The organism is Streptomyces sp. NPDC047974, assembly GCF_040653375.1.
Lineage (GTDB): Bacteria > Actinomycetota > Actinomycetes > Streptomycetales > Streptomycetaceae > Streptomyces.
Genome location: NZ_JBEZNU010000003.1, coordinates 299845 through 356789, shown reverse-complemented (window position 1 = coordinate 356789; position 56945 = coordinate 299845). Strand labels below are relative to the sequence as shown.

Sequence of the window (56945 nt, the reverse complement as noted above, 5' to 3'; positions counted from 1 at the left end):
CTGGTCTTCCGGGCGTCCTTGCCGACCTTGACGGCGAGGATGTCCTGGCCCTTCACGGTCCTGCCGAGGGAGACGACCTTGGTGAGGCCGGGGTGGTCGGCGGCGGTGGCGAGGATCTCCTCCTTGAGGCCGCCGGGGCCCCCGTAGGGACGGAAGACCCCGTCGCCGGCGGCGGCCGCGCGCCGGGCGGCGGCCGGGCCCGGGTCGTGCTCGGCGAGCGTGACGCCCCGGCCGCGCAGGGCTCCGGCCTGTGCCTCGGTCAGGTACAGCTCGACGGTGGCGGTGCCGCGCTCGGGCACCCGCTCGGTCAGTTCGTGTGCGTCGGTACCGGCCTCCAGGAGCAGGGGCACCTGCTCCTGGGTGACCGTGGCGCGCCATACGGAGAGGGCGTCGCCGCCCTCCGGGTCCGCCGGCCGCGCTCCGGCGGCGGGTGCCGCCGCGATGCCCGCGACCAGCAGGGAAGCGGCGGCGAGGATCGCCCGCGCTCTTCGTCTCATGAGCCCCCCTTGGTGTGTTCCGTCACGAAGGTGAACGGAGGCCAGGCTCTGGGGCGCTCATGGTCCTGTCAAGGGTGCCTCGCGGCAACGGCCGTGGGACGGGGCGGTGGTGGCGGATGGCCAGAAACGTTTCCCCTCCGCGGAGTTCGCGCTTCCGGGCGGGTACGCGAACGGCCCCCCGTCCCGGCAGGGGCGGGGGGCCGTTCGGATCAGCAGGGGCCGTTCGGACCGGCAGGGCGGCCGGCCGGAAGGGCCGCCGGACTCAGCCGACCAGGCTCTCGTCCAGCTCCTCCGTCAGGTTCGACTCGGTGCCGGGGATGCCCAGGTCCTGCGCCCGCTTGTCGGCCATGGCGAGCAGCCGGCGGATCCGGCCGGCCACCGCGTCCTTGGTGAGCGGCGGGTCGGCGAGCGCGCCCAGCTCCTCCAGGGAGGCCTGCTTGTGCTCCATGCGCAGCCGGCCGGCCGCCGCGAGGTGCTCGGGCACCTCGTCCGCGAGGATCTCCAGGGCGCGCTGCACCCGGGCTCCGGCGGCGACGGCGGCCCGGGCCGAGCGGCGCAGGTTGGCGTCGTCGAAGTTGGCGAGGCGGTTCGCGGTGGCGCGGACCTCGCGGCGCATCCGCCGCTCCTCCCAGGCCAGCACCGACTCGTGCGCGCCGAGCCGGGTGAGCAGGGCGCCGATCGCGTCGCCGTCGCGGACCACGACCCGGTCCACCCCGCGGACCTCGCGGGCCTTGGCGGCGATGGAGAGCCGCCGGGCGGCCCCGACGAGGGCGAGCGCGGCCTCCGGACCCGGGCAGGTGACCTCCAGGGAGGAGGAGCGGCCCGGCTCGGTCAGCGAGCCGTGGGCGAGGAAGGCACCCCGCCAGGCCGCCTCGGCGTCACAGGTCGCCCCGGACACCACCTGCGGGGGAAGACCCCGGATGGGGCGGCCCCGGCCGTCGACCAGGCCCGTCTGGCGGGCCAGCTGGTCGCCGCCGGCCACCACGCGCACCACGAAGCGGGAGCCGCGCCGCAGCCCGCCGGGGGCCATCACGATCAGCTCCGAGCTGTGCCCGAAGATCTCCAGGATGTCCCGCTTCAGCCGCCGGGCCGCCATCGCCGTGTCGAGCTCCGCCTCGATCACGATCCGGCCGCTGACCAGGTGCAGACCGCCCGCGAACCGGAGGATCGACGAGACCTCCGACTTCCTGCAGCAGGTCCGGGTGACGGGAAGCCGGGAGATCTCGTCCTTCACCGCTGCCGTCATCGCCATGGGCCGATCCTTCCATGCATCCGAAAAATACGGTCGTACGCGGCGGCCAGGCGCTCCGGGTCGTGCTTCGGAGAGCCGTCGGCGCGGGCCACCGGCGCCAGCTCCAGCGCGGCGCCGAGCCGCTTGGCGGCGTCGACGAGGGGTTCCCTGGCTGACACGTCGGGCACGGCGGCCTCGTCGGCCAGCACCACGTCCAGGGCGAGTTTAGGGGCGTGTCGTCCCAAAACCTCCAAATGACGCTGCGGGGAGAAGCCCTCTGTTTCTCCCGGCTGGGGCGCGAGGTTCAGCGAGAGCACCTTGCGGGCCTTGGTCTCGACCAGCGCGTCGAGCAGTTCGGGCACGAGGAGGTGCGGGATCACCGAGGAGAACCAGGAGCCCGGGCCGAGGACGACCCAGTCCGCGTCGAGGACCGCCGCGACGGCCTCCGGCACGGCCGGCGGGTCGTGCGGCACCAGGTGCACGGACTGCACCTCGCCCGGCGTGAGCGCCACGGTGGCCTGCCCGCGGACGGTGTCCACGTCCTCCGGGCGCTCCGGGTCGTGGCCCCTGACCAGGGCCTGGAGCTCCAGCGGCACGGCGGACATGGGCAGCACCCGGCCCTGGGCGCCGAGCAGCCGGCCGACCAGGTCGAGGGCCTGCACGGGGTCGCCGCCCAGCTGCTCCCAGAGGGCGACGATCAGCAGGTTGCCGACGGCGTGGCCGCCCATCTCGCCCTTGGACTGGAACCGGTGCTGGATGACCCGGGCCCAGGTCTGGCCCCAGTCGTCGTCGCCGCAGAGCGCGGCGAGCGCCTTGCGGAGGTCGCCCGGGGGCAGCACGCCGAGCTCCTCCCGGAGCCGGCCGCTGGAGCCCCCGTCGTCGGCGACGGTGACGACGGCCGTCAGGTCGCCGGTGATCCGCCGCAGCGCGGCGAGGGAGGCGGAGAGGCCCATGCCGCCGCCGAGGGCGACGACCTTCGGCTGGGCGCCGCGCCTGCGGAGCGTCCGCCGCACCGAGAGGGTGGAGGAGGAGCGCCGGCGGTACGGCTTCACTCGCGCCCCATGTCGCGGTGGACGACCACCGTCTCCACGCCCTCGGCGGCGATGCGGGCGGCGAGCTTCTCGGCGGTGGCGACGGAGCGGTGCTTGCCGCCGGTGCAGCCGACGGCGATCGTCACGTACCGCTTGCCCTCGCGGCGGTAGCCGGCGGCGATCAGCTGGAGCAGCTCGGTGTAGCGGTCCAGGAACTCCTTGGCGCCGGGCTGGTTGTAGACGTAGTTCGCCACCTCCTCGTTGAGGCCGGTGTACGGACGCAGTTCGGGGACCCAGTGCGGGTTGGGCAGGAAGCGCATGTCGACGACGAGGTCGGCGTCGACCGGCAGGCCGTACTTGAAGCCGAAGGACATGACGGTGGCCCGCAGCTCGGGCTCCTCCTCGCCGGCGAACTGGGCGTCCATCTTGGCGCGCAGCTCGTGGACGTTGAGGCTGGAGGTGTCGATGACCAGGTCGGCGTCGCCGCGCAGCTCGCGCAGCAGGTCGCGCTCGGCGGCGATGCCGTCGACGATGCGGCCGTCGCCCTGGAGCGGGTGGGGGCGGCGGACCGACTCGAAGCGGCGGACCAGGGCCTCGTCGGAGGACTCCAGGAAGACGATCCGGCGGGTGACCTGCTTGGCGTCGAGGTCGGCGAGGGACTCCCGCAGGGCGTCGAAGAACTGCCGGCCGCGGACGTCGACGACGACCGCGATCCGGGCGACGTTGCCCTGGGAGCGGGCGCCGAGCTCCACCATGGTGGGGATCAGCGCGGGCGGCAGGTTGTCGACGACGAACCAGCCGAGGTCCTCCAGACACTTCGCCGCGGTGGACCGGCCGGCTCCGGACATGCCGGAGATGATCACCAGCTCGGGGATGGCCGCCTCGGCGCCGTTGTCGCCCGCGGTCTCCTTCGTGCCCGTACTCACGTGTCCTGCTCCGTCTTCTCGGTGGTGCCCGTCGTGCTCGTGGTGCCCGTCGTGCTCGGTCATGCCGTGGTGCCCCCGTCGTCTTCCATGATCTCTCCTGTGGCCGTGTTCACGGCGGGTGCGGCGGGGGCCGCCCGGGCCAGGGCCACGGCGACCGCCTCCGCGGTCTTCCGGCCGAAGCCGGGGACCTCACAGATCTGCTCGATTGTCGCCTGCTTCAGCCGCTTCACCGAGCCGAAATGCTTGATCAGGGCCTGCTTGCGCGTGTCGCCGAGGCCGGGGACGGCGTCGAGGGGGCTGCTCCGGAGCCGTTTGGTCCGCTTGGAGCGCTGATAGCGGATGGCGAAATCGTGAGCGGTGTCACGGACCCGCTGGAGGAGGTAGAGGCCCTCGCTGGAGCGGGGCAGCACCACCGGGTCGTCCTCGCCGGGCAGCCAGACCTCCTCCAGGCGCTTGGCGAGCCCGCAGACGGCGACGTCGTCGATGCCCAGCTCGTCGAGGGCCCGGCGGGCGGCGGCGACCTGCGGCTGCCCGCCGTCGACCACGACGAGCTGCGGCGGGTAGGCGAAGCGCTTGGGCCGGCCCTCGTCACCGGCCTCGTCGACGGCGACCTCGCCGTCCTCGCCCCACTCCCCCGTCTTCTCCTTCTCGGCGAGGTAGCGCCGGAAGCGCCGGCCGATCACCTCGTGCATGGAGCGGACGTCGTCCTGCCCCTCGAAGGACTTGATCTGGAAGCGGCGGTACTCGCTCTTGCGGGGCAGCCCGTCCTCGAAGACGACCATGGAGGCGACGACGTCCTCGCCCTGGAGGTGGGAGATGTCGAAGCACTCGATGCGCAGCGGCGCCGACTGCAGGTCCAGGGCCTCGGCGATCTCCTCCAGGGCCCGGGAGCGGGTGGTGAGGTCGCTGGCCCGCTTGGTCTTGTGCAGGACGAGCGCCTGCTGGGCGTTGCGGGCGACGGTCGCCATCAGGTCCTTCTTGTCGCCGCGCTGCGGGATCCGCAGGGAGACCTGGGACCCGCGGCGGCCGGAGAGCCACTGGGTGACGGACTCCGCGTCCTCGGGCAGCGCCGGGACCAGGACCTCCTTGGGCACGGCGTCGCCGCTCTCCTCGCCGTACAGCTGCTGGAGGGCGTGCTCGACGAGCCCGGCGGTGTCGACGGCCTCGACCTTGTCGGTGACCCAGCCGCGCTGGCCGCGGACGCGTCCGCCGCGGACGTGGAAGATCTGGACGGCGGCCTCCAGCTCGTCCTCGGCGAGGGCGATGAGGTCGGCGTCGGTGGCGTCGGCGAGGACGACGGCGCTCTTCTCCATGGCCCGGCGCAGCGCCTCTATGTCGTCGCGGAGCCGGGCGGCCTTCTCGTACTCCATCTCCTCGGCCGCCGCCGTCATCTGCTTCTCCAGGCGGCGGATGTAGGTGCCGGTGCGGCCGGCCATGAAGTCGCAGAACTCCGCGGCCAGTTCGCGGTGCTCCTCGGGGTCGACCCGCCCGACGCAGGGCGCCGAGCACTTGCCGATGTAGCCGAGGAGGCAGGGCCGGCCGGCCGAGGCGGCGTTCCGGAACACCCCCGCCGAGCACGTCCGTACCGGGAAGACCCGCAGCATCAGGTCGACGGTCTCGCGGATCGCCCACGCGTGCGCGTACGGCCCGAAGTACCGCACGCCCTTCTTCTTCTGCCCGCGCATGACCTGGACGCGCGGGAACTCCTCGTTCAGCGTCACGGCGAGGTAGGGGTAGCTCTTGTCGTCCCGGTACTTCACGTTGAACCGGGGGTCGTACTCCTTGATCCAGGAGTACTCCAGCTGGAGCGCCTCGACCTCGGTGGAGACGACCGTCCACTCCACGGAGGCGGCCGTGGTCACCATGGTGGCGGTCCGCGGGTGCAGGCTCGCGAGCGGCTGGAAGTAGTTGGCCAGCCGCTGCTTCAGCGACTTCGCCTTCCCGACGTAGATCACCCGCCGGTGCTCGTCCCGGAACTTGTAGACACCCGGGACGTCGGGAATCTGCCCCGGCGCGGGTCGATAGCTGGTGGGGTCGGCCATGCGCCCACCCTACTGGCGCAGGGTGACAGGACGGGCCCGCTCGGGGCGGCCTCGGAGCCCGTCCCCCGAGCCGGTCCGGGGGCCGGGGGTCCGGCCCGGGCCGCCTCGTGGGCGACCCGGTCCGGACGGCCGGCGGCGGGGCGGTCGGCGACGGCGGGGCCGTCGGGAGCGGGCCGGTCAGGACTCCCGGGAGCGGCGGCCCGCCGCCCGGCGGCGCAGCGCGGTGGCGCCGATCAGGGCGAGGGCGGCCACGGCGCCGAAGGCGGCGACCGTGGAGGCGGCGGTGGCCGCGGCGGGCTGGTGGCGGGGCCCGCCCGCCGCCGTGCCCTCGGCGGGCGCGGCGGGCCCGGCGGCCGCGGCCACGGGCGCGGGCGCGGGCGCGGGCGCGGAGCCGGGGGCTTCGGGGGCGTAGCCGCCGGCCGCGCCCTTGCGGGCGTAGGCGGAGTCGGGGAGCTTGTCGGCGTAGGCGCGCGTGACGCGGTCGCGGTAGGCGGCGAGGGTGGTGCCGTCCCGGCCGACGGCCCGGACCGCGTCCTCGTCCAGCGGGAGCACCTTCGTCCCCTTCTGGACGTACCAGGCGTCGATCTGCGGCTCGCGGAACACGAGCCCGCCGGGGAGCTTCCCGGCCCCTTCCCGGGCGTACCGGAGTTCGTCGTCGCCGGTGGCGATGTTCACCACCTGCCAGCCGGCGGAGCTGCGTACCGTCCACAGGGAAGCCTTCCGGCCGTCCGCGGCGACGGCGAGGCTGGCCCGGAACTCCTCCCGGGCCACGGGAGCGCCCGGCTTCCCGGCGACGAAGTCCGCGGAGAGGATCCGCACCGGGACGGACGCGCCGGATATCCGGGGCGCCGCGGCGGCGCGGGCGGGCGCCCCGTCGCGGGCGAAGAAGCGGCCGAGGGTGGCCAGGGTCTCGGGCGCGGCGGCGGCCCGCTCCGCGGTGGGCGCCACCGGCAGCGGCGCGCCGGGGCCCGTGGCGGCGGCCGGGGCGGCGGCGCCGAGGGCGAGGAGCGCGGCGGCGGCTCCGGTGACGAGTGCGGTCGTGGTGGTCATGGTCACGCCCCGATCCGGTAGAGCGAGTGGGTCCAGGAGAAGGATCCGTTGTCGACGTACCACGCGTGGGAGGCCCAGTTGTAGCGATTGCTGGAGGGCCACGGATCGCCCCAGTAGACCCAGCTGTCGGCGTCGTCGTAGCCGTACAGCACGTGCATGTGGCCGCCGCCGCTCGACCACTGGATGCGGGTCTCGATCGGCCGGTTCGCGTTGATCTCGGTCTGGACGGTGGAGTAGCGCAGCCAGCCGTCGACGTACGAGCCGGGGTTGATCCCGGCCCAGGAGAGTCCGGTCTGGACGTTGCCGAGGGTGGCCTGCCAGTTGGGGCAGTCGTAGCCCTGCTGGCGCTGGAAGGCGGCGTTGCAGAACTGGTTCTGGCTGTAGCCGCGGCCGAACCAGGTCGCGATGGTGTTGCCGCCGGCGGCCCAGCACCAGTTGGTCTTCTGCTGGGCCTGCATGGTGATGTTCAGGCGCTTGGTGCCGAGCGCGGCGGTCGTCTCGGCGGGTACGGGGACGGGTGCGGCGGACGCCGAGGCCGCGGTGGGGACGAGGAGCAGCGCGGCGGCGGCGAACGCCACGAGGCTCCGCTTCCCGCTCCGGAGTCGCTGGAGTCGTCTGCGCATGGGGTTTCCTCCCAGTGCGGGGGGTGGGGATGGGTGGGGGGTGCGTGGGGGGGTGCGTGGGGGGTGGGGTGGCGTCCGGACACCGCTTGGAGCATCGGTCGTTGTCGGGAGCGGGTCAACACGCTTCAATGCGGGGTGACATCGGGCTGTGAACGGTGTGGCGCGGGTGTGAACGCGTGCCCGCCGCCCACCTGCCCGCCCGCCGTCCGGGCACCGGCGGTCCGTGGCGCGCGCGTGAACGTTCACCCCGGAACCCGAAGAGCCCGAAGAGCGTGAAGAAGCCCGTGGAGCCCGAGGAGGCCCGTGTGAGCCACACCGAGGCCGATCTGGAGCAGCTGCTGCACACCGGCCCCTTCCACCTGGCGCTGCGGACCGCACTGGCCGTGCGCGGGCTGCCGCTCCAGCGGGTCCAGCACCATCTCGCGCACCGGGGCGTCAAGGTCGGCGTGACCTCGCTGAGCTACTGGCAGCAGGGCGCCCGCAGGCCGCAGCGGCCGGAGTCCCTGAAGGCGGTCCGGGCCCTGGAGGAGGTCCTCCAGCTGCCGGGGAACTCGCTGCTGCGGCTGCTGACGGAGGACGCGGCGGCCCGGGAGGGCGTGGAGCGGCCGGCGGCCCGCTCGTACCGCTCGCTGGTGGAGGCCTCGGGCGCGGTGGAGGAGCTGTTCGCGGAGCTGGAGTCGCCGGCGGACGGCGGGCTGCACACGGTCGGCCACCACGAGCGGGTGCGGATCGGTCCCGGCCGGGAGCTGGTGGGCCGTGAGTCGCAGCACGTGGTGCGGGCGCACCGGGACGGCGTCGACCGGTATCTCGCGATCCACCACGGCGACCCGGGCTGCGATCCTTCGCGGGTGCGGGTGCGGTCGGTGGAGAACTGCCGTACGGGGCGGGTGCGGTGGCACGCGGAGACGGGCGTGGTCGTCGCCGAGCTGCTCTTCGACGCGCGGCTGCGGGCCGGCGACACGCACCTGTTCACGTACGGCTTCGAGGACGGGACGGCCGGTCCGAGCGGCGAGTACGTGCGCGGCTTCAGCTTCGCTGGCGGGCAGTACGTGCTCCAGGTCGCCTTCGACGAGGCGGCCCTGCCGGTACGCTGCCGGCGCTTCGCCCAGGCGTCGGCGGGCGCCCCGCGCGGTGGCCGTACGGAGCTGACGCTCGGCGGCCGGCACCGCACGGTGCACCTGGTGGAGCAGGGGGTGCGTCCCGGGATCCTGGGGATCGACTGGGACTGGTCCTGAGCCCGGCGGAGCGGCTCAGGCGGAGGGCGCGGCCTTCGGCCCGGCGATGAGCCTGCCGCCCTCGACGCGGATCTCGACGGCGGGCAGCGGGACGGTGGCGGGCCCCTTGAGCGCCTTGCCGGTGGTGACGTCGAAACGGCTGCCGTGGCAGGGGCAGTTGCCCTCGTTGTCCTCGATCTTGTCGAGGACGCAGCCGGCGTGGGTGCACTGGGCGCTGAAGGCCTTGTACTGGCCCTTGGCGGGGCAGCTCACCAGGACCTTCTGCTCGCGGAAGAGCATGGCGCCGCCGACCGGGACCTCGTCCGGCGAACCGAGCTCGACCGGCGCGGTCGGCGTCGGCACCCCGGCGTGCCCCAGCTTCGACTCGGTGGAGCAGGCGGCGACTCCCAGCCCGGCGGCACCGGCGAGAGCGGCACCCTTCAGGACGGTGCGGCGGGTGGACTGGCCGGACATGATCGCGCTCCACGGGTGCGGGGGACGGTGGTCAGCCCCGACGATACCCGCGCCCTTTGATCCGGTTTCGGCCGGGCCCGCGGCCCCGCACGGCGGGCTCCGGCCCTCGTACCCGGGCCCTGGCCACCGGACCCGGCGGGCACACGGCGGTCGCGCGGGCGCACCCCCGGCGGGCCGGCCGAGGACCCACGGGGACGACGGCGGCCGGCGAACGTGCGGGCGCCGGGCCGTCCGGGGACCAGGGTCCCCGGACGGCCCGGCGGCGGCGTCACGCCTTGCGGGCGCGGGTCGCCGCCTTCTTGGCCGGCGCGGCCTTCTTCGCCACGGCCTTCTTCGCGGCGGCCGTCTTCTTCGCGGCCGGCGCCTTCTTCGCCGCCGTCTTCTTCGCGGCGGCCTTCTTCGCCGCCGTCCCACGCGGCGCCGGCACCCCCGCGTCGCTGACGCGGTCCGCGCCGAGGATCTCGCGGAGGAACTTGCCGGTGTGGCTGGCCGGCTCCGAGGCGACCTCCTCGGGGGTGCCCTCGGCGACGACCATGCCGCCGCCGCTGCCGCCCTCGGGGCCCATGTCGATGATCCAGTCGGCGGTCTTGATGACGTCGAGGTTGTGCTCGATGACGATCACCGAGTTGCCCTTGTCGACCAGGCCCGACAGGACCTTGATGAGCTTCGAGATGTCCTCGAAGTGCAGACCGGTGGTCGGCTCGTCGAGGACGTAGACCGTGCGGCCGGTCGACCGCTTCTGCAGCTCGGAGGCGAGCTTGACGCGCTGCGCCTCGCCGCCGGAGAGCGTCGGCGCGGACTGCCCGAGCCGGACGTATCCGAGCCCGACCTCGTTGAGCGTCCGCAGGTGGCGGGCGATCGTGGGGACGGCCTCGAAGAAGCCGAGGGCCTCCTCGATCGGCATGTCGAGGACCTCGGCGATGGACTTGCCCTTGTAGTGGACCTCCAGGGTCTCCCGGTTGTACCGGGCCCCGTGGCAGACCTCGCACGGCACGTACACGTCCGGGAGGAAGTTCATCTCGATCTTGATGGTGCCGTCGCCCGAGCAGTTCTCGCAGCGGCCGCCCTTGACGTTGAAGGAGAAGCGGCCGGGCAGGTAGCCCCGCACCTTCGCCTCCATCGTCTCCGCGAAGAGCCGGCGGACGTGGTCGAAGACGCCGGTGTACGTCGCCGGGTTCGAGCGCGGGGTGCGCCCGATCGGCGACTGGTCGACGTGCACGACCTTGTCGACGAGGTCGTCGCCCTCCACGCGCGTGTGCCGGCCGGGCACCGTCTTGGCGCCGTTCAGCTCGCGCGCCAGGTGGGTGTAGAGGATGTCGTTGACCAGCGTCGACTTGCCGGAGCCGGAGACTCCGGTGACGGCGGTGAGGACGCCCAGCGGGAAGGAGACGTCGATGTCCCGCAGGTTGTTCTCGCGGGCACCGTGGACGGTGAGCAGCCGTCCGGTGTCGACGGGGCGGCGGATGTCCGGGGTGGCGATCGCCCGGCGGCCGGAGAGGTACTGCCCGGTCATCGACTCCTCGTTGGCGAGGAGCTCCTTCAAGGTGCCGGAGTGGACGACCTTGCCGCCGTGCTCGCCGGCGCCGGGGCCGATGTCCACGACCCAGTCGGCGACCTTGATCGTGTCCTCGTCGTGCTCGACGACGATGAGCGTGTTGCCCATGTCGCGGAGGCGGACGAGGGTCTCGATCAGACGGTGGTTGTCGCGCTGGTGGAGGCCGATGGACGGCTCGTCGAGGACGTAGAGCACGCCGACCAGGCCGGAGCCGATCTGCGTGGCGAGCCGGATCCGCTGCGCCTCGCCGCCGGACAGGGTGCCGGCCGCGCGGTTGAGGGAGAGGTAGTCGAGGCCGACGTCGACGAGGAAGCGCAGCCGCTCGTTGACCTCCTTGAGGACCCGCTCGGCGATCTTCTTGTCCCGGGCGTTGAGCGTGAGGCGGCCCAGGAACTCGGCGCAGTCGCTGATCGACATGGCGGAGACCTCGGCGATGGACTTCTCCATCACGGTGACCGCGAGCACGATCGGCTTGAGCCGGGTGCCGTGGCAGGTGGGGCAGGGCACCTCGCGCATGTAGCCCTCGAAGCGCTCCCGGCTGGAGTCGCTCTCGGCCTCGCTGTGCCGCCGCTTCACGAAGGAGACGGCACCCTCGAAGGCGGGGCTGGTCCAGGCGCGCTCGCGCCCGTACCTGTTCCGGTAGCGGACCTCGATCTGGGTCTTGTGGCCGTGCATGAGGGCCTTCTTGGCCCGCTGCGGGAGGCCCGCGTAGGGGATGTCGGTGCGGAAGCCGAGGGCCTGGGAGAGCCCGTCGATCATCCGGCCGAAGTACTCCTTGGTGTGGCCGTGGGACCACGGGTGGATGGCGCCCTCGTCGAGGGACTTCTCCTCGTCGGGGACGACCAGCTCGGGGTCGACCTCCATCCGCGTGCCGATGCCGGTGCAGTCGGGGCAGGCGCCGAAGGGCGAGTTGAAGGAGAAGGAGCGGGGCTCCAGCTCCTCGAAGGAGAGGTCGTCGTACGGGCAGTACAGGTGCTCCGAGTACATCTTCTCGCGCTCGGGGTCGTCCTCGGCGAGGTCGACGAAGTCGAGCACGACCATGCCGCCGGAGAGCCCGAGGGCGGTCTCGACGGAGTCGGTGAGGCGCCGCTTGGCGGAGTCCTTCACGGTGAGGCGGTCGACGACCACCTCGATCGTGTGCTTCTCCTGCTTCTTCAGCGTCGGCGGCTCGCTGAGCTGGATCGTCTGCCCGTCGACCCGGGCGCGGCTGTAGCCCTTGGTCTGGAGGTCGGCGAAGAGGTCGACGAACTCGCCCTTGCGCTCGCGCACCAGCGGGGAGAGCACCTGGAAGCGGCTGCCCTCGGGCAGCTCCAGGACCTTGTCGACGATCGCCTGCGGCGACTGGCGGGAGATCGGCCGGCGGCACTCGGGACAGTGCGGCTTGCCGATGCGGGCGAAGAGCAGGCGGAGGTAGTCGTAGACCTCGGTGATGGTGCCGACCGTCGAGCGCGGGTTGCGCGAGGTCGACTTCTGGTCGATGGAGACGGCGGGCGAGAGACCCTCGATGAAGTCCACGTCCGGCTTGTCCATCTGGCCGAGGAACTGCCGTGCGTACGAGGAGAGCGACTCGACGTACCGGCGCTGCCCCTCGGCGAAGATCGTGTCGAACGCGAGGGAGGACTTGCCCGATCCCGAGAGCCCGGTGAAGACGATGAGGGAGTCACGGGGGAGGTCGAGCGAGACGTTCTTGAGGTTGTGCTCGCGCGCGCCACGGACGATGAGACGGTCGGCCACGCCGGTCCGCACCTTTCTTGAGAGAGCGGATGTGACAGAACACCCAACAACCAAGGATGCCGGATGCTTCCGTGGTCGGCGGCTGCCACCACCGAGCCTATAGCACGTACATTCGATTTCCGGCGATCGCCTGCCTGCTTCACCCGAACGAGTGGTCGGCGCTAGGGTCGGCGCCATGATCGATCACGAGCGCGACCTCGCCTCCCTGCACGAAGCGACCGAGCGGCTGCTGACCGACGCCGCCTCCTGGGACAACGCGTCCGTCGCCCGGCCGTCACGGCTTCCGGGCTGGACGCGTGGCCACGTCCTCGCCCACCTGGCCCGGAACGCCGAGGCTCTGGTGAACGTCCTCGAAGGCCGCCCCATGTACCCGAGCGCCGAGGCGCGCGACGCCGACATCGAGCGCGACGCCTCCCGCCCCCTCGACGTCCAGCTCGCCGACGTCCGCGACACGGCCGAGGGCTTCCGCGCCGCGGCCGCCGCCCCGGCCGACTGGAACCGGGTCGTCGAGCTGCGCAACGGCATCACCGACAGCGCCTCCCGGATCCCCTTCCGCCGCTGGGTCGAGGTCGCCCTGCACCACGTCGACCTCGACTGCGGCTACGAGCTGGAGGACCTCCCCGACGAGTTCGTCGGGCGCGAGATCGACTTCCTCGCCGAGCGCTTCACCACCATGGGGAACGTGCCCCGGACCGTCCTGTGGGCACAGGACGGTCGCACCTGGACGACCGGTGCCGCCTCCGACGAGGAAGGCGTCGTCGTCACCGGCCCCGCTCCCGACCTGCTCGGCTGGCTGGCCGGCCGCCGCGACGGCTCGGCCCTGAAGACCGAGGGCGGCCCGCTCCCCCAGCTCCCGCCGCTGTAGCCCCGGGTTCACCGGGACCGGTGTCGGCGGCCGGGGCTAGGCTGAGGCCATGACGTACAGCGGAGCGGTGAGGGTGGGCGGTCCGGCCGACGTCCACGAGCTGAAGGACCTGATGATCTCCAAGGTCGCGGTCGGCCCGATGGACAACAACGCGTACCTGCTGCGCTGTCGGGCCACCGGCGCCCAGCTGCTCGTCGACGCGGCCAACGACGCGGAGACCCTGCTCACGCTGATCGGTGACGACGGCATCTCCGCCGTCGTCACCACGCACCGGCACGGCGACCACTGGCAGGCCCTGGCCCAGGTCGTCGCCGCCACCGGCGCGACCACCTACGCGGGCGCGTACGACGTGGAGGGCATCCCGGTCGCCACCGACGTCCCGGTGGAGGACGGCGACACGATCCGCGTGGGCGAGGTCGAGCTCACCGCCCGCCGGCTCGTCGGCCACACCCCGGGCTCGATCGCGCTCGTCTACGACGACCCGCACGGCCACCCGCACCTCTTCACCGGCGACTGCCTCTTCCCCGGCGGGGTCGGCAACACCTGGAAGGACCCGGAGGCCTTCGCGAGCCTCCTGCACGACGTGGAGACCAAGCTCTTCGCCGCACTGCCGGACGAGACCTGGGTCTACCCCGGCCACGGCAAGGACACCACGCTCGGTGACGAGCGCCCCCACCTCCCGGAGTGGCGCGAGCGCGGCTGGTGAGCCGGCCGGCGCCGAAGCGCCCCCGGTGACGCCGGGGGCACTCCCGTACGCCCCCGTAACCCGGACGGCGGGCGGGTAGTTGGCGGCACATGCACCCCAGTCACACTCCGTCGCCGCCGGCGGCCGCCCGTCCGCCGTCGATGGCGCGGCTCGCCGGCGCCTCGCTCGTCGGCACCGCCATCGAGTTCTTCGACTTCTTCGTCTACGGCACGGCCGCCGCCCTCGTCCTCGGGCCGCTCTTCTTCCCGACGTTCTCCCCGCTCGCGGGGACCCTCGCCGCCTTCGGCACCTTCGCCATCGGCTTCCTCTCCCGCCCCATGGGCTCGGTCCTCTTCGGGCACATCGGGGACCGGCACGGGCGCCGGCCGGTGCTCTTCGCCTCGCTGCTGCTCACCGGCTGCGCCACCGTCGCCGTCGGCTGTGTCCCCACGTACGACGCCATCGGTGTCGCCGCTCCCCTGCTGCTGCTCCTGCTCCGCTTCCTCCAGGGGCTCGGCCTCGGCGGCGAATGGGGCGGCGCCGTCCTGCTGACCGCCGAGCACGCCCCGCCGCACCGCCGCGCGCTGTGGGCGAGCTTCCCGCAGATCGGCCCGGCGGTCGGCTTCCTGCTGGCGAACGGGGTGATGCTGGCGCTCACCGCGGGCCTGAGCGACGCCGACTTCCGCTCCTGGGGGTGGCGGGTGCCGTTCTGGGCGGCGGGCCTGCTCGCCGCCCTCGGCCTGCTGCTGCGCTCCTCGCTCGCGGAGACCCCGCAGTTCGAGGAGCTGTCCGCGTCCGGGCGGCGGGCGAACGCGCCGCTCGCCGAGGTCGCCCGCGACCACTGGCGGCTGGTGCTGCTGACCGCCGGCGCCCTCGCCGTCGGGTACGCGATCTTCTACACGGTCTCCACCTGGGCCCTGGCCTACGGCACCGAGCGGCTCGGAGTGAGCAGCACCGTGATGCTGGTCTGCGTGATGGCCGCGGTGGCGGTGAAGGGCGCCGCGACGCCCTTCCTGGCCCTGCTCGGCGACCGCTGGGGGCGCAGGCCGCTCTGCCTCGCGGGGTGCGCGGCGGCGGCCGTGTGGATGTTCCCGATGGTGGCGCTGCTGCACACCGCGCAGCCCCTGCTGATGTTCCTGGGGTTCCTGGGGGCGCTGCTGGCCTTCATCACCATGTTCGCGGTGGTCGCCGCGTACCTCCCGGAGCTGTACGAGCCCCGGATCCGCTGCACCGGGGCCGCGGTCGGCTACAACCTGGCGGGGGTCCTCGGCGGCGCGCTGACCCCGATCGTGGCCACGACCCTGTCGGAGGGCGGCTCGGGCCCGCCGTGGGGGGTGGCGGCCTATCTGACGGTGGTGGCCCTGGTGAGCCTCGGCTGCTTCGCCCTGCTTCCGGAGACGCTGCCGGAGCGGCGGCCCGAGGAGGCCGTGGAGGGCGCGACCGTCTGACGGGGGCGTACGGAGACGGCGACGGCCGGTCCGGGCGCGATGCCCGGGCCGGCCGTCGCCGTGTCGTGGGAGGGTCAGGCGTCGATGCTGTCCTTGCCGGACTGCTCCGCCGCTTCGGCGGCCGCCTTCTCGGACTGCTTCTTGGAGGCGATCAGGCTGGTGATCGTGGTGATGACCAGGACGCCGCAGATGACCGCGAGGGAGACCGGGATGGAGATCTCGGGGACGTGGACGCCGGACTCGTGCAGCGCGTGCAGCACCAGCTTGACGCCGATGAAGCCGAGGATCACCGACAGGCCGTAGCTGAGGTGGACCAGCTTCTTCAGCAGGCCGCCGATCAGGAAGTACAGCTGACGCAGACCCATGAGGGCGAAGGCGTTGGCGGTGAAGACGATGTACGGGTCCTGGGTGAGGCCGAAGATCGCGGGGATCGAGTCCATCGCGAACAGCACGTCGGTCATGCCGATGGCGAGCATGACGACCAGGAGCGGCGTCATGACCTTCTTGCCGGACTGCACGATGAAGAGCTTGGTGCCGTGGTAGCGGTCCGCGACGCCGAACTTCTTCTCGATGGACTTCAGGAGGCGGTTCTCGTCCCAGTCGTCCTCGTCCTCGTCCGTCATGGCCTCCTTGACGAGCTTCCACGCGGTGTAGATGAGGAAGGCGCCGAAGAGGTAGAAGACCCACGAGAAGCTCGCGATGATCGCGGCACCGGCCGCGATGAAGATCGCCCGCAGGACGAGGGCGATGAGCACGCCGACCAGCAGCACCCGCTGCTGGAGGTGGCTCGGCACGGAGAACTTCGCCATGATCAGGATGAAGACGAAGAGGTTGTCGACGCTGAGCGACTTCTCCGTGATGAAGCCGGCGAAGAACTCTCCGCCCGCCTGTCCGCCGCCCCAGATCGAGACGCCGATGCCGAAGAGCACGGCGAGCACGATCCAGACGACGGTCCAGATTCCGGCTTCCTTGATCGACACGTCGTGGGGCTTGCGCCCGATGAAGAAGTCGACCGCGATCAGGGCGCCCAGACCGAGAATGGTCAGCACCCAGATGGTCATCGATACGTCCACTGCGCCTCCGGCGTCGTACGGCTGATCAGCGTCGTCGCTGCCGGAGGTCTCTTCCACCCGGGGCCGTGACACACGCCCGCCGGGCCGACGCCCCGGGACCGGATGTCCTTGATCCGTCCGTATTGACGGGTACGCCGCGCATGGGGAGTACTCCCCTCCGCTGAGAAAGAGAGTACCCGAAGACCCAAGAGAAGGTAAAGGAAAGGGTAAAGGTGACTCAAAAGCGCAGGTCGGAGTCCTTTACCGCGGCGGGGCGGGATCAGCCGGAATTCCGCCGGCGCGCCTCACCCACCTGGCCGAGCACCTGCCAGAGCACCGCGCTTCCCGGCGGGACCGTCGGCGGCTCGTAGGTCCAGGCGTGGCCGACCCACGGGTCGGCGAGGTGGTCGTCGGGCACCGGCGTGAGCCGGAGCAGCGAACGCCACAGCGGGTCGAGGACCGGCCCGTACGCGGCGGCGTCGGCCCGGTCCGCGACCATCAGCAGGTGGACGCCGACCGAGGGGCCCTCGTCGGCGAGGTAGCGGAGCCGCGTGACGGCCCGGTCGTCGAAGCCGTGCGGGAAGTCGTGGACGACGAGCAGCTGGCGCGCCGGGTCGAAGCCGGGCGGCAGGTCCTCGGACGCGTCGCCGCGCACCGCCATCTGCAGCAGGTCCACCCGCTCGGTGAGCCGGGCGAGGACGTCGGTGACCCCGGCCGCGCCCCGGGCCGGCGGGCCGGCGAGGACCCCGGTCTCGACGAGCGGCGCGAAGGCGGCGGCCCCGCCGCCGGCCGGGTCGAGGACGTGGACGGCGAGGGAGCCCGCGGGGTGGGCGGCGAGCAGCCGGGCGGTGTGGGCGACGGCGCTGTCCAGGGCGAGCCGGCGCAGCTCCGCCTCGTCGAGGAGGCCGGCGGCGGAGGTGCGCCCGGGCCCCGAGTCCACCCAGAGGCCGCGCTCCAGCGGGAGCCGGACCAGGAAGGGGATCCTGAGGGCGCTCCGCTCGGGGACGTGGAGGTCCCCGAGGCGGACCGCCATCGGGGGCTCCTCCGGGGTCCGGTAGGCGTGCCAGACGGGGTTGTCCCAGCGGGCGTAGGCGACGGGCAGGGCGGGTTCGACGACCTCGGACTCGGCGGTGAGCTGCGCGAGGTCCCGGTCGAGGACCTCCTGGGCCCGGCCCATCAGCTCCTCGTGCGTGGCCCGGGCGGCGGCCCGCGCGGCGTCGCCGGCCGCGCCGACCCGGGTGCTCGGGTCGGCGAGGACCTGGTCGACGGCCCGGTCGAGGCGGTGGTCGGCGAAGTCGCGGGCGCTGCGGTAGGCGGCGACGGTCCTGGCCAGGTCCTCGAACATGCCCCACACCTGGTTGTAGAGCCGCTCGTCCATGGTCCACCCGCTGGCGTCCCCGGCGACGGGCGCCGGCCGGGACTCGGCCGACGGCGCGTCCGGCCGCTCGGACGGCGGCTCGGACGGCGGCGGTACGGCTCCGGCACCGGCCGCCGGGGCGGCCGGGCGGCGCCCCGGGTGGGCGTAGCTGATCGTGGTGGTGGAGGAGGAGGGGTCGGCCGGGGCGGTCTCGGGGACCGGCGGCGGCACCGGGGCGACGGCGGGGGCGAGCGCGTCCAGGACGGCGGCGGCGAGGTCGGCGGCGGCCGGTGCGCCCTGGTCGGCGAGGAGTTCGGCGAGCCCGCCCTCGTACCCCTGCCCGACCGCGCGGACCTTCCAGGTGCCCTGGCGGCGGTAGAGCTCCAGGGCGACGACGGCGGACTCCCGGTCGAGACCGGTGATGGTGTAGGTGGCGACGGCGGCGCCCGCCGGGTCGGCGACGGTCACGAAGGGGGCGGCGGCGGTGCCGAAGCGGGCCGGGCCGCTCCCGCCCGGCGGCAGCGCGAGCAGCAGGGAGAGCCGGTGCACGGCGTCCGGGAGGGCGGCGAGGTCCACGGCGACGCGGTGCTCGGCCGCGGCCTCGCCGGGCACCTCGACCCCGGGGCGTACGGGGGCGCCGGGGTGGACGATCCACTCGGCGCCGCCGACGCGGCCCCGCTCGTCGCCGAGGGTCGCCCCGGCGACGACCGGGTGTCCGGCGGAGACCCGGAGTTCGAGTCGGGTGTCGGGCAGGGGGTGGTTCTGCCCCCGGACCAGCTCGGCCGTCATCTGGACTCTGTTTCCCCTCGGCGCTTCGGGTCGGTCATGCGGTCGTGGCGCGCTGCCACGGCGTCGTCATGCGGTCGTGCGGTCGTGCGGTCGTGCGGTCACGCGGGACAGCTCCCGGCGGGCCGGTGCCCGTCGGGAGCTGCGGTGCGGCGGCGGGGCGGCGGAGTCCGCCCCGCGGGTCCGCCTACAGGTGGGGCAGGATCGCCGGCATCAGGTCCTGGAAGGTGCGGCCGTTGGCCGGGTTGCCCAGGGCGGTCATCTGCCAGCCGGTGCCGGCCCGGTGCACCTTCGCCATGATCTGCGCGGTGTACTGGCCGCCGCCGTCCAGGGTGTAGCGCGCCAGCTCCTGGCCGTTCGTCTCGTCGACGAGCCGGCAGAAGGCGTTCTGCACCTCCTGGAAGGTCTGTCCGGTGAAGGAGTTCACCGTGAAGACGATCTGGTCGATGTGGACGGGCACCCGCTGGAGGTCGACGAGGATGGCCTCGTCGTCGCCGCCCTGGCCCACGCCGCCCACGAGGTTGTCACCGGTGTGGCGGACGGAGCCGTCGTCGCTGACCAGGTGGCGGAAGAAGACCACGTCCACGGGCTGCTTCTCGGCGAAGAGCACCGCGGAGGCGTCCAGGTCGATCTCCCGGGTGCGGGAGCCGAAGAGCCCCCGGCGCGGCGCGGCCTGCCAGCCGAGCCCCATCCGCACCTGGTTGAGGCTGCCCCCGCCCTGCTTCTCCAGGCTGATGGCCTGCCCCTTGGTCATGTTGACCGTCACGCGCTGCCCCTCTCGTCGTTGTGGCAGCACCCTACGCAGGACCACTGACAACGTGCCGGGCGCGGCCCGGTTTTGTGTCGGTCTTGCAACACACCGGGCCGCCACGGGTCACGCCAGTCCCGCCTCCTTCATCTGCCGCAGCTCCTTCTTCAGCTCGGCGACCTCGTCCCGCAGCCTGGCGGCCACCTCGAACTGCAGCTCCGCGGCGGCGGCGCGCATCCGCTCGGTCATCTCCTCGATGACTCCGGCCAGTTCGGCGGCGGGGCGGTCGCCGAGCTCCAGCGTCGAGCCGGCCTTGGCGCCCGCCTTGCCGGCCTTCGCCGCCTTCGGGGCGTGCGCGGCGAGCGAGGGCACCGGGGACTTGGCGCCCTTGCCGTCCTTGCCCTGCCGGTAGCCGGTGCCGAGCAGCTGCTCGGTGTCGACCTCCTCGCGGGCGATGGTGGCGACGATGTCGTTGATCTTCTTGCGGAGCGGCTGGGGGTCGATCCCGTGCTCCTTGTTGTAGGCGACCTGCTTCTCGCGGCGCCGGTTGGTCTCGTCGATGGCCTGGGCCATGGCGGGGGTGATGGTGTCGGCGTACATGTGGACCTGGCCGGAGACGTTGCGCGCGGCGCGGCCGATGGTCTGGATGAGGGAGGTCCCGGAGCGCAGGAAGCCCTGCTTGTCGGCGTCGAGGATGGCGACGAGGGAGACCTCGGGGAGGTCGAGGCCCTCGCGGAGCAGGTTGATGCCGACGAGGACGTCGTACTCGCCGGAGCGCAGCTCGCGCAGCAGCTCGATGCGGCGCAGGGTGTCGACGTCGCTGTGGAGGTAGCGGACCTGGATGCCGAGCTCCAGGAAGTAGTCGGTGAGGTCCTCGGCCATCTTCTTGGTGAGGGTGGTGACGAGGACGCGCTCGTCCCGCTCGGTGCGCAGCCGGATCTCGTGGACCAGGTCGTCGATCTGGCCCTCGGTGGGCTTGACCACGACCTCGGGGTCGACGAGGCCGGTGGGGCGGATGATCTGCTCGACGAAGCCGTCGCCCCGGGAGAGTTCGTAGGTGCCGGGAGTGGCGGAGAGGTAGACGGTCTGGCCGATCCGCTCCTGGAACTCCTCCCACTTCAGCGGGCGGTTGTCGAGGGCGGAGGGGAGCCGGAAGCCGTGGTCGACGAGGGTCCGCTTGCGGGAGGCGTCGCCCTCGTACATGGCGCCGATCTGGGGCACGGTGACGTGCGACTCGTCGATGACGAGGAGGAAGTCGTCGGGGAAGTAGTCGAGGAGGGTGTTGGGCGGGGAGCCGGGCTCGCGGCCGTCGAAGTGCATCGAGTAGTTCTCGATGCCGGAGCAGGAGCCGATCTGGCGCATCATCTCGATGTCGTAGGTGGTGCGCATGCGCAGACGCTGGGCCTCCAGCATCTTGCCCTGCTTCTCCAGCTCCTTGAGGCGGCCGTCGAGCTCGCGCTCGATGTCGTTGACGGCCCGCTCCATGCGCTCGGGGCCGGCCACGTAGTGGCTGGCGGGGAAGACGTACAGCTGCTCGTCGTCGCTGATGATCTCGCCGGTCAGCGGGTGGAGGGTGGAGAGCGCCTCGATCTCGTCGCCGAACATCTCGATGCGGACGGCGAGCTCCTCGTACACGGGGAAGATCTCGATGGTGTCGCCGCGGACCCGGAAGGTGCCGCGGGTGAACGCGAGGTCGTTGCGCGTGTACTGGATGTCGACGAAGCGGCGGAGGAGCTGGTCGCGGTCGATCTCGTCGCCGACCTTGAGCGGGACCATGCGGTCCACGTACTCCTGCGGGGTGCCGAGGCCGTAGATGCAGGAGACCGAGGCGACCACGACGACGTCCCGGCGGGTGAGCAGGGAGTTGGTGGCGGAGTGGCGCAGCCGCTCGACCTCCTCGTTGATCGAGGAGTCCTTCTCGATGTAGGTGTCCGACTGGGGGACGTACGCCTCGGGCTGGTAGTAGTCGTAGTACGAGACGAAGTACTCGACCGCGTTGTTGGGCAGGAGCTCGCGGAACTCGTTCGCCAGCTGGGCGGCCAGGGTCTTGTTCGGCGCCATGACCAGGGTGGGGCGCTGGAGCTTCTCGATCATCCAGGCCGTGGTGGCCGACTTGCCGGTGCCGGTGGCGCCGAGGAGGACGACGTCCTTCTCGCCGGCGCGGATGCGCTTGTCCAGCTCGGCGATGGCCGCCGGCTGGTCACCGCTCGGCTGGTAGGGGGAGACGACCTCGAAGGGCGCCACCGAACGTTCGATCTTGGAAACGGGCCGCATGCCACCACCGTACGACCCGCCACCGACAGTCGGGTGCTGATCGGCGCCTCACCAGTCCTGGGAGCCATGGCCGCCGCGCGGGACGGACCTCCGGAAGCCGCGTCCGCCGGAACGGGCGGTCCGGTTCGCGGGCCGGCCGTAGCCGGGGACGTGCCGGGGGGCGGGGACGCCGGGGCGGTACGGGGAGCGGGCCGGGGTCCGCTGCCAGTCCGGGTCGCCCATGACGAGCAGCGGGTCGAACATGACGACGACGGCCGCGAGGATGAGGAAGACCGCCGGGCCGATCAGCATGGGCAGCAGCATCGACCCCGTGGTGGCGCCGGTGGGCGCGGCGGAGGCGGCGTGCAGGTGGACGCTGACGGCCGCCATGGCGGTGTAGTGCATGCCGCTGACGGCGACGCCCATGACGAGGCTGGCCCCGAGGCTGGCGAGGAAGCCGTGGACGGAGACCGCCGCCCAGAGGGCGGTGGTGGCGGCGACGACGGCGATGACCACGGAGAGGGCCACGGTCAGGGTGTCGTACTCGATCCGGCCGGGCAGCCGCATCCCTGCCATGCCGAGGTAGTGCATGGTGGCCACGCCGAGACCCGTGATGGTGCCGCCGGTGACGAGGGTGAGCGCGGTGGCGCCCCGGTAGCCGACGATGAAGATGCCGATGCCGACCATGACGATGGCGACGGCGAGACTGGCGAAGGTGATCGGCCGGTCGTAGTCGATCGGCGCCTGCTCGACCGTGAAGCCCATCATGGCGATGAAGTGCATCGTCCAGATGCCGGTGCCGATGGAGGTGGAGCCGAGGGCCAGCCAGCCGGCCTTGAAGGAGTCCCGGTGACGCAGCGAGCGGGTCGTGCATCTCAGCCCCAGGGCGCCGCCGAGGCAGGCCATGAGGAAGGCCGCCACCGGCGTGACGACCCCGTAGCTGAATCCGTCGACCGTGCCCTGCATGAGCGTGTGCCCTCCCACCCCTGGCGCATGGACGTCCGAAAACAGTCGGTACCGCTGGGTAGTACTACCGGGGCGAGATTATGGCCCGCCGAGGGTTCCGCGGGCACCTGACCGGCGATTTTCCGGTCGTGAGACCGGAGCGAGACCGGTCCGTGACCTCGGGAGGGGGTCCCGCCGCCGGATCGCCGCCGAACGACCGTTCTGGCTGACGGACGTCGGCGGGGCGTGACCGGAAAAGGGCGTCCGGCCCCGGCTGTCGGTGCCGGGCCGTACGGTGAGGGCATGGACATCGAGGACGGACCGCGCGGCCCGCGCGCCGAGTGGGCGGTGGTGGAGAGCGGCATCGGCCCGCTCTTCCTGGCGGCCACCGGGCGGGGGCTCGTGCGGGTCGGGTTCCACGCGGGCCGGGACCGCGGCGCGCGGATGCCGGAGCGGCTGGCCGAGCAGCTGGGCGGCCCGGCCGTCGAGTGCGCCACGGGGCTGCTCGCCGAGCCGGCGCGGCAGCTGGAGCGGTACTTCGCGGGGGCGCTGCGCGCGTTCGACCTGCCGCTGGACTGGTCGCTGACGACCGGCTTCAACCGCCAGGTGCTGCGCGAGCTGGCCACCGGCGTCCCGTACGGGACGGTGGTCGGGTACGGCGAGCTGGCGCGGCGCGTCGGCCAGCCGGCGGCGGCGCAGGCGGTGGGGGCGGCGATGGGCGCCAATCCGCTGCCGGTGGTGGTGCCGTGCCACCGCGTGGTGGAGAGCGACGGCGGGCTCGGCGGCTTCGGCGGCGGCCTGGAGACCAAGCGAAGACTGCTCGCCCTGGAGGGCGTGCTGCCGGAACCGCTGTTCTGAGCGGCTCCGGGTCCCGGACCGCGCCGTCCGCCGGGGAGGCGGGGCCGCCCGGGGTTTCCGTTCCCCGCCGTTCCCCTCGGGTGCGCGGGCTGGCACACTCCGGTAGTGACCGAAACGCCCGACGCCCCTGACATCCTCGTGCCCGGAGAGACCGCCGCGCCGCTCTCCCCCGCCACGCTGCCGGCGCTGCGCCGGCGGGTCCAGGCCGTGCTCGTCGCCACCCAGATCCTCGGCGGTCTCGGGATCGCCACCGGAGTCGCGCTCGCCGCCGTCCTCGCCACCGAGGTGAGCGGTACGGACGCGCTGGCCGGGCTCGCCTCGACGGCGACGGTCGCCGGGCCCGCGCTGCTCGCGATGCCGCTGGCGGCGCTGATGGCGCGGCGGGGGCGGCGGGCCGGTCTGGTGCTCGCCTATCTGCTGGGCGCGCTGGGCGCCGGTGTCGCGGTGCTCGGCGCGGTCCTCGACAGCTTCCCGCTGCTTCTCGTGGGTCTGGTGGGCTTCGGCGCGGGGTCCTCGGCCAATCTGACGGCCCGGTTCGCGGCCGCCGACCTGGCGCCGCCGGACCGCCGGGCGCGGGCCATCTCGACGGTGGTCTGGGCGACCACGATCGGCGCCGTCCTCGGCCCGAACATCGCGGCGCCGGCCGGGCGGAGCGTCGCGGGCCTCGGCATACCCGTGGCCGCGGGCCCGTTCCTGTGGGCCGCGGTGGTCTTCGTGGTCTCGGCGCTGGTCGTGGCGGTGCTGCTGCGGCCCGATCCGCTGCTGACGGCGCGGGCGCTGGCCGCCGCGGACGGGAGCGGGGCGGACGACCGGCCCGAGGGCCGGTCCCTGCGGGCCGGGCTGCGGGCGGTCCGCGCGTCGCCGCAGGCCCGGATCGCCCTGGTCACGGTGGTCGCCTCGCAGACGGTGATGGTGTCGATCATGTCGATGACGCCGGTGGCACTCACCCACCACGGGGCCGGCATCGAGCTGATCGGCCTCGTCATCAGCGTGCACATCGCGGGCATGTACGCGTTCTCGCCGGTCATGGGCTGGCTCTCGGACCGGCTCGGCCGGCTCGCGGTGATCGGGCTCGCGGTCGGTCTGCTCGGGGTCGCGGCGCTGCTCGCCGGCACCGCGGGCGCGAGCCACACCCGGGTCGCGGCGGGTCTGTTCGTCCTGGGGCTCGGCTGGTCGGCCGGGCTGGTGTCGGGCTCGGCGCTGCTGACGGACTCGGTGCCGCAGGCGGCGCGGGCGGCCGTCCAGGGCCTGTCGGACACGGCGATGAACACGGCGGCGGGCCTCGGCGGCCTGCTGGCCGGAGTGATCGTCTCCAAGGCGGGCTACGGTCCGCTCAACGCGATCGCCGCCTGTCTGCTGCTGCCGATGGCGGCCCTGGCCCTGCGGGGCGTGCTCCGCAGGGCCTGACCGGCGCCCGGGTCAGGGCAGGGTGATGTGGTACGCCTTGCGCAGCGTCTCGTGGACGGTCCAGGTGGTCCGGTCGCCCTCGCGGAGCACACAGGCGTCACCGGGCCCGATCTCCATCGTGGCGCCGCCCTCGACGGCGACGGTGGCCCGGCCGCCGACGACGACGAAGAGCTCGTTCGCCTCGGTGTCGGTGACGACGCCGGGGGTGATCTGCCAGATGCCGCGCAGCTGCTTGCCGTCGGCGGACTCCCACAGCACCTTGCCGGACACCTCAGGGGTGCCGGACACGATCTGGGCGGGGTCGAGCGGGTCGGCTTCCAGCTCGGCGTCGGGGATGTGGACGGCGAAGGAGGGGAGGTCGTGAGTCGTCATGGGCGGTGACTGTAGCCGGGTCCCGGAGTGGCGGGTGCGTCCGGGAGGGGCGGAAGGAATCCCTCCGTCCACCGCTCTGACCAGGCACGTTACCGATCCGGACGGCAAGCGACGGATTCCGCACCGAGGCCTTGCCCGCCGCCGAAGCGGGTCCCGCCCCGCCCGGGCGCGCGGCGCCGGGTGCCGGAGAACCGAATCCGTACCCCCCTCGCACCCTCGTGCGAAAGGGGGGTGGCGGCAGATCGCCAGAGGTGTTTGGGGGGCGGGCGGGCGCGCCAGGAATGGACCATGACCACGACCACACTGGTGTCCGAAGAGGTGCGGGACGCGCTCCGCGAGGGCCGGCCCGTCGTCGCCCTCGAATCGACGATCATCGCCCACGGCCTGCCGCGCCCGCGGAACCTCGCCGTGGCCGTGGAGCTGGAGGAGTCGGTACGGGCGGAGGGCGCCGTGCCGGCCACCATCGCCGTGCTCGACGGCGTGGCGCGGATCGGCCTCGACCGGGCCGGGCTGACCCGGATCGCGGAGGACCCCTCGGTCCGCAAGCTCGGCCACCGCGACCTGGCCCCGGCGCTCGCCACCGGCGCCACCGGCGCGACGACGGTCTCCGCGACGGCCCGGCTCGCCGACGCGGCGGGCATACGGGTCTTCGCCACCGGCGGCCTCGGCGGAGTGCACCGCGAGTGGCACGAGACCCAGGACGAGTCCGCCGACCTGCGGCTGCTCGCCGAGGTGGGCCTCACGGTGGTGTGCGCGGGCGTGAAGTCGATCCTCGACGTCCCGGCCACCCTCCAGCGCCTGGAGACGCTGGGCGTCACGGTCGCCGGGTACGGCACCGAGACCTTCCCCGGCTTCTACCTCTCCTCCTCCGGCGAGCCGGTCGACTGGACGCTGCGGACCCCGGAGGAGGTCGCCGCGGTCATACGCGCCCGGGAAGCGCTCGGCCGGCCCTGGTCCGCGCTGGTCGTCGCCCATCCGGTGCCCGAGGCGGAGCAGCTGGACCCGGCACTGCACGACCGGGTGCTGGCGCGGGGCCTCGCCGAGCTGAAGGAGAAGGGCATCACCGGGCAGGCCGTCACCCCCTTCCTCCTGGAGTACCTGACCACGCACACGGACGGCGCGTCCCTGGAGGCCAACCTGGCGGCGGTGCGGGGCAACGTCCGGCTCGCGGCCCGGATCGCGGGGGCGTACGCCGCGGGCGAGCGGTGACGGCGGCCGGCGGGCCGGCACCGGGCGGGGCGCTGCTGGTCGTCGGGGACGTCGTCACGGACGTGGTGGCCCGGCACCGGGGGCCGCTCGCTCCCGCGACGGACACGGCGGCCTCCATCCGCACCCTGCCGGGCGGCGCGGGGGCCAACGCGGCTTGCTGGGCGGCCCGTTCGGGACACCAGGACGTGCGGCTGCTCGGCCGGGTCGGCGCGGAGTCGGCCGCCTGGCACGGGCGCGAGCTGACCGGGGCGGGCGTCCGCCCGCTCCTCGTGCCGGATCCCGAGGTGCCCACGGCCACCGTGATCGCCCTGGTGGACCCGGCGGCCGAGCGGACCTTCCTGACGGACAGCGGCGCCGTGCTCCGCCTCTGCCCCGACGACTGGTCCGCCGGACTCCTCGACGGCGTGGCCGCCCTGCACCTCTCCGGCTATCTGTTCTTCGCCCCGCCGAGCAGGGCGGCCGCCCTGCTCGCCCTCAGGGACGCCCGGGCGGCCGGAATACCGGTGAGCGTGGACCCGGCGTCCGCCGGCTTCCTGGCGGAGCTGGGCCCGGAGCGGTTCCTCGCGGCCGTGGAGGGCGCCTCCGTGCTGCTGCCCAACGCCGACGAGGCCCGGCTGCTCACCGGCGCCCCGGACGCGGAGGCTGCGGCCCGGGCACTGAGCCGGCGCGTCCCGCTCGCGGTCGTGACCCTGGGCGCGGACGGCGCACTGATCGCCGAGGGCGGCACGGTCACCGCCCGGGTCACGGCCCCGGTCGTGCCGCCGGAGCGACGCCTGGACTCGACGGGCGCGGGCGACGCGTTCACGGGCGCGTTCCTCGCGGCGCGGCTCGCGGGCGCGGACCCTGCGGAGGCGGCGCGGGCGGGGTGCGCGGCGGGCGCCGAAGCGGTGACCCTGGTGGGCGGCAGACCGCCCTCGGACCGCCCGTCGTCAGTCTGAGCCGAGGTCCCCGAGCCCGGTCCAGGCCGGGTGCCGCGGGTCGTCGGCCCGGACGACGACGTCGGCGGTCCCGGCCGGATCGACCTCCGTCTCGTACCGGGCGAAGGCGGGCAGCGCCCAGGGCTCCCCGGTGCGCCGCGCGAGGGCACCGGGCGACAGCCGCAGATGGACGGTCAGATCGAAGGGGAACCAGTGGCCGAGGAGGAACGGCCCGTGCAGCAGCAGGACGCCGCCGGGCGGCAGCGTCACATACGGACTCCGGGTCGCCCGGTCCTTCACCGGATCCCACAGATCGGGCAGCACCCGCCCGTCGCCGCCCGGCTCCAGCGGGGTGAACACCTCGCGCCACAGGGCCCCGGTGTCGGTCCAGCCGTCGTAGTACGCGTCGGGGTCCTGTCGGCCGTGCTCGTACCGCAGCGACGCGGGCCGCAGAAACCCCTGGGTGCCGGCGACGTGCACGGGGCGTCCGCGGTCCCGCAGCTGCTCCGCGAGCAGCCCGGCCAGCTCCGCGCCCCCGGCGGCCGGGGCCCCGTCGACGGCGATCTTCAGCCGGTCGCCGCCGTCACCCGGCGCGAGCCGGTCCACGTGCCGGGCCAGCCGTCCGGCCATCCGGCCCCAGGTGATCGCCTCGTATCGCATCCCACCCATTCTGCCCCGCGCGCTCCCCCGGCTTGACCTTGCCACTGGCGTCACGGTTCCAGCATCGTCCGCATGAACACCACCGACTCCTCCGTCACCCCCGGCTCCTCCGTCACCCCCGTCACCTCCGACACCTCCGACACCTCCGTCTCCCCCAGGGTCGTCCTCGTCACCGGCGCGGGCACCGGCATCGGCCGGGCCACCGCCCGTGCCTTCGCCCGGCGGGGCGCGACCGTCGTCGCCGTGGGCCGCAGGCCCGAGCCCCTGCGGGAGACCGCCGCCGAGGCCCCCGGCGCGATCCACCCGCTCCCCGCCGACATCACCGCCGAGGGCGCGCCCGAGGCGCTCGTCCACCGCGTGCTCGCCGACCACGGCCGCCTCGACGTGCTGGTCAACAACGCGGGCATCGCCGGCGGCGGCCCCCTGGGCACCCTCGACCGGGCCGGGATCGCGCCCCTCCTCGAGACGAACCTGATCGCGCCGGTGCTCCTCACCCAGGCCGCGCTCCCCGCGCTGCGCTCCTCCGGCGGCGTGGTCGTGAACGTGACGACGACCGTCGGCCAGCGCGGCTGGCCGGACAACTCGGTCTATCCGGCGACCAAGAGCGCCCTGGAGACCCTGACCCGCTGCTGGGCCGTCGAACTCGCGCCCGCCGGCGTCCGGGTGGTGGCGGTCGCCCCCGGCGCGATCGAGACCCCGATCGCCGACCACATGGGCCTCGGCCCGGAGCGGCGCGCGGCCGTCCGGGCCTGGCAGCTCGCCCACACCCCGCTCGGGCGGATCGGCCGGCCCGAGGAGGTCGCCTGGGCGATCACCGCGCTCGCCGACCCCGAGGCCGCCTTCCTCACCGGCACCGTGCTCCCGGTCGACGGGGGCGCGCTCGTCGCGTGATACGACTGGGCGGATGCGCATCGGTGAACTGGCCCACAGGACAGGCGTGTCGGCGCGGTCCCTGCGCCACTACGAACAGGCGGGCCTGATCGCCTCGGACCGCGCGGCCAACGGCTACCGGGTGTACGAGGAGGCCTCGGTGGTCCGCGTCGCCAACATCCGGTACCTCCTCGGCGCCGGGCTCACCCTCGACGACGTGGCGGCCTTCCGCTCCTGCCTCGACGGGGACCTGCCGTCGGTGCGCCCCTCCGCCCGCGGCCTGGAGATCGCCCGCGAGCGGCTCGCCGTGCTCGACGCCCGCATCGCCGCGCAGACGGCGGCCAGGGACCGGCTGGCGGCGGCCCTCGCCGCCCGGTACGACGGTGACGCGACCCCCGCCGTAATGCCATGATCTGACGGTCCGAAGGATCTTCGGGCGGTCGGGAACGGCGACTCGGGGGAGGACCACGCCATGGACGTGGCGCTGATAGCGGTGGCGGGCACGCTTCTCGGCGTGATCGCCACCCACTGGTTCCAGGGACGGACGACCCTGCGCACGGCCGCGCTCGCCCGGAACGAGCAGCTCCGCCAGGAGCGGATCGCCACCTACAGCGCCTTCGCGGGCGCCGTCGTCGAGTACCGGCACAGCCAGAACGACCGCTGGTTCCGGGCCGTCGAGGAGCCCGGCTCGGAGGAGGCCGAGGAGTCGCGGCACGCCTCCTACCGCCAGCGGACCGCCGCCCGGCAGGCCCTCTTCCGCGTCCAGCTGGTCTGCGACGACGCCGACCTGCGCAGGCTCGCCGAGGCCGCCTTCGACGAGACGCACTGCATGCACGAGGCGGTCGGCACGGCCGACCGGGCCCGCCGCTCCGACCAGGCGAAGGAAGCCCTCGCCCGGTTCGTCGCCGCCGCCGCGCCCGGACTCCGCTGAGGACGGCGGCCATGGACCTCGTCGCCCCCGTCGTCGTCGAGCCGCTGCGCCGCCGCCGCTGCTCGGAGTGCCGGCAGGGTCCGCTGGAGCGGATGATCGTCGAGTACAACCAGCCGGTCTGCCTGGACTGCGCCGACCTCGGCCACCTCGTCTTCCTGCGCCGGGGCGACACCGCGCTCACCCGGCGGGCCCGCGAACAGAGCGCCCTGTGGGCGGTGGTGGTACGCCACAACCGGCGCCGCACCCGCTACGAGCGCCAGGGGCTGCTCGTCGAGGAGGCGGCCCTGGCCCGGGCGGAGACGGCCTGCCTCGCCGACGCGGAGGCCCGGGCGCGGCGCCGGGCCCGGGACGCGGAGCGGCGCGCCGTGCGGGACGCCGGGGTCACCGAGGCCCTGCGGGCGGAGATCCTGCGGCTCTTCCCCGCGATGCCGCCGGAGCGGGCGGCCGAGATCGCCGTCCACGCCTCCGCGAAGGGCAGCGGCCGGGTGGGCAGGACGGCCGCGGGACGCGCCCTCGACCGGGGCGCCGTGACGGCCGCGGTCCGCGCCTCGGTGCGGCACCTGGACACGCCGTACGACGCGCTGCTGATGTCCGGTGTCCCCCGTCATCAGGCCCGTACCCGGGTCTCCGCCGCCATCGAGACGGTGCTGCGCGCCTGGCGCGCGCCGCGGTCCGGACACGGGGACGCGCCCGGCGTGACGGGCACGACGGGCGCGGAGGGGACGCCGGGCCGGGCTGACCGCTGACGGCTCGGACGTCAGCGGGGCCGGCTCCGGCGTGGCAGGTCCGGGTCAGACCTGGTCGCCCGCGCGGCGGGCGCGGCGGTACATCAGCGCGCCGCCGAGGAGGAGCGCGGCGCTGCCCGCGGCGGCGTAGCCGACGGAGTCGCTGCCGGTGGCGGCGAGCACGACCCGCTCGGTCTCGCCCTGCGGGGCCGGGGCCGGGGCGGGCGCCGGGACGGCCGGCTTCTCCTGCTCGGCGACCGGCTTCGGCGGCAGGTTGCGCACCGGGGTCTGCGGGCGCGGGGTCGGAATCTCGACCTGCGGCTGCTCGGGCGTGCTCGGGGCGTTGACCCCGGTGTTGCCGACGGCCGGGTTGCCGACGCCCACGACGTTGACCGAGTTGCCGACGACGTTGACCGGCAGGTCGATCGGGAGCTGGAGGCCGTTCCCGGACAGCACGCCCGGGGAGCCCTCGGCGTGGCTCTCGGCGGTGGCCCCGCCGCCGTTGACGGCCCCGCCGTCGGACGAACCGCCGCCGTGGGTCTGCTCGCCGCCGCGCGGGGTCACGGCCTCGTCCTTGTGGGTGCGGCCGGGGCCGCCGTCCCGATGCTCCCCGGCCGGGGCCGAGGTGTTGGCACAGGCGTTGCCCGCGGCCGGGTTGAGCAGCCCGACGACGTTGACCGTGTTCCCGCAGAGGTTGACCGGTACGTGGACCGGCAGCTGGATCGTGTTGCCGGAGCCCACTCCCGGGGAGCCGACCGCGGCGCCCTCGGCACCCGAGTCCGCGTGGGCGGCGCCCGCCGACAGCGCGAGCGCACCACCCGTGACCAACAGTGTGGCCAGACCACTTCGGCGCATCTGCCTCATGGCTTCCTGCCTTCCGGAGTTGCACGGGCGATTGCCCGTACCGGAATAAACGCGACGAACGCGTCTGCCGGATCCGGCCGTTGACGGGTTTCACTCCTTCGAGGGAGGCGCCGTTCGAGTGGTGACCCCGGACGGGCCCTCGCGGCCGAGGAGTTCGGTGAGGGCTCCGACCGGGTCGGCGTCGGGTGTGCCGCGCGGCCACCAGTCCTCGCGGCCGCCATCCGATTCGTACGGGTACCACAGGCCGTCCTTGCCCAGCCGGAGTTGGAGCGAGGAGGTGGAGAGGTGGTTGCGCCAGGGACGGAAGGCCGGGAAGTCGGCGGCGAGGAGGGCGGGTCTGGCGCGGTCGAAGGGACCGGCCGGCGGGTCCCAGGGCTCCTCCAGGACCGCGAGGCCCTCCGCGCCGCCCTGGCGCCAGGCGGCGACGGCGCGGGCGAGGTCGGTGGGGGTGCGGTCGAGCGCGTCGGACAGGTCGCGGTAGAGCGCCCGGGTCGAGGCGGTGAGTCCGGAGCCGGGGTGCGCGGCGGCGAGCCGGACCGCGTCCTGCCAGGGGGTGAGGTCGGCGACCGGGTCGTGGCCGGTGGCCAGGAAGGCGTGGGCGCGGGCGGCGGCCTCGCCCGCGAGCAGGTCGAGCGCCAGCGGGTCCGGGGCGTGCGGGTCCGGTGGGAAGACGGCGGGCCGCCCCGGCCGGTCGGGGAGCGGCAGCGGCGGGGGCAGCGGCGGCACGGGCCCGGCGGCGAGCACCTCGCGGGCGGGCACGGCGGGGAGGACGGGCGCGGTGGCGGTGGTCTCGGCGGCGGAGCGGGCGGCGTTGCGCCGCGAGAGTTCGGCGAGGAGTTCGCCCTCGCCCCGGCCGCGCATCAGGAAGAGGACGAAGGGGTCCTCGTCGAGGAGGCGGGCGGCCTGGTAGCAGAGGGCGGCGGCGTGCTTGCAGGGGAAACCGTCGTCGGGGCAGGAGCAGTCGGGCAGCAGGTCGCCGGGGGCGGGCAGCAGCCCTTCGACGGCCTCCAGGGCGTGCGGGACCTCCTTGTCGAGGAGCGCGGCCATGTGCTCGGGGCGGGCGGCGGCCTCGTCGAGGAAGAGCTCCCAGCCGTCGTCGCCGAGCGTCCGCATCCGGATCTCGGTGCGGTACGGGCGGATCCGGCTGCCGTGCACATAGGCGACGACCCGGCCGGGGGTGACGGTGATGGCGTCGACGTGGCCGCGCTCCGCGTAGGCCCTGCCCCGGCCGAGGCGGGCCTGGTCGAGGGCGGTGCGCTCCAGGGCGGCCACCCAGGCGTTGCCCCACCAGGTGGCGGCGAAGCGCCCGTCGGCGGCCGCGCGGGGCGGGACGGCCGGGAAGGTGCGGCGGCGGTCGTCGTGGCGGGGGCCGGCTCCGCGCGGCGCGGGGCGGGCGGCCCGGGCTCCGGGGCGGTTCACACGGACCTCCTCAGGGAGACCAGGTCGGCCAGTTCGCGGTCGGTGAGTTCGGTGAAGGCGGCCTCGCCGGAGCCCAGGACGGCCTCGGCCAGGGCCTTCTTGGCGCGGAGCAGTTCGGCGATGCGGTCCTCGACGGTGCCTTCGGTGACGAGCCGGTGGACCTGGACGGGCTGGGTCTGGCCGATGCGGTAGGCGCGGTCGGTGGCCTGGTCCTCGACCGCCGGGTTCCACCAGCGGTCGTAGTGGACGACGTGGCCGGCGCGGGTGAGGTTGAGGCCGGTGCCGGCGGCCTTGAGGGAGAGCAGGAAGACGGGGACCTCGCCGGCCTGGAAGCGGTCGACCATCCGCTCCCGCTCCGCCACCGGCGTGCCGCCGTGGAGGAGCTGGCTCCCGATCCCGCGGGCGGTGAGGTGGTCGGCGAGGAGCCGGGCCATCGTCACGTACTGGGTGAAGACGAGCACGGAGCCGTCCTCGGCGAGGATGGTGTCGAGCAGCTCGTCGAGGAGGGCGAGCTTGCCGGAGCGGCCGGCGAGGCGCGCGGTGCCGCCGCCGCGCGGGGCGTCCTCCTTGAGGTACTGGGCGGGGTGGTTGCAGATCTGCTTGAGCGAGGTCAGCAGTTTCATCACCAGTCCGCGCCGGGCCATCCCCTCGGCGGCCTCGATCAGGCCCAGGGTCTCGCGGACCACCGCCTCGTACAGCGAGGCCTGTTCGCGGCTGAGCGGCACCGGGTGGTCGGACTCGGTCTTGGGCGGCAGTTCGGGGACGATGCCGGGGTCGGACTTGCGGCGGCGCAGCAGGAAGGGGCGGACGAGCCGGGCGAGCCGCTCCACCGCCTCCTCGTTCTCCAGCTCCTCGTGGTTCTCGGCGGCGCGGGCGTGCCGGGAGCGGAAGGCCTTGAGCGGGCCGAGGAGTCCGGGGGTGGTCCAGTCGAGGAGGGCCCACAGCTCGGAGAGGTTGTTCTCCACGGGAGTGCCGGTGAGGGCGACCCGGGCGGGGGTGGGGATGGTGCGCAGCGCCTTGGCGGTCGCGGAGAACGGGTTCTTCACGTGCTGGGCCTCGTCGGCGACGACCATCCCCCAGGGCCGCTCGGCGAGCTGTGCGGCGCGGGTGCGCAGGGTGCCGTAGGTGGTGAGGACGATCCCGCCGTCGAGGTCGCCCAGCTCGCGCGCGGTGCCGTGGAAGCGGCGGACGGGCACGTCGGGGGCGAACTTCGCCGCCTCCCGCTGCCAGTTGCCGAGGAGGGAGGCGGGGCAGACGACGAGGGTGGGTTCGCGGCGGGCCCGGCGCAGGTGGAGCGCGAGGACGGTGACGGTCTTGCCGAGGCCCATGTCGTCGGCGAGGCAGCCGCCGAGGCCGAGCGAGGTCATCAGGTCGAGCCAGGCGAGGCCGCGGAGCTGGTAGTCCCGCAGGGTGGCGGTGAGTCCGGGCGGTGGCGCCGCCGGCTCGGGGCCGGCGAGGAGCCGGTCGCGGAGGACGGCGAGCGCGCCGACGGGCACGGCGGGGACGGTCTCGCCGTCGACCTCGGCGCTGCCGGTGAGGGCGGCGGCGAGGGCGTCGACCGGTTCGAGCAGGCCGAGTTCGCGCTTGCGGGCCTTGCGGACGAGGTCGGGGTCGACGACCACCCAGCGGTCACGGAGCCGTACGACGGGGCGGTGGGCCTCGGCGAGGACGTCCATCTCGCCCTGGGTCAGCGGGTCGCCGTCGAGGGCGAGCTGCCAGTCGAAGCGGAGCAGTTCGGTGGAGTCGAAGAAGCTGGTGCCGTCGGTGGCGGAGCCGGGCGCGGAGCGGGCGGGGCGGACGACTGCGGAGGCGCTGAGGGAGCGGGCCAGGTCGCGCGGCCAGTGCAGGGCGACCCCGGCGTCGGCGAGCCGGGCCGCGGCCGGGCCGAGCAGCTCGTACAACTCGGCCTCGCCGACGGCGAGGACGTCGGGCGCGTCCCGCTCCAGGAGCCGGCCGAGCGGGGGCCAGATCCGGGCGGCCCGGCGCAGCGCGAGGAGGGCGTCGATCCGGGCGCGGGGGCCGAAGTGCTCGCCCTCCCCCGCCCAGAGGGCGGCGGCGTCGATGACGAGGGTCGGGTCGGCGAGGCTGTGCACCTGGAGGATGGCGGCGGCCGCCTGCCTCTCGGGGCCGCCCTCGGCCTCGTCGGCGCTGTCGAACAGCTCGGCGGCGGAGAGGTCGAGGCGGAGCGAGATCCGCACCCCGGCGTCCATGCCGGCGGCGGCCTCGGCGGCCCAGGCACGGGCCCCGGGGAGGTGCTGCGGCGCGGCGGCGGCGAAGGGCGCGCCGACCGCGTGCACGGCCGCGGGGGTACGGGGCAGGGTGTCGGCGACCGCGTCGAGGAAGGCCCGCATCAGGGCCTCCGGATCGGGCAGGGCGAGCGGGCCGGATCCCGCGACGGGCACCGCGTGCGCCTCGTACGGCATCGCGGCGGCGACGGCCCGCAGATGGGCGATGTCCTCGGCGTCGAGCGGTCCGGCCCGCCAGGCGTCCAGGTCGTCGGCGGTGAGCCCGGGCAGCAGCCGGCCGCGGGCCACGAGGTGCAGGGCGTGCAGGGCGGCCGCGCCCCAGCAGGCGGCGGCGGGGTGGGCGGTGGGACGGTGCCGGGCGGCGACGAGCAGGGGTAGGGCGGTGGCCACCGGCAGGGTCACGGCGGGGACCTCGCGGCGGCGGGTGCCGGTGCCGTGCCGGCCGGCCACGGTGATCCGGGTGGGCTCCGCGCCGTCGAGCCCGTCGGGATCGGGCAGGGGCGCGCCGTCGGGCGCCCAGAGGGCGATCCTTCCCTGGCGGGGCAGCGCCGCGGGCAGGAAGACGGCGGCATGGGCCGTCCAGCGCTCCGTCATGTGCCGCCCTCCTCCCCCGGGGTCCACCGGCCGGCGCGGAACGTCCGCGTCGGTACCCCCGACCTTACGGGCGGGGTCCGACAACGGGCGCCGACGTGCGTCCCCCGACCGGCCCAACCCCGGATGACAGCCGCCTCCGACGGCGGGAGGGTGGCCTCGACCAGGGCTTTTCGCCCCCGGGGCTGCCGCCGACCGCCTCGCTCGCCCGATCGAAGGGGATCCGCCATGTCCGTTCGCCGGCGTCTCACGACCGCCACCGGGGCCGTGCTGCTCACGCTCACGGTCGCCGGCTGCTCGGGCCTCGGCCGCACCGCCGTGGGCCCCGTCACGTACGAGACCCGCGGGGAGAAGGTGGTGCGGGTGATGAGCCCGCCGGTGAAGGGCTGCCACCGCCTCCCGCTGGGCGCGACCCGGGTGGAGAACGGCACCCTGATCGACCTGATCCTCTACCGGACCCCGCACTGCCGGGGCGAGGAGCCGATCTACCTGCCCACCAACAGCTCCGACTCCATCGTGCCGGGCACCCTGCCCTGGCGGAGCTACTCGCTCGTGCACTGAGCCCGGCCGCCGACGCCGTTCCCTTCGCCTCCGTGCGGGTACATGCTGGAAGTGCCCACAGGGATCCGACGGAAGAGGGCGCCGTCATGCGTACCGGTAGCGAGCCGGTCACCGCGCGCAGCGCGCTGCGGCTGCGGTTCTGGCTGAGTGCCTGGGGAATGGTGTGGGCGGTCTTCGGCACGGTCGTCTTCGTGCTGGTGGGCCGCCCCGGCTGGGCGGTGGCCTGTGCGGTGCTGCTCCTGGTGGTCGCGGCCGACATGACGATGGTCCTGCGCCATCTGCGGCAGGGCCCGCACTGGCAGCCGGGCCGTGACATCCCGCCGTACGAGCCGGACCACGGCGACGGCCGCCCCCGGAGCGAGTACACCGGCGACCGGGGCGGCGACGGGTGGCCCTGGCGGCCGGACGAGGGACGGGACCGCGGCGACGGACGGCCCCGGCACCCGGACGACGACGGCCGGGACCGTGGCGACGGCTGAGCCGCGGCGGACCGGGCCGGTCAGTCCTCCGTGCCGAAGCCCGCGGCCTGGACGTACTCGGGCCGGGGGTCGAGCGCGGCGGCGAGCCGGAAGTGCCGGGTGGCCCGGGCCTCCTGTCCGGAGCGCTGGAGGGTACGGGCGAGCGCGAAGTGGGCGAAGGCGTTGTCCGGCTCCCGCTCCAGGACCAGCTCGAACTCCAGCTGCGCGGGCCGCAGCTGGGCGGCGGCGAAGAAGGCCCGCGCCCGCAGCAGCCGTGCCGCGGTGTTCTCCGGGTGCTCGGCGATGACCGAGTCCAGCAGTTTCACGGCACCACGCGGGTCCCGTGCGGCCAGCAGGTGCTCGGCGGCACGGAAGTCGATGACGTGCGTCTCCGGATTTCTCTCGGCCATGAACTGCATCCTTCCCACGATCCGGGTCCCGGACACCGGACGGGTGCCCGGCGTCTAGACGGTTTCGGCCGCCCGGCGCTCCAGCTCCTCCCACACCTTCCGCACCTGCGGCTCCAGCGCGTCGAGCGGGCCGTCGTTGTCGATCACGAGGTCCGCGATCTCCAGCCGGGCCGCCCGGTCGGCCTGCGCCGCCATCCGGGCCTTCGCCTCCGCCTCGGCCATGCCCCGGAGCCGCACCAGCCGGTCGAGCTGCGTCTCGGGCGAGGCGTCGACGACGACCACGAGGTCGTAGAGGGGCGCGAGGCCGTTCTCGGTGAGCAGGGGTACGTCGTGGATCACCACGTCCCCTGGGCCGGCGGCGCTCTCCAGCTCGGCCGACCGGGCGCCGACGAGCGGGTGCACGATGGCGTTGAGCGTGGCCAGTCGCTCCGGGTCGGCGAACACGATGGAGCCGAGTCTCGGCCGGTCGAGGGTGCCGTCCTCGGTGAGGACGGACTCCCCGAAGGCGGCCACGACCGCCGCGAGCCCCTCGGTGCCCGGTTCGACCACCTCGCGGGCGATCCGGTCCGCGTCGATCAGCACGGCCCCGTACGAGACGAGCAGCCGCGACACCTCACTCTTGCCGGCGCCGATGCCGCCGGTCAGGCCAATCTTCAGCATGAGCGGCAGCTTAGGCCCCCGGCTCCGCGGTCCTAGGAGTCGCCCTCCCGCTCGGCGAGGAAGCGCTCGAACTCGCGGCCCAGCTCGTCGGCCGAGGGCAGGTCGACCGGCTCGGCGACCAGGCTGCCGCGGGTCTCGGCGCCGGCCACCGCGTCGTACTGGTGCTCAAGCCCCTGGACCAGGGCGACCAGCTCCTCGTCGCCGGCGCCGATCTGCCGGTCGATCTCGGTCTGGGTGCGGCGGGCCTCGGTGCGCAGGGCGTGGGCGACGCCCGGGAGGACGAGGCCGGTGGCGGCGGTGACGGCTTCCAGGACGGTGAGCGCCGCGTCCGGGTACGGGGAGCGGGCCACGTAGTGCGGCACGTGGGCGGCGACCCCGAGGGTGTCGAAGCCGGCCTCGGAGAGCCGGAACTCGATGAGGGACTGGGCGCTGCCGGGCACCTGGGCCTCGTCGAAGGGGCTGCGGTGGCCGGGCATGAGGTCGGTGCGGTTGCCGTGCGGGGTGAGGCCGACGGGCCGGGTGTGCGGCACGCCCATGGGGATGCCGTGGAAGTTGACGGCGAGCCGTACGCCGAGCCGCTCGACGATCTGGGCGACGGCGGCGGCGAAGCGCTCCCACTCGACGTCCGGCTCGGGGCCGGAGAGGAAGAGGAAGGGGGCGCCGGTGGCGTCCTGGACGAGGCGGACCTCGATCGCCGGGGTGTCGTACCCGGCCCAGCGGTCGCGCCGGAAGGTCAGCAGCGGGCGGCGGGCCCGGTAGTCCACCAGCCGGTCGTGGTCGAAGCGGGCGACGACCTGGTGGGGAAGGGTGTCGAGCACCCGCTCGACGATCTGCTCGCCGGCCTCTCCCGCGTCGATGTAGCCGTCGAAGTGGTACAGCATGACCAGCCCGGTCGACTCCTGCGCCAGCGCCAGGTCGACCACGGCCAGGCCCTTGGCGTCCCATTCGTACAAATCCTGGGGATCAAGCACGGTTACCGCTCCTCCTCGCGTCTCCCGGAAGAACGCCCCGGAGCGCAAGGTCATTCCCGCCAGGACTCGTTCGGGCCGATGTGGCGGAAAAACGACCGGGGCCCGCTCCCCCGGGAGGGAGCGGGCCCCGGTGTACTGCTAGCGACTAGCGCCGCTCAGCGGAGAGCCTGTTCAGCTCTGGCCGCCGGCGAGCTTCTCGCGGAGGGCGGCGAGGGCCTCGTCCGACGCCAGGGCGCCGGCGGAGTCGTCCGACTCCGAGGAGTAGGAGCCACCCGAGATGCCCGCACCGGCGTTGCCGGCGGCCGGGGCGGCAGCGCCCTCGGCAGCGGCGGCCTCGTCGGCCTCGCGGGACTTGATGACCTGGGCCTGGTGCTGCTCGAAGCGCGCCTGCGCCTCGGCGTACTGGGCCTCCCAGGCCTCGCGCTGGGTCTCGTAGCCCTCGAGCCAGTCGTTGGTCTCGGGGTCGAAGCCCTCGGGGTAGATGTAGTTGCCCTGGTCGTCGTAGGACGCGGCCATGCCGTACAGGGTCGGGTCGAACTCGACCGACGCCGGGTCGGCACCGAAGGACTCGTTGGCCTGCTTCAGGGACAGCGAGATCCGGCGACGCTCGAGGTCGATGTCGATGACCTTGACGAAGATCTCGTCGTTGACCTGGACGACCTGCTCCGGGATCTCCACGTGGCGCTCGGCCAGCTCGGAGATGTGGACCAGACCCTCGATGCCCTCGTCGACGCGGACGAACGCACCGAACGGAACCAGCTTGGTGACCTTGCCGGGGACGACCTGGCCGATCTGGTGGGTGCGGGCGAACTGCTGCCACGGGTCCTCCTGCGTCGCCTTCAGCGACAGGGAGACACGCTCGCGGTCCATGTCCACGTCGAGAACCTCGACGGTGACCTCCTGGCCGACCTCGACAACCTCGGACGGGTGGTCGATGTGCTTCCAGGACAGCTCGGAGACGTGGACGAGACCGTCGACGCCACCCAGGTCCACGAAGGCACCGAAGTTGACGATCGAGGACACGACGCCGGAGCGGACCTGACCCTTCTGGAGGGTCGTGAGGAAGGTCTGGCGGACCTCGGACTGGGTCTGCTCCAGCCAGGCGCGGCGGGACAGGACCACGTTGTTGCGGTTCTTGTCCAGCTCGATGATCTTCGCCTCGAGCTCCTTGCCCACGTAGGGCTGGAGGTCGCGGACACGACGCATCTCGACCAGGGAGGCCGGGAGGAAGCCGCGGAGGCCGATGTCGAGGATGAGACCACCCTTGACGACCTCGATGACGGTACCGGTGACGATGCCGTCCTCTTCCTTGATCTTCTCGATGGTGCCCCAGGCACGCTCGTACTGGGCGCGCTTCTTCGAGAGGATCAGGCGGCCTTCCTTGTCCTCCTTCTGGAGAACAAGGGCCTCGATCTCGTCGCCGACCTTGACGACCTCGTTCGGGTCGACGTCGTGCTTGATCGAGAGCTCGCGGCTCGGGATGACACCTTCGGTCTTGTAACCGATGTCGAGCAGGACCTCGTCCCGGTCGACCTTCACGATGACGCCGTCGACGATGTCGCCGTCGTTGAAGTACTTGATCGTCTCGTCGATCGCGGCGAGGAAGGCTTCCTCGTTACCGATGTCGTTGACCGCAACCTGCGGGGTGGTGGCGGTGGTCTCGGTGCTGCTCGTCATGTGGGAAAGGGCTCCGGTTACGGACAGAAAGTCGTAGGTACTGCTACGCCGAGAGCCCGTATCGCACTGAAGAAGCCGGACAGCTGATGAAGCGCCTTCCGGAGACCGGGGGCGCCTCGAAAACCGAGGGGACTGCAACAGGTGCGAGCGCGGCCTGCTCCGTCTGAGGCGCGCAGGCCCGCAGCGCAACCTTTAGCATACGGGGACGGCCGGACAGGGTCAATGCGCGAAGCGCGCAGCCGGGACAGAAGTGCGCGAACCCGGCACAACTCGTGTCCGTCCACGGGCCATCGGCGGTCCTCCGCCGTTCCGCGGCACTGAGCGCAAACTACATCGACGGGCGAGATGAACCAAGAGTACGAACAGGACGACCGCTTCGAGACGGACGACGACGAGGCGGTGGCGACCCGGCGTGACGCCGGCGACGCGGAGAGCAGCCGGGCGAGCCGGGGCTGGTGGGACCGGAACGCCGACGAGTACCAGAACGACCACGGCGCCTTCCTCGGCGACGACCGGTTCGTATGGGGCCCGGAGGGGCTCGACGAGGCCGAGGCCGGACTGCTCGGGCCGACGGAGGGACTGAAGGGGCTCGACGTCCTGGAGATCGGCGCCGGCGCCGCGCAGTGCTCCCGGTGGCTGGCGGCCCAGGGGGCCAGGCCGGTGGCGCTCGACCTCTCGCACCGGCAGCTCCAGCACGCCCTGCGGATCGGCGGGGAGGTGCCGCTGGTCGAGGCGGACGCGGGCGCGCTGCCCTTCCGCGACGGCGCCTTCGACCTCGCGTGCTCGGCGTACGGGGCGGTGCCGTTCGTCGCCGATCCGGTCCGGGTCTTCCGGGAGGTGCGCCGGGTGCTGCGGCCGGGTGGACGCTGGGTGTTCTCGGTGACCCACCCGATCCGCTGGGCGTTCCCGGACGAGCCGGGGCCGGAGGGCCTGTCGGTCGCCGCCTCCTACTTCGACCGCACGCCCTACGTCGAGCAGGACGAGCAGGGGCGGGCGGTGTACGTGGAGCACCACCGGACGCTCGGCGACCGGGTCCGGGACGTGGTGGCGGGCGGCTTCCGGCTGGTGGACCTGGTCGAGCCGGAGTGGCCGGAATGGAACAGCCAGGAGTGGGGCGGCTGGTCCCCGCTGCGGGGGAACCTGATCCCGGGCACGGCGATCTTCGTGTGCGAGCGCGAGGGCTGAGCCGAGCCCCCGACTCCTTCCCACACCGACTGCCGGATGTCCGACAGTCGTACTTATAGGCGGGCCTGTGGACAACGGGCCCGCCTTTTTTCCTTCGCGTACGAGACTGAGTGCGTGATCCGAAACGACGTACTCGATCTGCTCCCCGTCCGGCATGCCGTTCCCGAGCTGCTGGCCGCGCTCGAAGGGCGCGGCACGGCGGTGCTGCACGCGCCGCCCGGCACCGGCAAGACCACGCTGGTGCCGCTGGCGCTCGCGGGGCTCATAGGGGACGGGCCGGAGCGGCGGGTGCTGGTGGCCGAGCCGCGCCGGATGGCGGTGCGGGCGGCGGCCGGGCGGATGGCCTGGCTGCTGGGCGAGGAGGTCGGCGGCACGGTCGGCTTCGCGGTCCGCGGGGAGCGGCGGGCGGGGCCCGCGACGCGGGTCGAGGTCGTGACGACCGGTCTGCTGCTCCAGCGGCTGCAGCGGGATCCGGAGCTGGCGGGGGTGGACGTGGTGCTCCTCGACGAGTGTCACGAGCGCCATCTGGACGCCGACACGGCCCTCGCGTTCCTGGTGGACGTACGGGCCGCGCTGCGGCCGGAGCTCGGGGTCGTCGCGGCCTCGGCGACCAGTGACGCGGAGGCGTGGGCCCGGCTGCTGACCTCCCAGGAGGGCGGCGGGCCCGCGCCGGTGGTGCGCAGCGAGGGCGAGGGGCACGGTTTCGCGGTGGTCCACGCGCCGCCGGCGGCGGGGATCCGGCCGGCGCACGGCACCTGGGTGGATCCGGCGCTGCTGCGGCACGTGGCGGCGACGGTCCGCGGGGCGCTGGCGCGGCACGAGGGCGACGTCCTCTGCTTCCTGCCGGGCACCGGGGAGATCGCGCGGACGGCGGGGCTGCTCGACGGGGTGGACGCCGAGGTGCTCCAGCTGCACGGGCGGGCTCCCGCCGCGGTGCAGGACGCGGTGCTGCGGGGTGCGGGGCCCGGTGGGCGGAGGCGGGTGGTGCTGTCGACGTCGGTCGCGGAGTCGAGCCTCACGGTGCCGGGGGTGCGGGTCGTGGTGGACGCGGGGCTGGCCCGGGAGCCGCGGATGGACCACGCGCGCGGCCTGGGGTCGCTGGCGACGGTGCCGGTGTCGGCCGCGGCGGCGACGCAGCGGGCGGGGCGCTCGGGGCGTGAGGCGCGGGGGACGGTGTACCGGTGCTGGTCGGAGGCGGAGGAGAGCGGGCGGGCGCGGTTCCCGGCGCCGGAGATCCGGATCGCCGACCTGGCCGGGTTCGCGCTGCGGGCCGCCTGCTGGGGCGATCCGACGGCGGAGGGCCTGGCGCTGCTCGACGCGCCGCCGGCCGGGGCGCTGGCGGCGGCCCGTTCGGTGCTCGCGGCGATCGGGGCGGTGGACGCGTCGGGGAAGGCGACCGGGCGCGGGGTCCGGATGGCCCGGCTCGGGGTGCATCCGCGGCTCGGGCGGGCACTGCTCGACGGGGCGGCGGAGGTGGGCGCGCGGCGGGCGGCCGAGGTGGTGGCGCTGCTGAGCGAGGAGCCGCCGCGGGAGTACGGGGACGATCTGGCGGCGGCCTGGCGGGAGGCCCGTCGGGGCGGGGACGCCTACGGGGCGCGGTGGCGGGCGGAGGTGCGGCGCCTTGAGCGGGCGGCGGCCTCGGAGGCCGAGGCCGTCGCGGGGGACGGGAGTGCGGCCGGGGAGGACGCGGTGGCGGGAGTGGTGACGGCGCTGGCGTTCCCGGAGCGGGTGGCGCGGGCTCGGGAGCACGGCGGGCATCTGATGGTGTCCGGGAGCGGGGCGCGGCTCGCCGAGGGTTCGGGGCTGCGCTCGGCGCCGTGGCTGGCGGTGGCGGTGGCGGACCGGACGGCCCGGGACGCGACGGCGCGGGTGCGGCTCGCGGCCGTGGTGGACGAGGCCGTGGCGCGGCGGGCGGCCGGCCATCTGCTCCGGTCGGACGAGGAGGTGCGCTGGGAGGACGGCGACGTGGTGGCCCGGTCGGTGGAGCGGCTCGGGGCCGTGGAGCTGACGGTGCGGCCGCTGGGGGCGGGGGCGGATCCGGCGCTGGTGCGGGAGGCGCTCCTCGACGGGCTGCGGCGGGAGGGGACGGGGTTGCTGCGGTGGCGGCGGGAGGCGGTGGAGCTGCGGGAGCGGCTGGCGTTCCTGCGCGGGGCGGTCGGCGGGGCGTGGCCGGACGTGGCGGAGGAGGCGCTGGTGGAGCGTGCCGAGGAGTGGCTGGAGCCGGAGCTGTCGCGGGCGGCGCGGCGGGCGGATCTGGGGCGGATCGACGCCGGGGAGGCGCTGCGGCGGCTGCTGCCGTGGGCCTCGGGCGAGGCGGGGCGGCTGGACGAGCTGGCGCCGGAGCGGATCGAGGTGCCGAGCGGTTCGCGGATCCGGGTGGCGTACGGGGAGGGGCGGCCTGTGCTGGCGGTGAAGCTCCAGGAGATGTTCGGGCTGGCCGAGACGCCTCGGGTGGCGGGGGTGCCGGTCCTCGTCCATCTCCTCTCCCCCGCCGGGCGGCCGGCGGCCGTGACCGCCGACCTGGCCTCGTTCTGGCGGGACGGCTACCGGGCCGTGCGGGCGGAGCTGCGGGGGCGGTATCCGAGGCATCCGTGGCCGGAGGACCCTTCGGCGGCGGTGGCGACGCGGCACACGAGCGCGCGGCTCAGACGGGAGGGGTGACCGGCTCGGGGGCGGTCCGCGGCGCCGGCTTCGGGGCGGTGCCGGGGGCGGGGCGGCGGGAGCGGTGCTCCAGCCAGAGGGCGAGGGCGAACAGGAGGAGGGCGAGGAAGGTGAAGGTCCAGGGGAGCCGGGAGACGAGGAGGAGGACGGTGGTGCGGTTGGCGGAGACCAGCTCGACGGTGTCGGCGATGTAGTCCTCGCGCATCTTCACGTGGCCGTCGAAGACGGTGAGGGTGTCGGTGCCCATGAGGGCCTTGGCGCCGCGGAGCTCCTCCTTGTGGATCTCCTCGCCGTTGACGGGGGCTCCGGTGACGGGCTCGACCCAGAACATGCGCTTCGTGGTGTACCAGCGGGTGAGGCCGGTGGAGGCGATGAGTTCGGGGGTGATGCCGTCGAGGGGCATGGTCTTGGGCATCGGGACCTGGGTCCAGGGGATGGTCTGCTCGTAGTAGTAGACCTCCAGGCCGCGGAAGGTGCGGGTGCCCGCGAAGTGGATGGGGGCGGCGGTGCGGGTCTGGGCGTCGAAGTAGAGGTAGTCGCGCTTCTCGGTGAGGAAGGGCCACTTGAACTCGATGCCCTCGCGCTTGACCGGGTCGCCGTCGACCATCTCGCCGGGAGCGTTCACCGGGTCCTGGGTGTGGGCGTCGAAGACGTACCGCTCGGGGATCTTGGACACCATCTTGCCGTCGGGCCCCATGAAGTAGGAGAGGGAGTCCCAGACCACCACGTCGCGGTCGGTGCCGGCCTCGATCCGCTTCGACTCCTCCACGTTGCCCTTGAGGGTCTGGACGATCGTGATCTTCTCGACCTCGCGGGACTTGAGGGTGCCGTAGTCGAGGAGGGTGGCGGGGCGGGCCTCCAGGACCACCTCCTGGTACTGGTTCGGCGGGACCTTGGCCAGCCGGGGGAAGGCGTACCAGCGCAGGGTGGGGGCCATGGCGGCGAAGAGGACGGCGAAGGAGAGGAGGACGAGGCTGGCTCGGCGGCGCACGGGCTGCTCCCTACTTCTTGGGGCCGGGGTCGGCGGTGAGCAGGGGCCTGGGCGAGGTGGGGCCGTCGGGCGGCAGATCGACCAGGGAGACGAGCAGGACGAAGAGCAGGACGGGTACGAGTCCGATCGCCGCGGCGACGAGGGCGCGCATGTCGGCCTCCCGGCAAGTGATCTGATGAGTCGTCAGGGCGGGGGCACCGTAGCAACGCGGCCGTGAGATGAGAACAGCTCGTGGCGGGACGAACGCGAACGCGCGCCGCCCCCGGCGTCCCGGGAGGGGACGGCGGGGGCGGCGCGGAGGGCGGAGGTGCGGGTCAGGCGGTGGGCGAGGTGCTCGCGGTGGGCGAGGTGGTGGCGGACGGAGAGGTCGACGGGGACGTCGACGGGGACGTCGACGAGGACGTGGTCGGCGCCGGGTCCGGGGTCGGCTCCTCGGTCGGGTCCGGCGTCGTGGGCGCGGGTTCCGGGGCGGTGACGGTGAGCGGCACCTTCACGGTGCCGCCGCCGGGCGCGGTGAGCAGCAGGACGTAGCTGCCGGCCTTCCCGCCCGCCACGAGGCCCTCGACGACCAGGCGGCCCTGGGCGTCGGTCTTCAGGACCTTGGTGCGGATCGGGTTGCCCGCGGCGTCCTTGCCGAAGAACGGGCCGTCGGCGCTCTGGCCGGTGGAGTCCGCCGAGTCGGTGACGACGGCGGTGACGGTCACGCCCGGGGCGAGGGCACCGGCGAGGCGGGACTCGACGGTGACGTCGGTGTAGCCGGCGCCGGTCTCGGCCGTCAGGGCGGTGTCGCCGATCCGGGTGAGGGCGTCGGCCTTGCGGACCTCGACGGTCGCCTTCAGCTCGGCGGCCGGCAGGGAGGAGCGGCCGGGGACGGTGGCGCGGATGGTGAAGGACGCGGCCTTCTCGCCGGCGCGCAGGGCGGGCGCCGTGGCGACGCCCCGCGCGTCCGAGGCGACGGTGACCGTGGTGGCGCCGGCGGGGAAGCGGGCGTCGGTGGTGGCGGGGAGCACGAAGCGGACGCTGACGCCGGCGACCGGGCGGCCGGAGGCGTCCACGGCGGTGACGGACGCGGCCTGGGCGAAGGTGCTTCCGGTGACCGCGGTGAGCGTCGCCGTGCCGGCCTTGAGGCGGGAGACCCGGAGGGTCGGCGGGACCTCGACGGGCGTGCCGACGTCGGGCCGGCTCGGGTCCGCGGTCGGCGGCTTCGTCGGCTCGGCGGGCTTCGAGGGCGGCGTCGTGGCCGGGTCGGTGGGCTTCGGCGACGGCCGGTCCTGCGACGGGCGCGGCGACGGCGAGGCCGGCGAGCTCGGCGAGACGGTGAAGGGGGACCGGCCGGGGCCCGGGCGGTCGCTGCGGTCGACCGGGAGCTGCCCGGTGCCGTCCGGGACGGTGTGGGCGCCGCGGCCGTAGTACTCGAACCAGTTGAGGACGGTGGTCAGGTACTCCGTGGAGCGGTTGTAGCTGAGGATCGCCCTGTCGAGGTCGGCCTTGATCGCCAGGTTCCGGCCGCCGGCGCACAGGTACATGCCCGCGGCCTGGGCGGCGTCGTAGATGTTGTTGGGGTCCTTCTTCCCGTCGCCGTTGGCGTCCTGGCCCCAGACGGCCCAGGTGGACGGGATGAACTGCATGGGACCGACGGCCCGGTCGTGGGTGGTGTCGCCGTCGAAGGCGCCGTCGTCGGTGTCCTGGATGAGGGCGAAGCCGTTGCCGTCGAGGGCGGGGCCGAGGATCGGGGCGAAGGTGGTGCCGTTGCCGTCGACACGACCGCCGCGGGCCTGGCCGGACTCGACCTTGCCTATGCCGGCGAGGAGCTGCCAGGGCAGGTTGCAGGAGGGGTCGGAGGCGCGGACCGAGGCCTCGGCGCGGTGGTAGGCGGCGAGGACGGTCGCGGGTATGCCGGCCTCGGCGGGGCCGGTGACGATCGGCACCTGGGGCCCGGTGGGCGCCACTCCGGGCACCTTCGGCGGGTTCAGCGGCGGCAGGTCGGTGTAGTAGGGCGAGTCGCCGGTCGCCGAGCCGCCGGCGTCCCCGCCGCCGGGCGGGGTCGTGGCGTCGCCGGCGCCGATGGTGGTGTCGCCGCTGAGGTTGTCGGTCGGCGGCGGGATCGCCCCCGGGCCCTGCGAGGCGGCCAGCGCCGCGACCGCGGCGGCGACGATCGCGCCGCTCGTGGCTCCCCTGCGCAGGCGGCGGCCGAATTGCGCTGCCATTCCGGAACTCCCTCCCCATTCGACTGCGGCCGCACGCTCCCCGCGCGTGGCCTCAGGCGACCCTATGCGATGTCCCTAGCACACGACACCACGGTCTGACCGTGTTTCACGCTTTCGTCACCCCTTGGCCTCCCGGCGGCCGGACACGGAGGTCCGCACTCCGGAGTCCGGGCCTCCGGAGCCGGCCCCCCTGGGGTGCCCGGGACGCGCGGGGCGTGCGGGGTGCGTGGGAACCGTGCGGGCGGTCGGGTACCTCTTGCACTCGGGCCGCTCATCCGTACGACCGGGAGGTTCTCCGTGCCCTTCACCCTGAGCCACGCCGCCGCCGTCCTGCCGGGGCTGCGGCGGGACGGGACCGCGCGGGGTCCGCTCGTCGCCTCCGCCCTCGTCGCCGGCAGCTTCTCCCCCGACCTCACCTACTTCGCGGCGACGGTGGCGCCCGGGGCGATGGCGTTCGGGGACGTGACCCACTCCCCCGTCGGGATCGTCACCGTCGACGTGCTGATCGCCGCCGCCCTGGTGGGGCTGTGGCTGACGGTCCGTGAGCCGCTGGTGGGGCTGCTGCCGGAGCGGTGGCGCGGCCCAGTGTACGGGGTGGTGCGCGGCCGGCCGTGGCGGGAGCGGCGGCCGGCCGGGCTGGTCGCCTGGTTCGCCGTCTCGGCGGTGCTCGGCGCGGTCACCCACGTCGTCTGGGACGCCTTCACCCACCTCGACCGGTGGGGGACGCGGGCGGTCCCCTTCCTGACGGAGGTGGTGGCCGGCTTCCCGGTCTATCTGTACGCGCAGTACGGCGGTTCGGCGCTGGCGCTGGTCCTGCTCGGCTGGTTCACGGCCCGGGCGCTGCGGTCGGTGCCGGCCGGTGCGGAGCCGCCCGCCGCGGTGCCGGGGCCGGGGCGGCGGGAGCGGCGGGTGGCGCTGCTGCTGATCGGGGCGTGCGTGCTCGCCGGGATCGCGCACCGGGTGCTGCGGTGGGCGGCGTACTGGGGCTGGGGCCGGATCGAGACCCCGCTCGACATCATCCCGACCGCCTGTTTCGGGGCGGGCGCGGGGCTCGTCGCGGGGCTGCTGCTGTACGGGACGGCGGCCCGGCTGCGAGGGCGGGGAGGGGCCCCGGCCCCTGCCCCCGGTCCGGGAGCGGGAGCGGCGGGAGAGCCGGCGGGCCGTACGGTGCGCTCCCGTCCGGGCGTTCGCTGATCCCGGAGGCGGGGGTGCGGCCGCGGGCGGCGGCCGTGCCGGAGAGGCGGCGGTGGACGGCGAGGGCGACGCCCTCCAGGGTGCGGACCCCGTAGGCCATCGAGGCGTTGTCGTGGCTGAGCAGGGCCATCCGGTAGTCGGTGGCCGCCGCGGCGGAGCCCGTACCGCGGACGACGCCGACGCTGTGCACCCGCCAGCCGTGGGTGGAGCGGGGCAGCCAGCCGTTCTTGAGGTGGACCTTGACCGTGCGGGGCGCGCCGGCGGTGACGCCCCAGGCCTGGCTCGCCACGACCTGGCCCATGAGCGTGAGGGCCCGGGGGCGGCGGGAGACGGCGGCGAGCAGGGCGAGCTGGTCGCGGGCGGTGGTGCGGGTGAGGCCCCAGTAGCGGTCGGGGCCGAGGACCGTGTCCCGCGCGCCGGCCTCGCGCAGCACCCGGTCGAGGCGGGCGCGGGAGAGCCCCTGCCAGAGCGCTCCGGCGGCGTCGTTGTCGGAACGGGTGATCATCGCGTCGAGCCGCTGGGACTCCAGAGCCGTGGGTTCCCTGCCGAGTTCCTCGGCGCGGCCGAGGACGGCCTGCATGATGAGGACCTTGGCGACGCTGGCGGAGTCGTAGGGCCGGGCGTCGTCGAGCCCGCAGCGCAGGCCGCGGACGGGGTCGTGGAGGGCGACGCCGACGGTGCTGTCGCGCCCGTCGAGGGCGGCGGAGAGGTCCTGGGAGAGCAGGGCGGCGAGCGCGGGCTCACGCGTGGAGACGCAGGCGGCGGGCGCCCGCCCCTGCTCGGCGGGCAGGGCGGCTCCGGTGGCCCCGAGCAGGGCGCCGAGGAGGGCCCAGACGGGCGGCCTGCGGCGACGGGTCGCGATCATGCCTCCCAGTCTCGGGAGCGCTCCGCCCGCCCCGCCCCCGGACTGCTCCACCCGGCGCACACGCCGGTGGCCGCACCCCTCGGGGAGGCGCGGCCACCGGCGGAGCCGTACGGGATCAGTGCGCGGCGGAGTCCCAGTCCGGGCCGACGCCGACGGAGACGTCGAGCGGGGCGCGGAGGTCGGCGGCGGCCGACATCTGCTCGCGGACCAGGGCCTCGACGCGCTCGCGCTCGCCGGGGGCGATCTCCAGGACGATTTCGTCGTGGACCTGGAGGAGCATCCGGGAGGCGAGGCCGGCCTCGGTGAGGGCCTGGTCGACCTTGAGCATCGCGACCTTGACGATGTCGGCGGCGGTGCCCTGGATCGGGGCGTTGAGCGCCATCCGCTCGGCGGCCTCGCGGCGCTGGCGGTTGTCGCTGTTGAGGTCCGGGAGGTAGCGGCGGCGGCCGAGCATGGTCTCGGTGTAGCCGGTGGCGCGGGCCTCGTCGACGACCCGGCGCAGGTAGTCCCGCACCCCGCCGAAGCGCTCGAAGTAGGTGTCCATCAGGCCGCCGGCCTCGCGCGGGTCGATGTTCAGCTGCTGGGAGAGGCCGAAGGCGGAGAGGCCGTAGGCGAGGCCGTACGACATGGCCTTGATCTTGCGGCGCATCTCGGCGTCGACGGCGGACCGCTCGACGCCGAAGACCTGGGAGGCGACGGTGGTGTGCAGGTCCTCGCCGGAGGTGAAGGCCTCGATGAGGCCCTCGTCCTCGGAGAGGTGGGCCATGACCCGCAGCTCGATCTGGCTGTAGTCGGCGGTCATGAGGGACTCGAAGCCCTCGCCGACGACGAAGCCGTGCCGGATGGCGCGGCCCTCGTCCGTCCGCACCGGCACGTTCTGCAGGTTGGGGTCGGTGGAGGAGAGGCGGCCGGTGGCGGCGACGGTCTGGCTGAAGGTGGTGTGGATCCGGCCGTCGGCGGCGACGGTCTTGATCAGGCCCTCGACGGTGGACCGGAGCCGGGCCTGCTCGCGGTGGCGGAGCATGATCACCGGCAGTTCGTGCTCGGTCTGGCCGGCCAGCCAGGCGAGCGCGTCGGCGTCCGTCGTGTAGCCGGTCTTGGTCTTCTTGGTCTTCGGGAGGTTGAGCTCGCCGAAGAAGACCTCCTGGAGCTGCTTGGGCGAGCCGAGGTTGAACTCGTGGCCGACGGAGGCGTGGGCCTCCTTGACGGCCTGCTGCACGGCCCCGGCGAACTGCTGCTCCATCGCCTCCAGGTGGTCGCGGTCGGCGGCGATGCCGTGCCGCTCCAGGCGGGCGAGGAGGACGGAGGTGGGCAGTTCGACGTCGTACAGCAGCTCGCGGGCGCCGACCTCGTCGAGCCGGGACTCGAAGGCGGCCCCGAGGTCGAGGACGGCGCGGGCCTGGGTCATCAGGGCCTCGGCCTCGGCGTGGTCCTCGGCGCCGAAGGCGAGCTGGCCCTCGGTGGCGGCGGCGGGCGCCAGCTCGCGGCCGAGGTACTCCAGGGAGAGGGCGTCCAGGGCGAAGGAGCGGCGGCCGGGCTTGACCAGGTAGGCGGCGAGCGCGGTGTCCATGGTGACGCCGGCGACGCTCCAGCCGTGCTCGGGGAAGACCCGCATCGCGCCCTTGGCGTTGTGCAGGACCTTGGGGCGCTCGGGGTCGGCGATCCAGGCGGCCCACGCCTGCTCGTCGGCCGCGTCCAGCTCGCTGGGGTCGAACCAGGCGGCCTCGCCGCCGGCGCCGGCCAGGGCGATCTCGGAGACAGAGCCGGTGCCGAGGGCCCAGGTGTCGACGGTGGCGACGCCGAGGGTCCCGGTGCCGTGCTCGGCCAGCCAGGGGGCGAGCTCGCCGGAGCCGAGGACCGTGAAGTCGAGCTCGACGCCGGGGGCGGGGGCCGGCTCGGCCTCCTCGGCGGCACCGGGGTCGACGGCGAGGAGCCGCTCGCGCAGCGAGGGGTTGCGGATCTCCAGGGTGTCGAGGACCAGCGCGACGGCCTTGCGGTCGTACGGCTCGCGGGCGAGGTCGGCGACGGTCTTCGGCAGCTCGACGTCCCGGACCATCTCGGTGAGGACGCGGTTGAGCTTGACGGACTCCAGGTGGTCCCGGAAGTTCTGCCCGGCCTTGCCCTTGACCTCCTCGGCGCGCTCGACCAGCTCGGCGAAGGAGCCGAACTGGTTGATCCACTTGGCGGCGGTCTTCTCGCCGACGCCGGGGATGCCCGGGAGGTTGTCGGACGGGTCGCCGCGCAGGGCCGCGAAGTCCGGGTACTGGGAGGGGGTGAGGCCGTACTTCTCCTGGACCTTCTCCGGGGTGAAGCGGGTCAGCTCGGAGACGCCCTTGGTGGGGTAGAGCACGGTGGTGTGCTCGGTGACCAGCTGGAAGGAGTCCCGGTCGCCGGTGACGATGAGGACCTCGAAGCCCGCGGCCTCGGCCTGGGTGGCGAGGGTGGCGATGATGTCGTCGGCCTCGAAGCCGTCGACGGCGAACCGCGGCGCGTTCATGGCGTCGAGGAGCTCGCCGATCAGCTCGACCTGCCCCTTGAACTCGTCGGGGGTCTTGGAGCGGTTCGCCTTGTACTCGGGGAACTCCTCGGACCGCCAGGTCTTGCGGGAGACGTCGAAGGCGACGGCGAAGTGGGTCGGCGCCTCGTCGCGCAGGGTGTTCGCCAGCATCGACGCGAAGCCGTAGATCGCGTTCGTCGGCTGCCCCGTCACGGTGGTGAAGTTCTCCGCGGGCAGCGCGAAGAACGCCCGGTACGCGAGCGAGTGCCCGTCCATGAGGAGCAGGCGGGGGCGGGTGTCTGCGGGGTTCTTCGATGCTGTCTGGGCCACACGACGATCCTGCCACGGACCGCCCACAATCCCCTCCACACCGGCCGGGGTGCCGGACCGTCGGTGCCGCGTGACAGGATCGGAGGCGTACGACGCAGGATGATCGCTCAAGGGAGAGCGCGATGGTCAGCAAGCCGCCGGCCGGCGACCCGGTCCAGGACGCACCGCAGGTCACGCCGCCGCAGCACGCCGCCGCCGGTCTGCCCGCGATCGGGCACACCCTGCGGATCGCCCAGGAGCAGATGGGCGCCGTGCGCACCGCGCGCACCCTCCTCAAGGTCAATCAGAAGGACGGCTTCGACTGTCCCGGCTGCGCCTGGCCCGAGGGCGACAAGCGGCACCTCGCGGAGTTCTGCGAGAACGGCGCGAAGGCGGTCGCCGAGGAGGCGACGCTGCGGCGGGTGACGCCGGAGTTCTTCGCCGCGCACCCGGTGGCGGAGCTGGCGGAGCGGAGCGGCTACTGGCTGGGGCAGCAGGGCCGGATCACCCAGCCCGTGTACCTGCCGGAGGGCGCCGACCGGTACGAGCCGGTGACCTGGGAGCGGGCCTTCGCGATCCTCGCGGAGGAGCTGACCGCGCTCTCCTCCCCCGACGAAGCCCTCTTCTACACCTCGGGCCGCACCAGCAACGAGGCCGCGTTCCTGCTCCAGCTCTTCGCCCGCGAGTTCGGCACGAACAACCTCCCGGACTGCTCGAACATGTGCCACGAGTCCTCGGGCTCGGCGCTCACCGAGACGATCGGCATCGGCAAGGGCAGCGTCTCCCTGGAGGACCTGCACCGGGCGGACCTGATCGTCGTGGCGGGGCAGAACCCGGGCACGAACCACCCGCGGATGCTGTCGGCGCTGGAGAAGGCGAAGGCGGCCGGGGCGCGGATCATCTCGGTGAACCCGCTGCCGGAGGCGGGCCTGGAGCGGTTCAAGAACCCGCAGACCCCTCAGGGCATGCTGCGCGGGGCGGCGCTCACCGACCTCTTCCTCCAGATCCGGATCGGCGGCGACCAGGCCCTCTTCCGGCTCCTGAACAAGCTGGTCCTGGAGACGCCCGGGGCGGTCGACGAGGAGTTCGTACGGGAGCACACCCACGGCTTCGAGGAGTTCGCGGCGGCGGCCGGGGAGGCCGACTGGGCGGAGACCCTGGCGGCGACCGGGCTGTCCCGCGCGGAGATCGAGCGGGCCCTGGAGATGGTGCTGGCCTCGGAGCGGACGATCGTCTGCTGGGCGATGGGCCTCACCCAGCACAAGCACTCCGTGCCGACCATCCGCGAGGTGGTCAACCTGCTGCTGCTCCGGGGGAACATCGGCCGGCCCGGCGCGGGCGTCTGCCCGGTGCGCGGGCATTCGAACGTGCAGGGCGACCGGACGATGGGCATCTTCGAGCGCCCGGCGCCGGCCTTCCTGGACGCGCTGGACAAGGAGTTCGGGATCGTCTCCCCGCGCCACCACGGCTTCGACGTGGTGCGCTCGATCCAGGCGCTGCGGGACGGCGAGGCGAAGGTCTTCTTCGCGATGGGCGGGAACTTCGTCGGCGCGACCCCGGACACCGAGGTGACCGAGGCGGCGATGCGCAGGGCCCGGCTGACGGTGCACGTGTCGACGAAGCTGAACCGCTCGCACGCGGTGACCGGCACCCGGGCGCTGATCCTGCCGACGCTGGGCCGCACGGACAAGGACGTGCAGAGGAGCGGGCGCCAGTTCGTGACGGTCGAGGACTCGATGGGTCTGGTGCACGCCTCGCGCGGCAACCTGCCGCCGGCGAGCCCGCACCTGCTCTCCGAGCCCGCGATCGTGGCCCGGATGGCGCGGGCGGTGCTCGGCGAGGCGTCGAGGACGCCGTGGGAGGAGTTCGAGGCGGACTACGCGGCGGTGCGGGACCGGATCGCGCGCGTGGTGCCCGGCTTCGAGGGCTTCAACGCACGGCTCGCGGCGGACCCCGGCGGTTTCGCGCTGCCGCACGCGCCCCGGGACGAGCGGCGCTTCCCGACGAAGACCGGCAAGGCGAACTTCACGGCGGCCCCGGTGGAGTACCCGAGGGTGCCGGAGGGCCGGCTGCTGCTGCAGACGCTCCGCTCGCACGACCAGTACAACACCACGATCTACGGCCTGGACGACCGCTACCGGGGGATCAGGGGCGGCCGCCGGGTGGTCCTGGTGCACCCCGAGGACGCGGCGGCGCTCGGCCTCGCCGACGGGGCGTACGCGGACCTGGTGAGCGAATGGACGGACGGCAGCGAGCGGCGCGCGCCCGGTTTCCGGGTGGTGCACTACCCGACGGCCCGGGGCTGCGCGGCGGCCTACTACCCGGAGACGAACGTGCTGGTGCCGCTGGAGTCGACGGCCGACATCAGCAACACCCCCGCGAGCAAGTCCGTGATCGTGCGTCTGGAAGAATCACCGCAGCCGTCCGCCTAAGCGCTTGCTCAGCCAGCCGGGCGACGGAAGGATCAGCCGTACGACGACGAACGGAGCCGGGCCATGGGTGAGCAGCAGCACGTGAAGTTCCCGCAGGAGATCATCGACGAGTACGCCGCGCTCGGCGTGGATCTGCCGGCGCTGTTCTCGGCGGGGCACCTGGGGAACCGGATGGGCGTCCAGATCCTGGAGGCCTCGCCGGAGAAGGTCGTCGGCACGATGCCGGTGGAGGGCAACACCCAGCCGTACGGGCTGCTGCACGGCGGCGCCTCGGCGGTGCTCGCGGAGACCCTGGGCTCGGTGGGCTCGATGCTGCACGGCGGCTCCTCGAAGATCGCCGTGGGCGTGGACCTGAACTGCACGCACCACCGGGGCGCGCGCAGCGGTCTGGTGACCGGCGTGGCGACCCCGGTGCACCGCGGGCGGTCGACGGCGACGTACGAGATCGTCATCAGCGACGAGGAGGGGCGCCGGGTCTGCTCGGCCCGCCTCACCTGCATGCTGCGGGAGATCGGGCCGCTGGACGCGGGCAACCTGCCGCAGGAGGGGAAGCTCGCCTGAGCCGGGCCGGCCGGGCAGTCTGTCTCGCCGAAGGGGCGGTACGCGGATCGCGTACCGCCCCTTCGGCATATCCGTGACGGATCCGGGCACTTCACGGGAAACCCCGGGCACACGACCCACCCGCGCCGATTCCCGCCCATGGTCACCCTCCGCGCCCCAACTCCCCCGCGCGAATGGTTCTTTCACGCCAAGCACTCCCAACTCCCCCTCCTCGTAGATACGTTCGAGAGGGGCGGGTTCCAGCCGAAGGGAGAGTAACCGACCGACCTTTCGGAAGGCGGTTTTCGTCACACTGGGTGATCGTCAACGGAGGATGTCGAAAGGACCCCGAGGCTTGACATCCGTCCGCTCAGTTCGGGCGCCGTGTCCGATATCCGGAGACCCGTCAAAGATTCACGTCAGCACCAAGATTCCCTCAAGCCCCTTAGCGGAACTGCACGTTCTCACGATGTGAACACCGCACCAAGGACCGCAATGCCCGGTTTTGACCTGACCTCTCAGCCTCGCTCCACCCGTCGGCATAACAAGACAGTCACATCCTTCCCTCGCCGCTCCCCGACCCTCCCCACCTGCGCTTAGAGTCACCGCCAGTCACCGCGCCACCGGGGCGGGACCGCCTGCACGGCCACGTACCACCACGCAGTACGGCCCGGCATTCACTTACGGCACCTCTTGCTCCGCAGCTCCACGGCACCGCCTCGGCAGAGGGGGCCGCGCCTGGGAAAGGACCCTTCGTGCGAAACCGTTCGTTGCTCATACTCACCACCGCGGTCACCGCGGGAGCGCTCACCCTCACCGCCTGCGGTTCCCGCGACGACAAGGGCGGCGACAGCTCGGGCGAGGGCGGCGGCGTCACCGTCACCATCGGTCTGGACTCCCCGCTCACCGGTGAGCTCTCGGCCCTCGGCCTCGGCATCAAGAACTCGGCCGACCTCGCGGTCAAGACGGCCAACAAGAAGCAGTACGTCAAGGGCGTCACCTTCAAGCTGGAGACCCTGGACGACCAGGCCCAGCCCTCCGCCGGCCAGCAGAACGCCACCAAGCTGGTCGCCGACAAGACCGTCCTCGGCGTGGTCGGCCCGCTGAACTCCGGTGTCGCCGAGTCGATGCAGAAGGTCTTCGACGACGCCAAGCTGGCGCAGATCTCCCCGGCCAACACCAACCCGGCGCTCTCCCAGGGCCCGAACTGGGCCTCCGGCGACAAGAAGCGCGGCTACAAGTCGTACTTCCGCACCGCGACCACGGACGCCATCCAGGGCCCGTTCGCCGCCCAGTACGTCTTCAATGACGCCAAGAAGACCAAGGCGTTCATCATCGACGACAAGAAGACCTACGGCGCCGGTCTCGCGGGCACCTTCAAGGGCGAGTTCGAGAAGCTCGGCGGCAAGGTCGTCGGCACCCAGCACATCGACCCCGACACCAAGGACTTCTCCGCGGTCGCCACCCAGGTCAAGAGCTCCGGCGCGGACGTCGTCTACTTCGGTGGCGAGTACCCGGCCGCCGGCCCGCTGGCCAAGCAGATCAAGGAGGCCGGCGCCAAGATCACCCTCGTCGGCGGTGACGCGCTCTTCAGCCCCGAGTACGTGAAGCTCGCCGGTGCCGCCGCGGCCGAGGGCGACTTCGCCACCTCGGTCGGCGCCCCGATCGAGACCCTCGCCTCCGCCAAGGAGTTCCTGGCCAACTACAAGGCCGAGAACTACAAGGAGGCCTACGAGGCCTAT

Annotated in this window: 47 protein-coding genes and 1 pseudogene (1 of these 48 running past the window's edge); 20 read left to right on the top strand and 28 right to left on the bottom strand. The window is 73.8% G+C overall.

The window, feature by feature from the left end:
* The 7 genes from AB0E19_RS07355 to AB0E19_RS07325 form a co-directional block, all read right to left on the bottom strand.
* Positions 1-497, bottom strand: partial view of a M14 family zinc carboxypeptidase gene (locus AB0E19_RS07355; RefSeq protein WP_362174684.1) — the 5' end (the start) only. 2458 nt of this gene lie to the left of the window's left edge; 497 of the gene's 2955 nt are visible here — the first part of the coding sequence; its start codon is at positions 495-497; the stop codon falls past the left edge of the window.
* 262 nt (positions 498-759) lie between these two features.
* Positions 760-1749 (bottom strand): DNA-binding protein WhiA, encoded by a 990-nt coding sequence (gene whiA, locus AB0E19_RS07350; protein WP_031002759.1) that lies wholly within the window; start codon positions 1747-1749, stop codon positions 760-762.
* Positions 1740-2780 (bottom strand): uridine diphosphate-N-acetylglucosamine-binding protein YvcK, encoded by a 1041-nt coding sequence (yvcK, locus tag AB0E19_RS07345; RefSeq protein WP_362174680.1) that lies wholly within the window; start codon positions 2778-2780, stop codon positions 1740-1742. Before yvcK ends, whiA begins: the two co-directional genes overlap by 10 nt.
* Positions 2777-3748, bottom strand: a complete 972-nt coding sequence (gene rapZ / locus AB0E19_RS07340) for an RNase adapter RapZ (RefSeq protein WP_360600639.1) — start codon at positions 3746-3748, stop codon at positions 2777-2779. The genes yvcK and rapZ overlap by 4 nt, the downstream gene beginning before the upstream one ends.
* Positions 3745-5727: an excinuclease ABC subunit UvrC gene (gene uvrC, locus AB0E19_RS07335; RefSeq protein WP_362174676.1), complete on the bottom strand. Its 1983-nt coding sequence runs from the start codon at positions 5725-5727 to the stop codon at positions 3745-3747. Before uvrC ends, rapZ begins: the two co-directional genes overlap by 4 nt.
* A 177-nt stretch (positions 5728-5904) precedes the next feature.
* Positions 5905-6777, bottom strand: coding sequence for a hypothetical protein (locus AB0E19_RS07330; RefSeq protein WP_362174673.1), 873 nt, complete (start codon positions 6775-6777; stop codon positions 5905-5907).
* 2 nt (positions 6778-6779) lie between these two features.
* Positions 6780-7400, bottom strand: a complete 621-nt coding sequence (locus AB0E19_RS07325; protein ID WP_362174670.1) for a papain-like cysteine protease family protein — start codon at positions 7398-7400, stop codon at positions 6780-6782.
* A gap of 305 nt (positions 7401-7705) precedes the next feature.
* Between AB0E19_RS07325 and AB0E19_RS07320 the strand changes: the two genes are divergently transcribed.
* Positions 7706-8635, top strand: coding sequence for a hypothetical protein (locus tag AB0E19_RS07320; protein WP_360600631.1), 930 nt, complete (start codon positions 7706-7708; stop codon positions 8633-8635).
* A 15-nt stretch (positions 8636-8650) separates the two neighbouring features.
* Here AB0E19_RS07320 and AB0E19_RS07315 read toward each other — a convergent pair whose 3' ends face one another.
* Entirely contained in the window at positions 8651-9088 is a 438-nt protein-coding gene (locus AB0E19_RS07315) for a Rieske (2Fe-2S) protein (protein ID WP_362174665.1), read from the bottom strand.
* Positions 9089-9356: 268 nt separating this feature from the next.
* A complete protein-coding gene (gene uvrA / locus AB0E19_RS07310; RefSeq protein ID WP_362174662.1) occupies positions 9357-12377 on the bottom strand; it encodes an excinuclease ABC subunit UvrA in 3021 nt (1006 codons plus the stop codon).
* A gap of 175 nt (positions 12378-12552) precedes the next feature.
* Here uvrA and AB0E19_RS07305 point away from each other — a divergent pair, with 175 nt between their 5' ends.
* The 3 genes from AB0E19_RS07305 to AB0E19_RS07295 all read left to right on the top strand — a co-directional run bounded on the left by AB0E19_RS07305 (position 12553) and on the right by AB0E19_RS07295 (position 15375).
* Positions 12553-13242, top strand: coding sequence for a maleylpyruvate isomerase family mycothiol-dependent enzyme (locus AB0E19_RS07305; RefSeq protein WP_362174659.1), 690 nt, complete (start codon positions 12553-12555; stop codon positions 13240-13242).
* A 49-nt stretch (positions 13243-13291) separates the two neighbouring features.
* Entirely contained in the window at positions 13292-13948 is a 657-nt protein-coding gene (locus AB0E19_RS07300; RefSeq protein ID WP_360600623.1) for an MBL fold metallo-hydrolase, read from the top strand.
* 140 nt (positions 13949-14088) lie between these two features.
* Entirely contained in the window at positions 14089-15375 is a 1287-nt protein-coding gene (locus AB0E19_RS07295) for an MFS transporter (protein WP_362174911.1), read from the top strand.
* 74 nt (positions 15376-15449) lie between these two features.
* Here AB0E19_RS07295 and AB0E19_RS07290 read toward each other — a convergent pair whose 3' ends face one another.
* The 5 genes from AB0E19_RS07290 to AB0E19_RS07270 all read right to left on the bottom strand — a co-directional run bounded on the left by AB0E19_RS07290 (position 15450) and on the right by AB0E19_RS07270 (position 22537).
* Positions 15450-16436 carry a TerC family protein gene (locus AB0E19_RS07290; RefSeq protein WP_362174656.1) on the bottom strand — a complete coding sequence of 329 codons (987 nt, stop codon included), beginning with the start codon at positions 16434-16436 and terminating at the stop codon, positions 15450-15452.
* Positions 16437-16707: 271 nt separating this feature from the next.
* Positions 16708-18573 carry a TerD family protein gene (locus tag AB0E19_RS07285; RefSeq protein WP_362174653.1) on the bottom strand — a complete coding sequence of 622 codons (1866 nt, stop codon included), beginning with the start codon at positions 18571-18573 and terminating at the stop codon, positions 16708-16710.
* Between the two features lie 184 nt (positions 18574-18757).
* Positions 18758-19336 (bottom strand): TerD family protein, encoded by a 579-nt coding sequence (locus AB0E19_RS07280; protein ID WP_360600617.1) that lies wholly within the window; start codon positions 19334-19336, stop codon positions 18758-18760.
* 108 nt (positions 19337-19444) lie between these two features.
* On the bottom strand, positions 19445-21592 hold the full coding sequence (uvrB, locus tag AB0E19_RS07275) for an excinuclease ABC subunit UvrB (RefSeq protein WP_362174649.1): 2148 nt from the start codon (positions 21590-21592) through the stop codon (positions 19445-19447).
* A 48-nt stretch (positions 21593-21640) separates the two neighbouring features.
* Positions 21641-22537: an MHYT domain-containing protein gene (locus AB0E19_RS07270; RefSeq protein ID WP_362174646.1), complete on the bottom strand. Its 897-nt coding sequence runs from the start codon at positions 22535-22537 to the stop codon at positions 21641-21643.
* 282 nt (positions 22538-22819) lie between these two features.
* Here AB0E19_RS07270 and AB0E19_RS07265 point away from each other — a divergent pair, with 282 nt between their 5' ends.
* Both AB0E19_RS07265 and AB0E19_RS07260 read left to right on the top strand, forming a co-directional pair.
* The gene (locus AB0E19_RS07265) at positions 22820-23374 is read left to right on the top strand and encodes a methylated-DNA--[protein]-cysteine S-methyltransferase (RefSeq protein ID WP_362174643.1); all 555 of its coding nucleotides are present in this window, start codon (positions 22820-22822) and stop codon (positions 23372-23374) included.
* Positions 23375-23479: 105 nt separating this feature from the next.
* Positions 23480-24781 carry an MFS transporter gene (locus AB0E19_RS07260; RefSeq protein WP_362174640.1) on the top strand — a complete coding sequence of 434 codons (1302 nt, stop codon included), beginning with the start codon at positions 23480-23482 and terminating at the stop codon, positions 24779-24781.
* Positions 24782-24793: 12 nt separating this feature from the next.
* On the opposite strand, the gene AB0E19_RS07255 is transcribed toward AB0E19_RS07260, so the two are convergent.
* Positions 24794-25153: a cupin domain-containing protein gene (locus AB0E19_RS07255; protein WP_362174637.1), complete on the bottom strand. Its 360-nt coding sequence runs from the start codon at positions 25151-25153 to the stop codon at positions 24794-24796.
* Between the two features lie 288 nt (positions 25154-25441).
* On the opposite strand from AB0E19_RS07255, the gene AB0E19_RS07250 reads away from it, so the two are divergent.
* Complete coding sequence (locus AB0E19_RS07250; protein WP_362174634.1) at positions 25442-26362, top strand: pseudouridine-5'-phosphate glycosidase; 921 nt, start codon at positions 25442-25444, stop codon at positions 26360-26362.
* Positions 26359-27300, top strand: a complete 942-nt coding sequence (locus AB0E19_RS07245; protein ID WP_362174631.1) for a PfkB family carbohydrate kinase — start codon at positions 26359-26361, stop codon at positions 27298-27300. The genes AB0E19_RS07250 and AB0E19_RS07245 overlap by 4 nt, the downstream gene beginning before the upstream one ends.
* Here the strand turns inward: AB0E19_RS07245 and AB0E19_RS07240 are convergent.
* On the bottom strand, positions 27292-27939 hold the full coding sequence (locus tag AB0E19_RS07240) for a uridine kinase (RefSeq protein ID WP_362174628.1): 648 nt from the start codon (positions 27937-27939) through the stop codon (positions 27292-27294). The genes AB0E19_RS07245 and AB0E19_RS07240 overlap by 9 nt on opposite strands.
* Before the next feature lie 72 nt (positions 27940-28011).
* On the opposite strand from AB0E19_RS07240, the gene AB0E19_RS07235 reads away from it, so the two are divergent.
* The 4 genes from AB0E19_RS07235 to AB0E19_RS07220 are packed head-to-tail and all read left to right on the top strand — an operon-like array spanning position 28012 to position 30486.
* Positions 28012-28830 carry an SDR family oxidoreductase gene (locus AB0E19_RS07235; protein WP_362174625.1) on the top strand — a complete coding sequence of 273 codons (819 nt, stop codon included), beginning with the start codon at positions 28012-28014 and terminating at the stop codon, positions 28828-28830.
* A 13-nt stretch (positions 28831-28843) separates the two neighbouring features.
* Positions 28844-29221: a MerR family transcriptional regulator gene (locus AB0E19_RS07230; protein ID WP_362174621.1), complete on the top strand. Its 378-nt coding sequence runs from the start codon at positions 28844-28846 to the stop codon at positions 29219-29221.
* 60 nt (positions 29222-29281) lie between these two features.
* Positions 29282-29740 carry a hypothetical protein gene (locus AB0E19_RS07225; protein WP_362174618.1) on the top strand — a complete coding sequence of 153 codons (459 nt, stop codon included), beginning with the start codon at positions 29282-29284 and terminating at the stop codon, positions 29738-29740.
* A gap of 11 nt (positions 29741-29751) precedes the next feature.
* Positions 29752-30486: a DUF2293 domain-containing protein gene (locus AB0E19_RS07220; RefSeq protein WP_362174615.1), complete on the top strand. Its 735-nt coding sequence runs from the start codon at positions 29752-29754 to the stop codon at positions 30484-30486.
* Between the two features lie 45 nt (positions 30487-30531).
* Here the strand turns inward: AB0E19_RS07220 and AB0E19_RS07215 are convergent, their stop codons facing one another.
* From AB0E19_RS07215 to AB0E19_RS07205, 3 genes are all read right to left on the bottom strand, one after another.
* Positions 30532-31329, bottom strand: coding sequence for a chaplin (locus tag AB0E19_RS07215; RefSeq protein ID WP_362174613.1), 798 nt, complete (start codon positions 31327-31329; stop codon positions 30532-30534).
* 90 nt (positions 31330-31419) lie between these two features.
* On the bottom strand, positions 31420-32748 hold the full coding sequence (locus AB0E19_RS07210) for an SWIM zinc finger family protein (protein ID WP_362174610.1): 1329 nt from the start codon (positions 32746-32748) through the stop codon (positions 31420-31422).
* Positions 32745-35588 carry a DEAD/DEAH box helicase gene (locus tag AB0E19_RS07205; RefSeq protein WP_362174607.1) on the bottom strand — a complete coding sequence of 948 codons (2844 nt, stop codon included), beginning with the start codon at positions 35586-35588 and terminating at the stop codon, positions 32745-32747. The genes AB0E19_RS07210 and AB0E19_RS07205 overlap by 4 nt, the downstream gene beginning before the upstream one ends.
* A gap of 225 nt (positions 35589-35813) precedes the next feature.
* Between AB0E19_RS07205 and AB0E19_RS07200 the strand changes: the two genes are divergently transcribed.
* Entirely contained in the window at positions 35814-36146 is a 333-nt protein-coding gene (locus AB0E19_RS07200; RefSeq protein ID WP_362174605.1) for a hypothetical protein, read from the top strand.
* A gap of 86 nt (positions 36147-36232) precedes the next feature.
* Positions 36233-36625, top strand: a complete 393-nt coding sequence (locus AB0E19_RS07195; RefSeq protein ID WP_362174602.1) for a DUF6343 family protein — start codon at positions 36233-36235, stop codon at positions 36623-36625.
* A 20-nt stretch (positions 36626-36645) separates the two neighbouring features.
* On the opposite strand, the gene AB0E19_RS07190 is transcribed toward AB0E19_RS07195, so the two are convergent.
* The 4 genes from AB0E19_RS07190 to rpsA all read right to left on the bottom strand — a co-directional run bounded on the left by AB0E19_RS07190 (position 36646) and on the right by rpsA (position 40322).
* Entirely contained in the window at positions 36646-37014 is a 369-nt protein-coding gene (locus AB0E19_RS07190) for a tetratricopeptide repeat protein (RefSeq protein WP_360600584.1), read from the bottom strand.
* Between the two features lie 54 nt (positions 37015-37068).
* On the bottom strand, positions 37069-37674 hold the full coding sequence (gene coaE, locus AB0E19_RS07185) for a dephospho-CoA kinase (RefSeq protein WP_362174598.1): 606 nt from the start codon (positions 37672-37674) through the stop codon (positions 37069-37071).
* A 32-nt stretch (positions 37675-37706) separates the two neighbouring features.
* The gene (locus tag AB0E19_RS07180) at positions 37707-38645 is read right to left on the bottom strand and encodes a PAC2 family protein (RefSeq protein WP_362174595.1); all 939 of its coding nucleotides are present in this window, start codon (positions 38643-38645) and stop codon (positions 37707-37709) included.
* A 171-nt stretch (positions 38646-38816) separates the two neighbouring features.
* Positions 38817-40322 (bottom strand): 30S ribosomal protein S1, encoded by a 1506-nt coding sequence (gene rpsA / locus AB0E19_RS07175; protein ID WP_031002689.1) that lies wholly within the window; start codon positions 40320-40322, stop codon positions 38817-38819.
* A gap of 345 nt (positions 40323-40667) precedes the next feature.
* Here rpsA and AB0E19_RS07170 point away from each other — a divergent pair, with 345 nt between their 5' ends.
* Together AB0E19_RS07170 and hrpB are read left to right on the top strand one after the other, a co-directional pair.
* Positions 40668-41507 (top strand): methyltransferase domain-containing protein, encoded by an 840-nt coding sequence (locus tag AB0E19_RS07170; protein ID WP_362174591.1) that lies wholly within the window; start codon positions 40668-40670, stop codon positions 41505-41507.
* A gap of 114 nt (positions 41508-41621) precedes the next feature.
* Complete coding sequence (gene hrpB, locus AB0E19_RS07165; RefSeq protein WP_362174588.1) at positions 41622-44168, top strand: ATP-dependent helicase HrpB; 2547 nt, start codon at positions 41622-41624, stop codon at positions 44166-44168.
* Here the strand turns inward: hrpB and AB0E19_RS07160 are convergent.
* From AB0E19_RS07160 to AB0E19_RS07150, 3 genes are all read right to left on the bottom strand, one after another.
* Positions 44152-45159, bottom strand: a complete 1008-nt coding sequence (locus AB0E19_RS07160; protein ID WP_362174586.1) for a DUF3068 domain-containing protein — start codon at positions 45157-45159, stop codon at positions 44152-44154. The genes hrpB and AB0E19_RS07160 overlap by 17 nt on opposite strands.
* Positions 45160-45169: 10 nt before the next feature.
* Entirely contained in the window at positions 45170-45310 is a 141-nt protein-coding gene (locus AB0E19_RS07155; protein ID WP_107063131.1) for an SPW_0924 family protein, read from the bottom strand.
* A 163-nt stretch (positions 45311-45473) separates the two neighbouring features.
* Positions 45474-47366, bottom strand: a complete 1893-nt coding sequence (locus tag AB0E19_RS07150) for a lytic transglycosylase (protein ID WP_362174582.1) — start codon at positions 47364-47366, stop codon at positions 45474-45476.
* Positions 47367-47663: 297 nt separating this feature from the next.
* Here AB0E19_RS07150 and AB0E19_RS07145 point away from each other — a divergent pair, with 297 nt between their 5' ends.
* Positions 47664-48560 carry a DUF4184 family protein gene (locus AB0E19_RS07145; protein WP_362174579.1) on the top strand — a complete coding sequence of 299 codons (897 nt, stop codon included), beginning with the start codon at positions 47664-47666 and terminating at the stop codon, positions 48558-48560.
* 169 nt (positions 48561-48729) lie between these two features.
* Here AB0E19_RS07145 and AB0E19_RS07140 read toward each other — a convergent pair.
* Positions 48730-49065, bottom strand: a pseudogene (locus AB0E19_RS07140) (serine hydrolase); the annotation flags it as partial.
* A gap of 475 nt (positions 49066-49540) precedes the next feature.
* Positions 49541-52252 (bottom strand): DNA polymerase I, encoded by a 2712-nt coding sequence (gene polA, locus AB0E19_RS07135; RefSeq protein ID WP_362174576.1) that lies wholly within the window; start codon positions 52250-52252, stop codon positions 49541-49543.
* 122 nt (positions 52253-52374) lie between these two features.
* Here polA and AB0E19_RS07130 point away from each other — a divergent pair, with 122 nt between their 5' ends.
* The 3 genes from AB0E19_RS07130 to AB0E19_RS07120 form a co-directional block, all read left to right on the top strand.
* Positions 52375-54663: an FdhF/YdeP family oxidoreductase gene (locus AB0E19_RS07130; RefSeq protein WP_362174573.1), complete on the top strand. Its 2289-nt coding sequence runs from the start codon at positions 52375-52377 to the stop codon at positions 54661-54663.
* Positions 54664-54726: 63 nt separating this feature from the next.
* The gene (locus AB0E19_RS07125; RefSeq protein ID WP_362174570.1) at positions 54727-55224 is read left to right on the top strand and encodes a hotdog fold thioesterase; all 498 of its coding nucleotides are present in this window, start codon (positions 54727-54729) and stop codon (positions 55222-55224) included.
* Between the two features lie 734 nt (positions 55225-55958).
* Positions 55959-56945 (top strand): branched-chain amino acid ABC transporter substrate-binding protein (locus tag AB0E19_RS07120; RefSeq protein ID WP_362174567.1); only part of this gene is annotated, 987 nt, incomplete at its 3' end.

Excerpts from the sequence above, each read along its gene's own strand:
- AB0E19_RS07225 (WP_362174618.1), top strand. The coding sequence starts at position 29,282 with ATGGACGTGGCGCTGATAGCGGTGGCGGGCACGCTTCTCGGCGTGATC.
- AB0E19_RS07295 (WP_362174911.1), top strand. The coding sequence starts at position 14,089 with ATGGCGCGGCTCGCCGGCGCCTCGCTCGTCGGCACCGCCATCGAGTTC.
- AB0E19_RS07155 (WP_107063131.1), bottom strand. The coding sequence starts at position 45,310 with ATGCGCGCCCTCGTCGCCGCGGCGATCGGACTCGTACCCGTCCTGCTC.
- AB0E19_RS07305 (WP_362174659.1), top strand. The coding sequence starts at position 12,553 with ATGATCGATCACGAGCGCGACCTCGCCTCCCTGCACGAAGCGACCGAG.
- AB0E19_RS07265 (WP_362174643.1), top strand. The coding sequence starts at position 22,820 with ATGGACATCGAGGACGGACCGCGCGGCCCGCGCGCCGAGTGGGCGGTG.
- AB0E19_RS07150 (WP_362174582.1), bottom strand. The coding sequence starts at position 47,366 with ATGGCAGCGCAATTCGGCCGCCGCCTGCGCAGGGGAGCCACGAGCGGC.
- AB0E19_RS07195 (WP_362174602.1), top strand. The coding sequence starts at position 36,233 with ATGCGTACCGGTAGCGAGCCGGTCACCGCGCGCAGCGCGCTGCGGCTG.
- AB0E19_RS07205 (WP_362174607.1), bottom strand. The coding sequence starts at position 35,588 with ATGACGGAGCGCTGGACGGCCCATGCCGCCGTCTTCCTGCCCGCGGCG.
- AB0E19_RS07130 (WP_362174573.1), top strand. The coding sequence starts at position 52,375 with ATGGTCAGCAAGCCGCCGGCCGGCGACCCGGTCCAGGACGCACCGCAG.
- AB0E19_RS07215 (WP_362174613.1), bottom strand. The coding sequence starts at position 31,329 with ATGAGGCAGATGCGCCGAAGTGGTCTGGCCACACTGTTGGTCACGGGT.
- whiA (WP_031002759.1), bottom strand. The coding sequence starts at position 1,749 with ATGGCGATGACGGCAGCGGTGAAGGACGAGATCTCCCGGCTTCCCGTC.
- AB0E19_RS07190 (WP_360600584.1), bottom strand. The coding sequence starts at position 37,014 with ATGGCCGAGAGAAATCCGGAGACGCACGTCATCGACTTCCGTGCCGCC.
- rpsA (WP_031002689.1), bottom strand. The coding sequence starts at position 40,322 with ATGACGAGCAGCACCGAGACCACCGCCACCACCCCGCAGGTTGCGGTC.
- AB0E19_RS07235 (WP_362174625.1), top strand. The coding sequence starts at position 28,012 with ATGAACACCACCGACTCCTCCGTCACCCCCGGCTCCTCCGTCACCCCC.
- AB0E19_RS07290 (WP_362174656.1), bottom strand. The coding sequence starts at position 16,436 with ATGACCATCTGGGTGCTGACCATTCTCGGTCTGGGCGCCCTGATCGCG.
- AB0E19_RS07125 (WP_362174570.1), top strand. The coding sequence starts at position 54,727 with ATGGGTGAGCAGCAGCACGTGAAGTTCCCGCAGGAGATCATCGACGAG.
- AB0E19_RS07220 (WP_362174615.1), top strand. The coding sequence starts at position 29,752 with ATGGACCTCGTCGCCCCCGTCGTCGTCGAGCCGCTGCGCCGCCGCCGC.
- AB0E19_RS07255 (WP_362174637.1), bottom strand. The coding sequence starts at position 25,153 with ATGACGACTCACGACCTCCCCTCCTTCGCCGTCCACATCCCCGACGCC.
- AB0E19_RS07170 (WP_362174591.1), top strand. The coding sequence starts at position 40,668 with ATGAACCAAGAGTACGAACAGGACGACCGCTTCGAGACGGACGACGAC.
- AB0E19_RS07300 (WP_360600623.1), top strand. The coding sequence starts at position 13,292 with ATGACGTACAGCGGAGCGGTGAGGGTGGGCGGTCCGGCCGACGTCCAC.
- AB0E19_RS07200 (WP_362174605.1), top strand. The coding sequence starts at position 35,814 with ATGTCCGTTCGCCGGCGTCTCACGACCGCCACCGGGGCCGTGCTGCTC.
- AB0E19_RS07315 (WP_362174665.1), bottom strand. The coding sequence starts at position 9,088 with ATGTCCGGCCAGTCCACCCGCCGCACCGTCCTGAAGGGTGCCGCTCTC.
- AB0E19_RS07240 (WP_362174628.1), bottom strand. The coding sequence starts at position 27,939 with ATGCGATACGAGGCGATCACCTGGGGCCGGATGGCCGGACGGCTGGCC.
- uvrB (WP_362174649.1), bottom strand. The coding sequence starts at position 21,592 with ATGCGGCCCGTTTCCAAGATCGAACGTTCGGTGGCGCCCTTCGAGGTC.
- AB0E19_RS07250 (WP_362174634.1), top strand. The coding sequence starts at position 25,442 with ATGACCACGACCACACTGGTGTCCGAAGAGGTGCGGGACGCGCTCCGC.
- rapZ (WP_360600639.1), bottom strand. The coding sequence starts at position 3,748 with ATGACCGAGCACGACGGGCACCACGAGCACGACGGGCACCACCGAGAA.
- AB0E19_RS07285 (WP_362174653.1), bottom strand. The coding sequence starts at position 18,573 with ATGACGGCCGAGCTGGTCCGGGGGCAGAACCACCCCCTGCCCGACACC.
- AB0E19_RS07230 (WP_362174621.1), top strand. The coding sequence starts at position 28,844 with ATGCGCATCGGTGAACTGGCCCACAGGACAGGCGTGTCGGCGCGGTCC.
- uvrC (WP_362174676.1), bottom strand. The coding sequence starts at position 5,727 with ATGGCCGACCCCACCAGCTATCGACCCGCGCCGGGGCAGATTCCCGAC.
- AB0E19_RS07325 (WP_362174670.1), bottom strand. The coding sequence starts at position 7,400 with ATGCGCAGACGACTCCAGCGACTCCGGAGCGGGAAGCGGAGCCTCGTG.
- AB0E19_RS07330 (WP_362174673.1), bottom strand. The coding sequence starts at position 6,777 with ATGACCACCACGACCGCACTCGTCACCGGAGCCGCCGCCGCGCTCCTC.
- coaE (WP_362174598.1), bottom strand. The coding sequence starts at position 37,674 with ATGCTGAAGATTGGCCTGACCGGCGGCATCGGCGCCGGCAAGAGTGAG.
- AB0E19_RS07270 (WP_362174646.1), bottom strand. The coding sequence starts at position 22,537 with ATGCAGGGCACGGTCGACGGATTCAGCTACGGGGTCGTCACGCCGGTG.